This is a genomic window from Clavibacter michiganensis subsp. tessellarius, assembly GCF_021922985.1.
GTDB lineage: Bacteria > Actinomycetota > Actinomycetes > Actinomycetales > Microbacteriaceae > Clavibacter > Clavibacter tessellarius.
On record NZ_CP040788.1, the window covers coordinates 1,472,820 to 1,529,128 of the forward strand.

The following is a 56,309-nucleotide window of genomic DNA, read 5'->3' on the forward strand; positions in this document are numbered from 1 at the left end:
CGGCCTCGGCCTGGCCGCGGGCCTGGATCGCGTCGGCGTTCGCCTTCCCGAGCGCGGTGATGGACGCGGCCTCGTTCACGGCCGCGGTCTTCGCCGCCTCGGCGTTCTGCGTGCGCTGGTAGACCTCCACGTCGACCTTCGCCTTCTCGGCGTCGCGGGCCGCCTGCGCGTCCTGCACGGTCGCGTACTTGCGGGCCTCGGCGGGGAGCTCGACGTCGATGCGCAGGCGCTCCTTGGAGACCTCGGCCTGCGCGGCGACGGCGGTGCGCTCCTGGTCGGCGACCAGGCGGTCCTGCTCGGCCTTCGCCAGCTCGCCGGCCGCGTACGCGGTCGCGTTGGCCCGGTCGGTGTCGGCCTTGATGGCCGCGCGGCGCAGGTCGAGCTCGAGCTGGCGCTCGGCGGTCTGCTGGTCGTTCTCGATCGCGGCGAGCGCGGAGATCCTCTTGTTCTCGGCCTCCGCGACCTCGGCGATCTGGCGGGCGCGCGCGGCGTTCGAGCGGGCCCGGTCGTCGAGGTAGGTGCTGCCCGGCGTCGTGATCTCGCGGACGTTGAGCGTCTCGATCTGGAGGCCGAGCTCCGCGAGGTCGTTCTTCGTCTGGTTCACGGCCTCCTGCGCCACGACGGAGAAGCTCTTCACGAGCTCGTCCACGGGCCGGTCGCCGATGAGGCCGCGGATCGCGCCCTCGAGCGACTGCCGCACGATCTCCGGCAGGGCGTCCTGCTGGAGGAGGTAGCGCTGCACGGCGCGGCGCACGCCGTCCTCCGTGCCCGTCACCTTGAAGTTGACGGTGGCGACGACGGCGGTGTTGATGAAGTTGGCGTCGCGCGCCTCGGCCGTGACGCTCGTCTGGTACTGCTCCAGGGAGAGCGTGAAGCCCTCCTGGAAGATCGGCCAGATGAAGGTCCGGCCGCCGATGATCACCTTCTGCGGGCTGGAGAACCCGGCCCCGCCCTCGCTGCGCTCGGCGTTGCGGCCGACGATGACGAGCGCCTGGTTCGGCGGGACGCGGCGGACGCGGGAGGCGATGAACGCGACCAGCGCCACCAGGATGACGATGACGACGATGACGGCGATGGCTGTCGTGCCGCCGGATATCAGGTCCACGGGATGGTTCCTCTCGTTGGGACGGGTGCTGCTAGGTGCGGGGGTGCGCGTCGGCGGGCGCGTCGGGCTCGACGTGCACGCGGAACCCGTCCTCGGCGACGACGCGGATGCGGGTGCCGACGGCGAGGCGCTCGTCGCTCGTGGCGAGCCGTCGCTCCAGCTCGCGGATGTGCTCGAGCCGCACCTCGCCGCCCGCGGAGGACGTGGGCGAGGTGACGACGCCGACCATGCCGACGGGCGAGTACGAGCCGCCGCTCTCCTGCTTCGCGACGAAGCGGACGGTGAGCTGCACCACCACGAGGGCGACGAGCGCGAGGGCCACGGCGATCGCGATGGCGCCGCCGGATCCGATGCCGGCCTGGTCGGCGAGCACGCCGCCGACGCCGTAGATCGCGAGGGCCGCCCCGAGCGCGACGCCCGAGACGAGGCCGTCGCCGCCGCCGATGGCGTCGAGCAGGTCGCCGAGCACGATGCTCGAGAGGAGCAGCAGGAGTCCCACGGCGCCGACGACCAGGAAGACGATCACGCGGCGCCTCCCGGGCAGGCCGCCGCAGGCGAGACGTGCGCGCCGTCGTGGTGCGTGGTCATGCGGGGCCGATCTGCCGTGTGCGTGTCCCTCGAACGTACCGGCTGATCCGCTCAGCGTCGCGTCCTCGTCCGGGGGCCGCCCCACCGCCTATGCTCCGCCCGGCCCGCGTAGCCTCAGGAGGTGATCCTCCTGTTCGGCACGCGCGCCCGCGACGCCCTCATCGTGATCGTGACGTTCGCGTGCCTCCGCTGCGGGGTCACCGCGCCGCAGCGCGTGCTCCACCGCACCCTCCGGTTCACGGTGTTCTTCGTGCCGCTGATCCCGCTGCGCTCGACGTACCGCGTGGCCTGCCCGACCTGCGGCCTCGAGACGCGGCTCACGAGGGACCAGGCGATGCACGCGCTCGAGTGGGCCGTGCGGAACCGCGGCGCGCGGCGCTGATCCGCGCCGCCGATCCCGCCGCCCGCCGCGCGCACCCTCCTCCCGCGCCCCCGGACGGGTGCTCCCGGGCGCCGTCCGCCCGGCTCCCAGGAATCCCGACCAGGGGTTAGGAATAACTTTCGCGATCCGCCTAGAGTGATCGGACGGCGCCACGCGCCGATTCCATCGACGACGACGGAGGGGATGCGACGATGCATTCGATCAGCAGGAGACAGGCTCTGGGGGTGGGGGCCGCCGCGGCGGGGACGCTGGCCCTCGCGTCCTGCTCGGCACCGGGCGGGAGGCTGGTCAACTCCGACCCGCCGATCCCCGCGGCCGCGCCGGGCGAGAAGGTCACGCTCACGTACTGGGCGTGGCTGAAGGACCTGCAGAAGGTCGCGGACGTCTGGAACGCGCAGAACCCGGACATCCAGGTCGAGGCCGTCTGGATCCCCGGCGGCAACGCCGGCGGCTACAACAAGATGTACTCGGCCATCACCGCGGGCGGCGGGCCCGACATCGGGCAGGTCGAGCTCCGGCAGCTCCCCGAGTTCCTCCTCGCGAACGGGCTCGTGGACCTCACCCGCTACGGCGTCGAGGAGTACCGCGACCGCTACGACGATGCGCTGTGGAAGCAGGTCAGCTTCCAGGACGGCGTCTTCGGGATCCCGCAGGACTCCGGCCCCATGGCCTTCTACTACCAGCGCGAGCTCCTCGACCAGGTGGGCGGCCAGCCGCCCGCGACGTGGGACGACTGGGCCGCGCTCAGCGCCGAGGTGCGCACGACCGGCGCCGGCAACTACCTCGACTGCTTCCCCGTCTCCGACGCCTCCGTGTTCACCTCCTACGCCACGCAGGCCGGGGCGAACTGGTTCAAGGTCGACGGCGAGCGCTGGGTCATCGACATGCTCGACGAGCGCACGATGGAGGTCGCCGCGTTCTTCGACAGGGCCATCGACGACGACGTGGTCAACACCTCGTACACGGCCTTCTCCCCGCCCTGGACCGCGGCCGCCGCGGACGGCAAGGTCTTCGGCGTCACGAGCGCCAGCTGGGGCGACGCCCTCATCCAGTCGGTCTCCGGCGGCGAGGGCAAGTGGAAGGTCGCGCCCATGCAGACGTGGTCCTTCGACGGGGCCTACGGGTCCAGCTACCTCGGCGGATCCACCGCGGCCGTGCTCGCGAACAGCAAGCACCCGGTCGAGGCGCTGAAGTTCATGACCTGGATGACGACCTCGCCCGAGGGCATCGACGCGATGATCCAGAACTCCGGCATCGGCTGGTCGCCCTCCCCCGACTACATCGGCGCCGCCCGGCAGGAGCCCAGCGAGTGGTTCAGCGGCCAGAGCTACAACGAGGAGGTGTTCGCGCCCGCGGCGAAGGAGCAGAACCTCGAGTGGACCTGGTGCCCGCTCACGCAGTTCACGCTGAACACCCTGCAGGACGAGTTCCGCCGCAAGCTCACGAGCGGCCAGACCCTCGTCGAGTCCCTCCCCCTCGCGCAGGAGGCCGTGATCGAGGCCTTCCAGAACAAGGGCCTGCGCGTCGAGGCGGCCTCCGCATGAGCGTCGACACGCGACCGGAAAGCGGCGAGCGCGCCGCCACCCGTCCCGTCCGCGCCCCGCGCTCGGGCGTCTCGAAGGGGCAGCTGAAGAGGTCGCAGACCATCGCGCCGTGGATCCTGCTCGCGCCGTTCCTCGCGGTGTTCCTGCTGACGTTCGTCCTCCCCATCGTCTACGCGGTGTTCCAGTCGTTCACGACCGTGCGGCGGGAGGGCCTGTTCGGCGAGCAGGGCGTCACCACCGTGTTCGCGGGGCTGGAGAACTACGCGCTCGCGCTCGCGAACGACGCCTTCACGGCGTCCATCGGCCGGGTGCTGCTGTTCGGCATCGTGCAGGTGCCGGTGATGATCATCCTCTGCACGATCCTCGCGCTCCTGCTCGAGTCGGCGTCGGCGAAGTGGCCCCAGTTCTTCCGGGCGGCGTACTTCATGCCGTACGGCGTGCCGGGCGTCATCGCGACGATCCTCTGGGGCTTCCTCTACATCCCGGGGCTCTCGCCCATCATCGACATCGGGCAGATGCTCGGGATCCAGCTCGACTTCCTCGGCGCCGGGACCGTGCTGTGGTCCATCGCGAACATCGTGACCTGGACCTACACGGGCTACAACATGCTCATCATCATCGCCCAGCTGAAGTCGATCCCCGGCGACGTGTACGAGGCCGCGCGCATCGACGGCGCGGGCGCCTGGCGCACCGCCATGTCGATCCAGCTGCCGCTCATCCGGCCGGCGCTCATCCTCGCGAGCGTGTTCTCGATCATCGGCACGCTCCAGCTGTTCGCGGAGCCGCAGGTGCTCGCCACCTCGGCGCCGGCGATCGACTCGCAGTACACGCCGAACCTGTCCGCGTACACGACCGCCTTCTCGTACAACGACTACGGCGTGGCCGCCGCGCAGTCGGTGATCATCGCCCTCGCCGCGTTCGTCCTGTCGTTCGCGTTCCTGGGGCTCACGAACCGCACGCCCAAGGAGGAGCGGGAAGCCGCCGCCGCGAAGAAGAAGGAGGCGCGCGCATGACCGCCACGGAGATCCGACCGACCACCGGCGGCGACGCCGGGGAGAAGGCGGAGCAGAAGCGCCTCGCGCAGGCCGCCGAGGCGAAGGTGAGCCGGCCGTCCAAGGCCGGGAGCACGCCGGGTGCCGGCACGAAGCCGGCGACCCGGATCATCGTCACGGCGATCCTCGCCGTCGTCGCGCTGTACTTCCTCGTCCCCGTCTACTACGTCGTGGTCGCGGCCACGAAGACGACGGCCGACCTGTTCAGCACCAACGGGTTCCTGTTCGCGAACATGAACCTCTGGCAGAACCTCACGATGGTGTTCACGTACGACGACGGCATCTTCGTGCGCTGGTTCCTGAACTCGGTGCTCTACGCCGGGGTGGGCGCGCTCATCGCGACGTACTTCGCGGCCGCCGGCGGGTACGCGCTCGCGAAGTACAAGTTCAAGGGATCGAACATCGTGTTCGGCACCATCCTCGGCGGCGTGCTCGTGCCGGGCACCGCCACCGCGCTGCCGCTGTTCCTGCTGTTCAGCAGCATGGGGCTCGCGAACACGTACTGGTCGGTGCTCATCCCGTCGCTCGTCTCGCCGTTCGGCCTGTTCCTCTGCCGGATCTACGCGCAGGCGTCGGTGGAGGACGCGGTGATCGAGTCGGGCCGGATCGACGGGGCGAGCGAGCTGCGGATCTTCCACACGCTCGCGCTGCGCTCGATGACGCCCGCGCTCGTGACGGTGTTCCTCTTCCAGCTCGTCGGCATCTGGAACAACTACTTCCTGCCGCTGATCATGCTGGCCGACGACAAGCTGTACCCGATCACGCTCGGCCTCAACAACTGGCGGAGCCAGGTCGACCGGCTGCCCGAGTTCTACCAGCTCACCACCGGCGGCGTGCTCGTCTCGATCATCCCGCTCATCGCGGCGATGATCGTGCTCCAGCGCTTCTGGCGGGGCGGTCTGACCGACGGCGCCGTGAAGGGCTGACGCCCGCCCGCGCACGGATCGCGGACGGCCGGGCGGGGCGACCTGCCCGGCCGTCCGCGCATTCGGCGCGGCGCCCCCGGACCCACGATGATGGATGCGCGGCACGTCGCCGCCCCCGCCCACGCGCAAGGAAGCCCATGACGCACGCCCTCCCCTACTTCGAGGACTTCGCCCCCACGACGGGCCCCGCCCGACGTCCCCGTTCCTGCCTGCACTCCGATGCCCCCCGCATCGTGCTGAACGGCGACTGGCGGTTCCGCCTCTCCCCCACCCCGCGCGGCCTCTCCGACGAGATGGCCGACCCGGCGTTCGACGACTCCGGCTGGGACGAGATCCCCGTGCCGAGCCACTGGGTGCTCGGCCAGGACGGCCGCTTCGGCCTCCCCGCCTACACGAACGTGCAGTACCCGTTCCCGGTCGAGCCGCCGTTCGTGCCCGACGAGAACCCCACGGGCGACTACCGCGTCGAGGTCGACGTGCCCACCGACTGGGAGTCGCTCGAGCGCGTCGTGCTCCGCTTCGAGGGCGTCGAGTCCGCCTTCAAGGTGTGGCTGAACGGCGACGCGGTCGGCACCGCGATGGGCTCGCGCCTCTCGCACGAGTTCGACGTCACCCAGTTCCTCCGCCCGGGCGTCAACGTGCTCGCCGTGCGCGTGCACCAGTGGTCGATCGCGAGCTACCTCGAGGACCAGGACCAGTGGTGGATGCCCGGCATCTTCCGCGACGTCACCCTCCTCGGCCGCCCCGAGGGCGGCATCGACGACGCGTGGACCCGCGCCGAGTACGACCACGAGACGGGCGCGGGCACCGTGCACGTCGAGGTCGACGCCGAGCCGAGCGCCTTCCCCGTCACGTTCGAGGTCGAGGATCTCGGCATCCACGTCACGTGGGACACCCCGGACGACGTCGCGCCCGTGCACGTCGACCGCGTCGAGCCGTGGAGCGCCGAGAGCCCCACGCAGTACCAGGGCTTCCTCCGCACGAACGTCGAGGCGCTCTCCATCCGCCTCGGCTTCCGCACCGTGCGGATCGAGGGCGACCGCTTCCTCGTCAACGGCCGCCGCGTCGTCTTCCACGGCGTCAACCGGCACGAGGCCCACCCCGAGCGCGGCCGCGTCTTCGACGAGGAGCACGCGCACGCCGACATGCTGCTGATGAAGCAGCACAACGTCAACGCGATCCGCACGAGCCACTACCCGCCGCACCCGCGCGTGCTCGACCTCGCCGACGAGCTCGGCTTCTGGGTCATCGACGAGTGCGACCTCGAGACCCACGGCTTCGAGTTCGGCGGCTGGGTCGGCAACCCCAGCGACGACCCGCGCTTCGCCGACCACTACCTCGACCGCATCGAGCGAACCATCGAGCGCGACAAGAACCACCCCTCGATCGTCATGTGGTCGCTCGGCAACGAGGCCGGCACCGGCCGGAACCTCGCCGCCATGTCGGCCTGGGTGCACCGCCGCGACCCCGGCCGCCCCGTGCACTACGAGGGCGACTACACGGGCGAGTACACCGACGTCTACTCGCGCATGTACTCGAACCTGCAGGAGACCGAGTCCATCGGCAGCGACGTGATCCCCGGCGACCTGCTCGGCTGCACGCCCGGCGAGGGCATGCGCCAGCGCTCGAAGCCCTTCATCCTCTGCGAGTACGTGCACGCCATGGGCAACGGCCCCGGCCAGATCGGCGAGTACGAGGACCTCGTGCTCCGCTACCCGCGCCTCCACGGCGGCTTCGTGTGGGAGTGGCGCGACCACGGCATCCTCACCGAGACCGCGGGCGGCGAGGCGTTCTACGCCTACGGCGGCGACTTCGGCGAGGTCGTGCACGACGGCAACTTCGTGATGGACGGCATGGTCCTCCCCGACGACACCCCCACGCCCGGCCTCGCCGAGTACAAGGCCGTCGTGCAGCCCATCGCGTTCCGGCTCGAGCGGGAGGGCGGATCCGCGTCCCTCGTCGTGGAGAGCCGCTACCACTCGATCTCCACCGCGCTCACGAGCCTCGTCTGGGTGCTCGCGGTCGACGGCGACGACGTCGCGACCGGGGTCCTCGACGCCGCGCCCGTCGCGGCAGGCGACACCGTGCGGATCCCGCTGCCCGCCGACGCGCTCGACGCGGGCGACCTCGCGGGCGGCGCCGACGCGGGCTCCGCGCCCGAGGTCTGGCTCACGGTGCAGGCGATCCTCCGCGACGACGAGCCCTGGGCCGAGGCCGGCCACGTGGTCGCCGTGGAGCAGTTCGACCTCACGCCCGCGCCGCGTCCCGTCGTGCCCGCCCGCTGGGTCGACGCCGACGAGGAGGCGTACCCCGACTCCGGCGCCACGCGCCTCACCCTCGGCGACGGCGAGTTCGACCTCGCCACCGGCCGCCTCGTGCGGCTCGGCTCGCTCGAGGTCGACGGCCCGCGCCTCGAGCTGTGGCGCGCGCCCACCGACAACGACCGCAGCGACAGCAGCGGCTCCTACGAGCTGGCGGATCCGCGCCTCACCTTCGGCAAGGGCGTCCCCGGTCCGTCGAGCGAGGCGCGCTGGCGCCAGGCCGGCCTCGACCGGCTGACCCACCGGGTCCGCTCGGTGAAGGTCGGATCCGGCTCGCTCACGGTCGTCGTGCGCACGAGCGCGGCGCAGTCCTTCGACTCGGTCGACACGACGTACTGCTGGACCGAGGGCGCCGACGGCACGCTGGGCCTGCGCGTCGACATCGTGCCGAGCGCCGGCTGGGCCATCACGTGGCCGCGCGTCGGGATCCGCATCGACCTGCCCGCGAGCGTCACGAACGCGGAGTGGTTCGGCACGGGCCCGTTCGAGTCGTACCCCGACTCCCGCCGCGCGGCGCTCGTCGGCCGGTTCTCGTCGCTCGTCGACGACCTGGGCGCCGTGTACTCGCGGCCGCAGGAGACCGGCCACCGCAGCGACCTGCGCGAGCTCGAGCTCGGCACCTTCGACGGCGAGGGCGGCATCGTGATCCACGCCGCCCCCGACACCGCGGGCCGCCGCCCCGGCTTCACGGCCTCGCGGCACACGCCGCAGGAGCTCGACCGGGCGGCGCACCCGCACGAGCTGCCCGCCAGCGAGGCGGTGCACCTGTACATCGACGCCGCGCAGCACGGGCTCGGCTCGCGCGCGTGCGGGCTCGACGTGCTGCCCGAGCACCAGCTGTGGCCCTCGGCCCGCACGCTGGAGCTCACCATCCGCAGCCGCTGACGCGGAGCGGGACCGGGTCGCCCGTCCGGGCGGCCCGGCGCCCGCCCTTCTCCCCGGAGGGCGAGCAAGCTGGAGACGACGGCGTCCGATGGCGGGCGCGAGGAGGACGCATGACCGACACCATCGAGCAGGGCACCGCGGGCACCAACTGGGCCGGCAACTACGCGTATCGGGCCCGCGAGGTCCATTCGCCGACGAGCGTCGAGGAGCTGCGGACGATCGTCCGCGAGGCGACGCGCATCCGCGTCCTCGGATCCCGCCACTCGTTCAACGACATCGCCGACTCGGAGGTGCTGGTCTCGCTCGCCGAGCTGCCGGCCGACCTCGTGATCGACCGCGACGCCAGCACCGTCACCTTCTCCGCGGGCCTCGCCTACGGCAAGCTCGCGGAGCTCCTCGGCGAGGAGGGCCTCGCGATCCACAACCTCGCCTCGCTGCCGCACATCTCGGTCGGCGGCGCCATCGCGACGGCGACCCACGGGTCCGGCATCGGCAACGGCAACCTCGGCACGGCGGTCGCGGCGCTGGAGATGATCACGGCCGACGGCGAGACGGTGACGTACCGCCGCGGGGACGACGACTTCGACGGCGTCGTGGTGGGCCTCGGCGCGCTCGGCGTCGTCACGCGCGTCACCCTCGACGTCGAGCCCGCCTACCTCGTGCGCCAGCGCGTGTTCGAGGGCCTGTCGTGGGACGCGTTCGACGAGAACCTCGAGGACGTCTTCGGCGGCGCCTACAGCGTCAGCGTCTTCACGCGCTTCGGCGAGGCCACCGACCAGGTGTGGCTGAAGAGCCGCGTGCAGCTCGACGTCGACGGCCAGCCCGAGGACGAGGTCGTCATGGCCGACTACTTCGGGGCGCCCGCCGCGACGGAGGAGCGTCACCCGATCCTCGGCATCGATCCGGTGAACAGCACGTCCCAGCTCGGGGTCGTGGGCCTCTGGTCCGACCGCCTCTCGCACTTCAAGATGGGCTTCACTCCGAGCGACGGCGAGGAGATCCAGTCCGAGTTCCACGTGCCGCTCGACCGGGCCGTGGAGGCCGTGCGGGCGCTGCGGGAGATGGGCGACCGGATCCGCCCGATCCTCCTCGTGTGCGAGCTCCGCGCCGTCGCCGAGGACAGCCTCTGGCTGAGCCCCCAGAACGGGCAGGCGACCATCGGCCTGCACTTCACGTGGAAGCGCGACCAGGAGGCCGTCGAGGCGCTGCTCGTGGAGCTCGAGGCGGCCATCCGGCCCTTCGGCGCCCGCCCGCACTGGGGCAAGGTCTTCACCGCGACGGCGGCCGACATCGCCCCGCTGTACCCGCGATCCGGCGACTTCCTGGCCCTCGTCGAGCGCCTCGACCCGACGGCCAAGTTCCGCAACGCGTGGTTCGAGCGCGCGCTCCTCGGCTGACCCGCATCCGCCGCTGACCGGGACCGCACCCGGGATGCGCGACGCGCCGACGCCCGCGTCAGCGCGCCGCGGATCCCGGGTCGGCGGGGAGAACGGCGCGTAGGGTGAGCACCATGGCGCCCGAGACCTCCTCCTACGTACCTGCCCCCGGGCGGATCACGATGTTCTCCACCACCTGGTGCGGCTACTGCCGCCGGCTCAAGTCGCAGCTCGACCGCGCGGGCATCGGCTACGACGAGGTCGACATCGAGCAGGTGCCCGGCACCGCGGAGCTCGTGGAGGCCATCAACGGCGGCAACCAGACCGTCCCGACCGTGCTGTTCCCCGACGGCTCGTCCGCCACCAACCCGTCGCTCGCCGACGTGACCGCGAAGGTGGCCTGAGCCATGCAGCACCACGACCTCAGCGAGATCCCCGACTTCCTCGCCGCGTGGATGCGCGAGCAGCGCTGGTTCGCCTCCAAGGGCACCGAGCCGCGCCTCGAGCGCATCGGCGGCTGGAGCTTCAGCGACGAGGGCTGGTTCGCCCGCATCGAGACGCACCTGATCATCGACCACGGCAGCGCGAAGCCCGTCCTGTACCAGGTGCCGCTCACCTACCGGCAGGCGCCGCTGGAGGAGCTGAAGCCCTTCCACATCGGCACGACCGTCGAGGACGACGGCGTCGAGCTGCACGTCTACGACGGCCCGCACGACCCCGCGTACGCGTGGGCGCTCATCCGCACGATCCTCGACGACCGCGAGGCCGACGTCGACGAGACCTCGCTCGGCGCGACGGCCCGCGGCCAGCGCCAGCCGGGCGTGGAGATCGCGACCGTCGTCGGATCGCACGTGCTCTCGGGCGAGCAGTCGAACACCTCGATCATCTACGACATGGTCTCCGCCGACGGCCAGGCCATCAACCCGATGATCGTCAAGGTCTTCCGCGCGCTGCACCACGGCGAGAACCCCGACGTCGTGCTCCAGTCCGCCATCGCGGGCGCCGGATCCCGGCTCGTCCCGCAGACCATGGGCAGCGTGCTCGCCCAGTGGAGCGACTCCGGCCGCGAGGAGGGACGGGCCATCGGCCACGTCGCCTTCGCGCAGGAGTTCCTGCCCGGCGTGACCGACGCCTGGCGCGTCGCGCTCCGCGCCGCCGAGGCCGACGCCGACTTCCAGGCCGAGGCCCGCGCGCTCGGCGAGGCCACGGCCGACGTGCACGCCACGCTCGCCGCCGCGCTCCCCACCGTCGAGGCCACGCCCGACGTGATCGAGGGGATCATGGTCAGCTTCCGCCGCCGCCACGCGACGGCCGAGCGCGAGGTCCCCGAGATCGCCGCGTTCCACGACGCCATCGCGAGCGTGTACGACGCCGCCGAGAAGGGCGAGTGGCCCAAGCTGCAGCGCATCCACGGCGACTACCACCTCGGCCAGGTGCTCTCGGTGCCGAACCGCGGCTGGGTCCTCCTCGACTTCGAGGGCGAGCCGCTCCGGCCGATGCACGAGCGCTCGCTCCCCGACGTCACGCTCCGCGACGTCGCCGGCATGCTCCGCTCGTTCGACTACGTCGCCGGCTCCTACGCGCTCGCGCACCCCGGCAAGTCGGCCGCCACGTGGGCGTCCGCCGCCCGCCGCGCGTTCGTCGACGGCTACATCGCCCGCTCCGGCACCGACCTCCGCGCGAACCGGGCCCTGCTCGACGCGTTCGAGATCGACAAGGCCGTGTACGAGGCGATCTACGAGGTGCGCAACCGGCCCGGCTGGCTGTCGATCCCGCTGCAGGCCGTCGCGCGCCTCGCCACCCGCTCGAGCACGCTCGGCGCGGCGACCACGCCGGGCGCGACCGGGCCGCGCGAGGCGGGGCCGATCACCTCCTGATCCGCGGGACGCAGGGCGCGTGCTGTGCCGGGTCTGTGCACTTCTCCGACGCCAACACCGAAATGCCTTTTATCTTTCACCCGCGGCAATGAGGCTGCAGTGAACGGCGATCCGTGATCGCCGAGAAGAGGTAGTCATGCGTGCACGACGCGCCATCCTGAGCATCAGTGCCGTCGGCCTGCTCACGCTGGGCCTTGCGGCGCCCGCACAGGCTGAGGTCATCGACCAGTGGGGAGAGCAGCCGATCACCTACTGCTCGTCGTCAGTGGGTTGCTACATGGATCACGGCCACCCCGTGCACACTACCTACGGCCCTCACCTGACATTGCACGAGCAGGCCCTTCAGCGTCGCTGCTACCTGCGGCTCGCGGGAACCGGATTCGCCGGTGCCGGCGGCGTGATGTCGGGGAACTGGCTCGCTGTCCTCGGGGCGGCGTTCAACGGAGGAGAAGCACTCGAGGGGGTGTGCAGTGATTTCTGGAACGCGACGTCGAGATTCAGGCACTGAAAGGAACGGGCACATGATCGGACAGATCCTCCTCGCCCTCGTGGGCATCGGATTGATCTTCTTGTCGATCCCGTACGGAGCGACTGATGGGGCGGGCAGCTGGTGGGGTGTGCTCGGTGGCGCGCTCATCGCCGTGGGTGCCGTGGTGGTCGCAGTCCGAAGACGTCGGCGTCGACCGGAGAACTGACACGGGGGTGATCCTCGGACGGTAGCCGTGCGCAGGGGTGGGGCCTGCGCACCTTCGGACCGCATCGAAGGTGAGCATGCCCCCGTCGGTAGGCTGGCCGGATGACCGACCCCGCCGTCCCGGCCGTCTCCTCCCCCGCATCCGACTCCCCCTCCACCCCGCCCGTGGCGGAGCAGCGCCCGATCGAGCGCACCTTCCACGGCGACACGTTCGTGGACCGCTACGAGTGGCTGCGCGACAAGGACGACGCGGCCGTCATCGCGCACCTCGAGGCCGAGAACGCATACGCGGAGCAGGCCACGGCGCACCTGGAGCCGCTGCGCGAGGCGATCTTCACGGAGATCAAGGACCGCACGCAGGAGACCGACCTCTCGGTCCCCGTCCGCGAGGGCGACTGGTGGTACTACGCCCGCACGGTCGAGGGCTCGCAGTACGCGATCCGCTGCCGCCGCCCCGTCACAGGTCCCGACGACTGGACCCCGCCCGCCGTCGAGGCCGCGGCGGACGGCGCCGCGACGCCCGGCGAGCAGGTCCTGCTCGACTCCAACGTCGAGGCCGACGGCCACGAGTTCTTCTCGCTCGGCGCCTTCGAGCTGAGCCCCGACGGGTCGCTCCTCGCCTACTCGACCGACACCGAGGGCGACGAGCGGTTCACGCTCCGGATCCGCGACCTGGCCACGGGCGAGGACCTCGCCGACGAGATCCCCGGCACCAGCCACGGCGCCACCTTCTCGGCGCACGGCGACCACCTCTTCTACGTCACGGTCGACGACGCCTGGCGGCCCGACACCGTGTGGCGCCACCGCGTCGGCACCCCCGCGTCGCAGGACGTGAAGGTCTTCACCGAGCCCGACGAGAGCTACTTCGTCGGCTTCGGCATGACCCGCAGCCGCCAGTACCTCGTGATCGAGGTCGGCTCGAAGATCACCACCGAGGTGCTGCTGCTCGACGCCGGCGACCCCACGGGCGCGTTCCGGCCGGTGTGGCCGCGCCGCCACGGCGTGGAGTACGACGTGGACCACGCGGTCATCGACGGATCCGACCGGCTCCTCATCCTGCACAACGACGGCGCCACCAACTTCGAGCTCATCGACGTGCCCGCCGACGACCCGACCTCCACGACCGACCGCCAGGTCGTCATCCCCCACGACGACGAGGTGCGCCTCGAGGACGCCAGCGCGTTCGCCGACCACGTCGTGGTCTCCTACCGCCGCGAGGGCCTCACGCGCGTCGGCGTGATCCCCTTCGACCGCGTCCTCGACGGCGAGCAGCTGCACGAGATCGCGTTCGACGAGCCGATCTACACGGTCGGCACGGCGGGCAACCCCGAGTTCGCGCAGCCGACCATCCGCCTCGGCTACACGAGCCTCGCGACCCCGGCCACCACCTACGACTACGTGCTCGCGACCCGCGAGCTCCGCCTCCTCAAGCAGCAGCCCGTGCGCGGCGGCTACGACCCCGACGACTACGTGCAGACCCGCGAGTGGGCGACCGCGGAGGACGGCACCGAGATCCCGCTGTCGGTCGTCTACAAGCGCGGCCTCGTGCACCCGGGCACGCCGGCGCCGCTCCTGCTGTACGGCTACGGCTCCTACGAGGCGAGCATCGACCCGTCGTTCTCCATCGCCCGGCTGTCGCTGCTCGACCGGGGCATGGCGTTCGTCATCGCGCACGTGCGGGGCGGCGGCGAGATGGGCCGGCGCTGGTACGACGAGGGCAAGACGCTCACGAAGAGGAACACCTTCACCGACTTCGTCGCGGCCGCCGACCACCTCATCGCGCGCGGGTGGACGAGCCCGGAGAAGCTCGTGGCCGAGGGCCGCAGCGCCGGCGGGCTGCTGATGGGCGCGGTCGCGAACATCGCGCCCGACCGCTTCGCCGGGATCCTCGCGGGCGTGCCGTTCGTGGACGCGCTGACGAGCATCCTCGACCCGTCGCTGCCGCTCACCGTGATCGAGTGGGACGAGTGGGGCGACCCGCTGCACGACCCCGAGGTGTACGCGTACATGAAGTCGTACACGCCGTACGAGAACGTGCGCGAGGGCGTGGAGTACCCGCGGATCCTCGCCGTCACGAGCCTCAACGACACGCGCGTGCTCTACGTCGAGCCGGCCAAGTGGACGGCCCGCCTCCGCGAGGTCGGCGCGCCCGTGCTGCTGCGCACCGAGATGCAGGCCGGCCACGGCGGCAAGTCGGGCCGCTACGACGCGTGGCGCGAGCGCGCCTCCGACTACGCGTGGGTGCTCGACGTGGCGGGGCTCACCTGAGGCGGGTCGCCGCGCTGTCGCCCTCGCGATCCTCGGGCGTGACCTCCGCCGTGATCGCCTCCGTGCTGATCGGCGCGGGCATGGCGGCGGCGGTGACGGCGGGGCTCGGCTACCTCACCCGCTTCTCGATGTTCGACGCCCTCTACGGGGAGATCGACACGTCGCTGTACCTGCGCATCACGGAGGTGACGTCGTTCGAGATGACGGCGATCCTGCTCGGCCTCGCCGCCGCCCTGATCGGTCTCGTCGTCGCGATCACGCGGGCCGTCGCCCTGCGCCGTCCGCGAGCGCGTGAGGCCGGACGCGGAGGCGACCGCCGGGAGTAGGTGCGCTCGCCCGCTCCCCCTAGGGTGGGTCCCTGACACGGGGTGCCCACGAGGGCTGAGATGAGACCCGTCGCACCTGATCCGGTTCGCACCGGCGGAGGGATGTCATCATGAGCGCTGCGCGCCCGTCCACCCACGAGACCACCGGGACGGGGACCGCCTCGGCGGACCTCCTCCACTTGCTGCGAGAGCGCACGCCGCTCGTGCAGTGCATCACCAACGCGGTCGTCACCGGCTTCACCGCGAACGTCCTCCTCGCGCTGGGCGCCGCGCCCGCGATGACGGACGTGCCGACCGAGGCGGGGCCGTTCGCCAGGATCGCGTCGGGCGTGCTGCTCAACCTCGGCACGCCGCACGCGGAGCAGCGGGAGGCCGCCGTCGAGGCCGCGCACGCGGCGCGCGAGGCGGGCACGCCGTGGGTGCTGGATCCCGTCGCCGTCGGCGCCCTGCCGGTGCGCACGCGGCTCGCGCACGAGCTCGTCGCGCTGTCGCCGACGATCGTGCGCGGCAACGCGTCGGAGGTCATCGCGCTCGCGACCGGCGGCGCGGGCGGCCGCGGGGTCGACGCCACCGACGAGGTCGAGGCGGCGCTCGACGCCGCGACGCTGCTCGCGCGCACCTACGGCACGGTCGTCGCGGTCTCCGGGCCGGTCGACCACATCACCGACGGCACCCGCCTCGTGCGCGTGCACACGGGCGACGCGCTCCTCACGAAGGTGACGGGCGGCGGCTGCGCGCTCGGCGCCGTGATGGCGGCGTTCGCCTCGACGGATCCGGATACGCTGCGGGCCGCCGTCGCCGCGACGAGCGTCTACACGATCGCCGCGGAGGTCGCCGCCGAGGGCGCCCGCGGGCCCGGGTCGTTCGCCGTCGCGCTGCTCGACGCGCTCGACGCCGTCACGCCCGAGCTCGTCGCCCAGCGCGAGCGCCTCTCGTGAGCGGGCTCGACCTCTCCGTCTACCTCGTCACCGACCCGGCCCTGTGCGGCCCGCGCGGCGTGCCCGCGGTGGTCGCCGCGGCCGTGGCGGGCGGGGCGACGGCCGTGCAGATCCGCGACAAGCACGCGAGCGCGGCCGAGCTGCTCGCGACCGTGGTCGCGGCGGCGGACGCGATCGACGCCCACGCGGCCGCGCACCCATCCGCTCCCCGACCGGTGCTGCTCGTGGACGACCGCGTCGACGTGGTGCTCGCGGCCCTCGCGCGCGGCGCCCGCGTCGATGGCGTGCACGTCGGCCAGTCCGACGTGCCGGCCGACCTCGTGCGCCGGATGCTCGACGCCGCCAGCCCCGACCGGCACCTCGTGCTCGGCCTCACCGCCAACGCGCCGGCCCACGTCGAGGCGGTGCGCGCGCTCCCGGCCGGCACGGTCGACTACCTCGGCGTCGGCGTGATCCGCCCCACGACCACCAAGCCCGACCACCCGGCGCCGCTCGGGCACGACGGCTTCGGGATCATCGCGGGCCTCTCCCCCGTGCCGTGCGTCGCGATCGGCGGGGTGGACGTCGGCGACGTGGCCGCGATCGCCGCGGCGGGCGGGGCGGGCATGGCCGTCGTGTCGGCGATCTGCGCGGCCGAGGACCCGGAGGCGGCGGCGCGCGAGCTGGCGGACGCGTGGGCGCGGGTGCGCGCGGGGGCGGCCGCCGGCACGGACGCGGACGCCGGCACGGACGCGGACGCGGACGCCGACGCCGACGCGGCGAGCGCCGAGCCGACCCCGCCCACCGCGGCGGCCGACCCCACCCGCGTCCCCCGCGTCCTCAGCATCGCGGGCACGGATCCCACGGGCGGCGCCGGCATCCAGGCCGACCTCAAGTCCATCGCGGCGAACGGCGGCTACGGCATGGCCGTCGTCACGGCGCTCGTGGCGCAGAACACCCGGGGCGTGCGGGAGATCCACGTCCCTCCCGTGGCGTTCCTCCGCGCGCAGCTCGACGCGGTCTCCGACGACGTCACGATCGACGCCGTGAAGATCGGCATGCTCGGCTCCGCCGCGGTGGTCGACGAGGTGGCCGACTGGCTGCGCGCGGCGCGGCCGCCGGTCGTGGTGCTGGATCCGGTGATGGTCGCCCAGTCCGGCGACGCGCTCCTCGACGCCGACGCGACCGAGGCGCTCCGCCGCCTGCTGCCGCTCGCCGACGTCGTCACCCCGAACCTGCCCGAGCTCGCCGCGCTCCTCGGCGAGCGCGAAGCCGACGGGTGGGACCAGGCGCTCGCGCAGGGGCGGACGCTCGCGGCCCGCCACGGCGTCCGCGTCGTCGTGAAGGGCGGGCACCTCCGCGCCGACGACTGCCCGGACGCGCTCGTGACCCCGGGCGCGGCCGGAGAGGAGAGCGCGGTCCACGTCGTCGACGGTCCGCGCATCGCCACCACCAGCACGCACGGCACGGGCTGCTCCCTCTCGAGCGCGCTCGCGACCCTGCACCCGCGCCGCGGCGACTGGTCGGCCGTGCTCGCGGAGGCGAAGTCGTGGCTGACGGGATCGCTCGCGCACGCGGACGACCTCGACGTCGGATCCGGCGCCGGCCCGCTCGACCACCTGCGCGCGCTGTGGGACGCCGCCGGCACGCACGCGGGATCCATCGCGGCGGAGATGTGGGCGGGATCCGCCGACCTCCGCCGCCAGATCGACGACCTCCCGTTCGTCCGCCGGCTCGGCGACGGCACGCTCCCGGAGGCGTGGTTCTCGCACTACCTCGCGCAGGACGCGATCTACCTGCGCGCCTACTCGCGCGTGCTCGCCCGGGCGAGCCAGCTCGCGCCGACGCCGGACGCGCAGGTCACGTGGGCGCGGGCCGCGGCCGACGCGATCGCCGCGGAGTCGGCGCTGCACGCGGAGTGGCTGTCGCGGCACCCGGCGCCCATGGTCGCCGGGCCCGTGACGCGCGCGTACGTCGACCACCTCCTCGCGCACGCCGCGACGAGCGACTACGCCGTGCTGGTCGCATCGCTGCTGCCCTGCTACACGATCTACGCGGACGTCGGCACGCGGCTCCGCGCGGTGGGCGAGGCCGCGACGGCGGCCGGGGACGCGCATCCGTACGGCGCGTGGCTGGCGACGTACGCGGATCCGGCCTTCGCCGAGGCCACCCGGCGCGCGGGCGAGCTGGTGGACGAGGCCGCCGTGCTCGCGGGGCCGACGCGGAGGCGGGAGATGCTCGCGGCGTCGCTCCAGTCGTCCGCGTACGAGCGCGACTTCTTCCGCGCCCCGGAGGCGCTCGGCTGATCCCTGGGGACGCCCGGCCGCGTTCCCAGCCGCACCCGCGGGAGGATGCCCGTGCCCCGACGCGACACCGCGCCGGGGCTCCCCGTTCCACGACCCGGGCACCCGCGTGCCCGACAGAGAGGACACCGCATGCGCGTCCAGGCCGAGACCCCCGCCGTCACGATGCCCGCCCACCAGTTCACGGGCGAGGTCCGCCTCCGCTGGCTCTCCACCCCGCAGACCGCCGACCAGCGCGCGGTCGTCGCGGCCGTCACCTTCGCGCCCGGCGCCCGCACCGTCTGGCACTCGCACGTCCTCGGGCAGACCCTCCACGTCACGTCCGGCATCGCCCGCGTGGGCACGCGCGACGGCGGCGTCGTCGAGGTCGCGCCCGGCGGATCCGTGTACATCGAGGCCGGCGAGGAGCACTGGCACGGCGCCACGGCCCACGCGCCCATGGAGCACATCGCGGTGCTGGAGGACGGCGACGACCCCGTGTCCGCGACCGGCTGGGGCGCGCACGTGACCGACGAGGAGTTCCTCCAGCCGGCCGTGCCCGCCTCCGTCGCGACGCCGACCGCCACCCCGGCCGCCGGGCACCACGTGCCGCTCGGCGCCCCCGTGCTCGTGCACGCGCTCCGCTACACGGCGATGTACGGCGAGAAGCCGTTCGACGAGGCGCTGCTCGTGTACCTCGACAACGGCTCCTACAAGATCCTCTCGCCCGGCGAGGAGCACTACGGCAGCTACGTCTCGGCGTCCGAGCCGGGCGTCGCGCCCCGCCACGTGGCGTTCCTGTCCTGGCCGTCGGACGACTGGCACCGCAACGTCGCCAGCCACACGCTCACCTTCTCGGACGACACGGGCGCCTTCATCCAGTCGCTCGTGCTCCCGGGCGACGCGGTGCCGCGGGCGCAGCACGGCTTCGCCGAGGTGGTCGCGGATCCCGAGCGCGTCGACATGACGGCGTCGTGGGACGCGCTGCGGGTCACCCACGCGGCGGCGTTCGAGCGGCTCGCGGAGCGCGTGCGGGGGCTGTGACGTCCCGGGGCGGGCCGCGGCCCGCCCCGGCGCTACGCTCGATCCACCGCGAGCGCCTCCTCCCCATCCCGCGAGGCGCGCGACCGACCCGAGCGCCCTCCCGGAAGCCAGGACCATGACCACCACCACCTCGCCGCGCACGCGCGCCCAGCGCCTCGACGGACTCCCCTGGACCCGCGCGCACTCGCGCATCCTCGGCGGCAGCGGCGTCGGCTGGGCGCTCGACGCGATGGACGTCGGCCTCATCTCGTTCGTCATCGCGCAGCTCGCGGTGGTGTGGAAGGCGGATGCGGGCCAGCTCGGCCTCGTCGCGTCCGCCGGGTTCCTCGGCATGGCGATCGGCGCGAGCGTCGGCGGCCTGGTCGCCGACCGCATCGGCCGGCGCCAGGTGTTCGCCCTCACGCTGCTCGTCTACGGCGTGGCCACGGGCGTCTCGGCGCTCGCGATGTCGGTGGGCGCGCTCATCGCGCTGCGCTTCGTCGTGGGCCTGGGGCTCGGCGCGGAGCTGCCCGTCGCGTCGACGCTCGTGAGCGAGTTCTCGCCCGCGCGGATCCGCGGCCGCGTCATCGTGATCCTCGAGTCGTCGTGGGCGGTCGGCTGGACGGCCGCGGCGCTCATCGGCTACCTCGTGATCCCCGCGAGCGACGACGGCTGGCGGTGGGCGCTCGCGCTCGGCGCCGTGCCCGCGGTGTGGGCCGTCGTCGTGCGGCTGCGCCTGCCCGAGTCGGTGCGCTTCCTCGAGTCCCGGGGACGGCACGCGGAGGCCGAACGGGTGGTGCGCGCGATGGAGGCGGCGGCCGGACGGGCTCCGGCCACCGGCGCCGACCACGCGGCGATCCTCGCGCCGGATCCGGCCGACAGCGCCGCCGCCGACGTCGCGCCCCGCGAGCGCCTCTTCGGCGCGCGCCTCCGCCGCCGCACGCTCTCGCTCTGGATCGTGTGGTTCTGCGTCAACTTCGCCTACTACGGCGCCTTCATCTGGCTGCCGACGCTGCTCGTCGCGCAGGGCTTCTCGCTCGTGCGGTCGTTCGGGTACACGCTCCTCATCACGCTCGCGCAGCTGCCGGGGTACGCCGTCTCGGCCTGGCTCGTCGAGCGGTGGGGGCGGCGGGTCACGCTCGCGGTCTTCCTCGCCGGATCCGCCGTGTCGGCCGGCCTCTTCGGCACCGCCGACTCCGTCACGACGATCCTCGTGTTCGGCGCCCTCATGTCGTTCTCGAACCTCGGCGCGTGGGGCGCGCTCTACGCCGTGACGCCGGAGCTCTACCCGACCCGCGTGCGCGCGACGGGCGCCGGCAGCGCGGCGGGCTTCGGGCGCCTCGCCTCCATCGTCGCGCCGCTGTGCGTGCCGCCGCTCCTCGCGCTGGGCGGCGTCGCGCTGCCGTTCGGCGTGTTCGCGGCGGTCTTCGCGCTGGCCGCCGCCGCCGCGCTCACCCTGCCGGACCTGCGCGGCGCGGCCCTCGAGGACTGAGCGGACGCATCGGGTCGGTACGCTCGGGAGTCCCGACCCGAGGAGCCCCGTGGTGCCGTCGATCCTGCTCTACCTGGTGTTCATCCCGATCGTGATCCTCCTCGTCTTCGCCGTCATCGGCACCCGGCGCTCGAACCCGACGCAGGACGCGCAGGACGCCGTCGCCCGCGAGCGCCGCGCCGCCCGCAAGGCCGAGCGGGAGCGGAAGAAGGCCGAGCGCGGCTGATCGGCGCTGGGGAGCATCCGCGCACCGCGCCCGTCCGCCGCGCATCCTGGGCGGATGCCTCCCGCCACCGCCCGCCGCCGTGCCCTCCGCGACGCGACCGTCCTCACGGCCTTCGTCCTCGTGTCGCAGCTGGTCGTGGTGCCGCTGGTCGGCGGAGGCCCGGTGACGGAGCACCTCGGGCCCGCGCTCGTCGCCGGCGTCCTCGTCTTCGCCGCCGCCTATCTGATCCGCCGGGCAGCGGACAGGGCACGCGGGGACCGCGGCTAGCGGCCACCGCACGCACGACGCCCCCGCGACCAGCAGGTCGCGGGGGCGTCGTCGTCGAGCGGATCGCGGGTCAGCCCGCGGCCAGCGCCTCCTCCAGGAGGTGCGACAGCGCGTCAAGCTGCACGGACGTGGATCCGGCCTCGTCGAAGTCCTCGCCGTCGAGCGCGCGCGCCGCGAGGCCCGCCTTGCTGTCGATGAGCTCGGCGATCTTCGCGTCGATCGTCTGCGCCGCGATGATCCGCCAGGCCGTGACGGGCTCCTCCTGGCCGATGCGGTGCACGCGGTCGATGGCCTGCGTCTGCTCCGCGCTCGTCCAGCTGAGCTCGGCGAGCACCACGTTCGACGCGGCCTGCAGGTTGAGGCCGACGCCCGCCGCGGTGAGCGAGCAGACCACGACCTGCACCTCGGGGTCGTTCTGGAACGCGTCGATCGCGTGCTGGCGCGCCGCCGGCGTCTGGTCGCCGCGGATCGAGACCGAGCGGATGTCGCGCTTGGCGAACGTGGCCTCGGCCTGGTCCATCACGTCGACGTGCTTGGCGAAGAACACGACCTTGCCCACCGAGCGCGCGAGCTGCGCGGCGTAGTCGGCCGCGAGCACGGCCTTGGCCTGGCCGATGCGGCGGACCATCGTGAAGACGTTCTCGCCCGTCTTCTGCGCCTTGGCCTCGTCGAGCTCGGACTGCGCGACGAGCCGCACGAGGCTCGCGCGCTCGGACGCGGGTCCGTCCATGACGTCGGGGACGGTCGTGCCGCGGGCGCCGACGAGCGCCGTGAAGCGCTTCACGAGGCGCGCCGCGAGCTCGCGCTCGGCCTGCCGGATGGAACGGCCCAGGTCGTCGTCGAGCTCGACCGGGAGGTCGGCGATGCGCTTGGACGGCAGGTCGGTGGCGACGTCGATCTTGCGTCGGCGCACGATGCCGAGGTCGATGACCGCGCGGCGGGCCTCGGCGAAGAAGCCGGGATCCGCGGGCGTGAGGCCCGCCTCCTCGAGCTCCGCCATGAGGCGGGACGAGGGCTTGTCGCCGTCGATCCAGCCGAGGAGCTGCCAGATGGCGCGGAAGTCGTCGATGTCGTTGATGAGCGGCGTGCCCGTCAGCGCCATGAGCAGCGGCGCGGACTGGCGCTGGCGGATGCTCTCGGCGAGCGCGAGCACGAACTTCGAGCGCTGCGACTGCAGGTTCTTGATGAAGTGCGCCTCGTCGACGACCATGCCGCGGAACCCGAGGGTGCGCAGCCAGCCGATGTGCCGGTCGAGCACCTCGTAGTTGACGATGACCACGTCGGCGAACGCGTCGAGCGCGGCGCCGTCGCCGTGGATGACGGTGGCGCGGCGGTGCGGCGTCCAGCGCTCCACCTCCCGCTTCCAGTTCATCTTCACGACGTTGGGCACGACGACGAGCAGCGGGTACGCGTCGGCGACGGACGCGGCGAGCAGCGCCTGCGCGGTCTTGCCGAGGCCCGGCTCGTCGGCGAGGAGGAACTCGCGGTGGCCGAGGCGGACGCTCTCGAGGAAGCGGGCCTGGTGGCGCATCAGCTCGAGGCCGTGCGGCGACAGGCGGTCGATGCGGGGGCTCTCGGGAAGGTCCATGCTCGCGATGCCGCCGCCGGCGCCGTACTCGAACGACTTGAACAGCGGGCCGAGCAGCTCCCAGTTGGCGAGGAGGCGCGCGGGCGGCGCGGCGGGCGCGGGCCGGTCGAGGTCGGGCTCGAGGAACGGGTTCGCGAGGACGCGGGCCTTGACCGACGGCGGGACCACCTGGCGTTCGACGAGCTTGGCGAGCGCCGGATCCTCGGGCTCGGGCTCCGGCTCCTCCTCGACGACCATCTCCACGCCGCCGTCGAACAGCATGTGCTTGCGGAGGGCGCGGGCGGCCTCGGAGAGCTTGGCGTCCGGATCCAGCAGCGGCAGCACCGAGGTGTCGCGCGCGGCCGTGCGGGCGAGGATGCTCGCGATGCCGTCGAGGCGCTTGAGCGTCTCGGCGCGCTCGGGGTCGCTGAGCGGGGTGGCCGGGTCCTTCGCGTGCGTGCGCTCCTCGCGCATCAGCACCGCGATGACCTGGAACTTCGTGCGGTTGACGGGCTTGAGCTTGCCGCGCTGCGCGGCCTGCTCGATCTCGCGCACGGCACGGGCCAGCACGGGGATGAGCCCCTCGTTGTCGATCGTGCGCGTGCGGGCGGAAGACCGCCGCTGGCCGGTGCGAGCCATGCAACTCCTCGTTCACTGCCGGGGCCAGGCGCTGCCTGCGCTCCCGGATCGGAAGGACTCACGCCCGTCGCGCACGGTGACGCGTGCGGTCGGACGGTGGCGAGGGGACCTGCCTCGAGCAACCGGGGTTCCGGGTCGGGGATGGGATGAGGGTCCGCCGCCTGCGCCCGGCCGCCTCGGGGAGGACGGGCACACGGAGAGTTTAGGGCACGCCGCGGCCGCCGCGCGCCGGTGTGCGCGGGGTGGCTCGGCGGGTCGCGGCGGGGCGGCTCGACGGGTCGCGGCGGGGCACCGTGCGGGGCACCGAGCGGGGCGGTCGGCGCGCGACGCGGCCCGGTCGGCGCGAGCGGCCCGGCCTAGGGTGGATGCATGACGGATCAGGCGACACCCACCGGTACCAACGAGGCGGGCGCCCCCGGCCGCTACGTCGAGGAGGGGGAGTTCACCCGCGACACGAACTACATCGAGGACCGCATCCTCCGCGACGGATCCCAGGGCTGGCCCGTCGAGGCCGGCCGCTACCGCCTCGTCGCGGCGCGCGCGTGCCCGTGGGCGAACCGCTCCGTGATCGTCCGCCGCCTGCTCGGCCTCGAGGACGCCATCTCGCTCGGCCTCCCCGGCCCCACGCACGACGCCCGCAGCTGGACCTTCGACCTCGACCCCGACGGCCGCGACCCGGTGCTCGGCACCGAGCGCCTCCAGGAGTCGTTCCTCGCGCGCTTCCCCGACTACCCGCGCGGGATCACGGTGCCGGCCCTCGTCGACATCCCCTCCGGCCAGGTCGTCACCAACGACTACCCCCAGATCACGCTCGACCTCTCCACCGAGTGGACCGAGCACCACCGCGAGGGCGCGCCGGACCTCTACCCCGTCGCGCTGCGGGCGGAGATCGACGAGGTCGCCGACCTCGTCTTCCGCGACGTGAACAACGGCGTGTACCGCTGCGGCTTCGCGGGATCCCAGGAGGCGTACGAGAAGGCCTACGACCGCCTCTTCTCGCGCCTCGACTGGCTGAGCGACCGCCTCTCGACGCAGCGCTACCTCGTGGGCGACACGATCACCGAGGCCGACGTGCGCCTGTTCACCACGCTCGCCCGCTTCGACGCCGTGTACCACGGGCACTTCAAGTGCAACCGCCAGAAGCTCGACGAGATGCCGGTGCTCTGGGCGTACGCGCGGGACCTGTTCCAGACGCCCGGCTTCGGCGACACCATCGACTTCGTGCAGATCAAGCAGCACTACTACCTGACGCACACCGACATCAACCCGACCCGCGTCGTGCCCGTCGGCCCCGAGACGTGGGGCTGGCTCGAGCCGCACGGACGCGAGGAGCTGGGCGGCCGCCCGTTCGGCGACGGCACCCCTCCGGGACCGGTCCGCGAGGACGAGCGCGTGCCCGAGGGCCACGGCGCCGTGCCGCGCGGCGGACGCACGACGCGCCCGTCGGAGGCGCGCGCCTCGGTCTCCGGCACGCCCGTGCCCGGATCGGCGGACGCCGCCGCGGACCGCTCCTGATGGCGGCGCGCACGACCACCGGCACGCTCACCCCGCGGCGCCGGATCCTCGGCCTCGCCATCCGCCACGTCCCCGCCGTCGCGCGCTCCCTCCGCGGCACGCCCGCCGCGGGCACGCGCGTGGTCCGGTTCCCCGCCGGCCGGCAGGGTCCCCCGCTCGACGTGGCCGTCTGGACGCCGCCCGGGCACGACCGCTCGGCGACCGGATCCCCCGTGCTCGTCGTCCTCGCCCGGCACGACGGCGACTGGCTGCCCTCGACGCTCGCGAAGGACCTCCGCGCGGTCGTCGTCACGATGGCCCCGGAGGACGACGCGCAGGCGCTCGCCGGCCTCTCCTGGATCGCCTCGCACGCCGCCGGCTGGAACGGGACGCCCGAGCGCCTCGGCATCCTCGGCGACGGGCCCGGCGCCGACCGGGCCCTGCGGATCACGGCCCTGGCGCGCGACGCCGACGGACCGGCCGTGCTGCGGCTCGTGCTCGTCAGCCCCTCGGGCGACGTGCCGAGCGAGCGGGCGGCCGACCGGCAGGGCCACGGCCTCGACCGGCTGCCGGACGCGCTCGTGCACGTGGGCGCCGCGGATCCGCGCATCGACCACGTCGTGGAGGGCGTGGCGGCGCTCAAGGCGGCGGGCACGAAGGCCCGGCTCGTGCGGATCCCGCGGGCCGACCAGGGCTGGCTCGCCTACCCGGCGGCGGATCCGGGCCTCGCGCGCCGGTCGCTCGACGAGATCGTCGCCTACCTGCGCCGCGGCCTCACCGAGGAGCGCGCGTTCGGGGTCGGCCCGGCGTAGGCGCGTCCTCCACCGGGACCTTCACGAGGATCCCGGCGGCGATGAACACGATCGCGGCCACGTACTGCAGCGACTGCCACGTGACGGCCTCCACCGGGATCACGGCGACCGGGTTCCACATCACCGCGACGGCCGCGAGCAGGGCCGCGCTCCACCAGCTGCGGGCGCGCACCGAGAACACGATCATGATGAGCGCGAGGATCGCCACCGCGAACCGGACGACCGTGAACAGGTCGCCGTCGATCACCGCGAACCCGGCCAGCAGCACGATGGCGCCGAGGAGGCCCGGCGCGAGCGACGGACGGGTGAACGCGGGGGCGGCGGGGGTGCGGGTCACCCGCCCAGTCTGCCAGCGGGCGCCGGGCGGAAGCCGCGCGCGCCTCCCCCACGCAGAAGGACGCCCCGCCTCGAACCCGGATCGGGTGGAGGCGGGGCGTCCTGCGCGCGGGTCGTGCTACTTGATGGACTCGACCGCGGTCTTCACCTGCGCGGCGACCGTCTCGGACAGCGGGGCGGCGCCGGCCTCGTCGGCCGCGACCTGCTGGCCCTCGGTGCTGGTCACGTAGCCCAGGTACGCCTTGACGAGCTCGCCGACGGCGGGGTCCTCGTACTCCTGGCAGGAGATGAGGTAGCTGACGAGGACGATCGGGTAGACGCCCGCGGCATCCGTCGTGTAGTCCAGGTCGAAGACGACGTCGTTCTCCTCGCGGCCCTCGGCCTCGGGGGACGCCTCGACGACGGCGGCGGCCGCCTCCGGGGAGAAGCCGACGAACTCGTCGCCGACCTTGATCTTCGCGACACCCAGGTCGCCGGCGCGCGACGCGTCCGCGTAGCCGATGACGTTGGTCCCGCCCGTGACGGCGTCGACGACGCCCGAGGTGCCCTGGGCCGCCTCGCCACCCTCGTAGGGCCAGACGCCCTTGGGCTCCGCGTCCCAGACGGACTCGGCCGTGGTGTTGAGGTACTTGGCGAAGTTCTCGGTGGTGCCCGAGTCGTCCGAGCGGTGCACGGCGGTGATGGCGGCATCGGGCATCGTGGCGTCCGGGTTCAGGGCCGTGATGGCCGGGTCGTCCCACTTCGTGATGGTGCCCTTGAAGATGCCCGCGGCGGTGGCCGGGTCGAGGTTCAGCTCGTCGACGCCGTCGATCTGGAAGATCATCGCGATGGGCGAGATGTAGGCGGGGATGTCGATCGGCTTCGTGCCGTCGGCGCACTGGCCGAAGGTGCCGGTGAGCTCGTCGGTCTTGAGCGCGCGGTCGGAGCCGGCGAAGTTGGCGTTCTGGCCGCCGGCCATGAAGGCCTCGCGTCCGGCGCCGGATCCGTCGGGCGAGTAGTTGATCGTGACGCCGGTGTTGGCCGTCTGGAAGGCCTTGGTCCAGGCCTCCTGAGCGGAGCCCTGCGACGAGGCGCCGATGCCGTTGAGGGTGCCCTCGAGGGTGGAGCCGGATGCGGCGCCTCCCTCGGCGGGGGCCTCGTTGGACGCGCAGGAGGAGAGGGCGAGGGCGACGGCGGCGGCGAGGGCCGCGGCGCCGGTGAGGCGGGTGCTGTTCACGGGGGTGGAGCCTTCCAGGTGGATCGGGTGGTGGTCACTCGGCCGGTGCGGGGCCGTGGGCGACGCTATGCAGGCGGATCCCCGGGGTGGGGTACGGGAGGTGGACGCCAGGTGGACGCGAGCTTTCCCGCAGGTGCGGGAAAGCGGATCGGGCCCGTGATTCCGGGCCTCGCCCCTCGAACTGGGGGCGTCGCGTGAGCGCCCGCGGCGCTCCGATACCGTGGACGGGTCCGTCGCGCATCGGTGACCGGACGCGCCCGCCGATCCCGAGGAGCCCCATGCGCGCCGTCGTCTACGAGGAGTTCGGGGCGACGCCCGTCGTCCGCGAGCTGCCCGACCCCGTCCCCTCCCCCGCCGGCGTCGTCGTCCGCGTCGAGGCCACGGGCGTCTGCCGCAGCGACGCGCACGGCTGGCTCGGGCACGACGACGGCATCGCCCTCCCGCAGGTGCCGGGGCACGAGCTGGTGGGGCGGATCCACGCGGTCGGCCCCGAGGTCACCCGCTTCCACGTCGGCGACCGCGTCACCGTCCCGTTCGTCTGCGCGTGCGGCCGCTGCGAGGAGTGCCGCGCCGGGAACGGCCAGGTGTGCCGGGACCAGACGCAGCCGGGCTTCACGCACTGGGGCTCCTTCGCCGAGCTCGTCGCGCTGCACGACGCCGACGTCAACCTGATCCCCGTGCCCGAGGGCCTCGACGCCGGAGCCGCCGCGCTCCTCGGCTGCCGCTTCGCCACGGCGTTCCGCGGGCTCGTGCACCGGGCGCGGATCCAGCGCGGCGAGCGCCTGCTCGTCGTCGGCTGCGGGGGCGTCGGCCTCAGCGCCGTGATGATCGGGGTCGCGGTCGGCGCGGAGGTCATCGCGGTCGACATCGACCCGGCCGCCCTCGCGCGCGCCTCCGAGCTGGGGGCCGAGTACACGATCGACTCGTCCGGCCTCGCGGAGCCCGACGTGCTCGACGCGATCCGCGCGGTCTCCCCCGACGGCGTGCAGGTCTCCGTGGAGGCGCTCGGCCGCGAGTCCACGCTCCGGATCAGCCTGCTCGCTCTCGCGCCGACCGGCCGGCAGGTGCAGATCGGCCTCTTCGCGAGCGAGCCGACGGTGCCCGTGCCGTTCGTCATCGGCCAGGAGCTGAGCCTGCACGGCAGCCACGGCATGCCCGCGCACGACTACCCGGAGCTGATGGCCATGGTCGCCTCGGGCGCGCTGAAGCCCGAGCTGCTCATCGAGCACCGCATCCCGCTGGAGGAGGCCCCGGCCGCGCTCGAGGCGCTCGCGTCGGGCGACCGCTCGGCCGGGATCACGCTGGTCGAGGTGGGCTGAGCGCAGGCCCGGCCCTGCCCGACCCCGGCTATCGCGACGCGTCGAACCAGGCGGCGACCGCGGCGGTGATCCCGGCGTCGTCGACCGCGACGTCCGGCACGATGGGCACGCCGTAGCGCTTCCCCGTGCGGTCGGCGTCGACCGCGACCGTGAGGTTCACGATCGCCCCGTCGACGAGGGTCCGGGGCGCGTTCGCGGTGCTGAACCCGTAGGTCGGCTGCCCGAAGGAGCGCACGCCCGCCTGGCCGACGAACGCGAGGGCGGCGGCCTCGCCGGAGCTCACGGTCGTCCCGTCGGTGAGCACCGCGATCGGCAGGCCCGCGGGCACCCGGCCCGCGGCGCTCGTCGCGACGACCCGCCCGTCGTCCGCGACGGCGCCCTCCTGCACCGTGACGGGCTCCGCGCGATCCGCGTACTCGAAGGACATGACACGGCCCTCGTCGAGGAGCGGCGACAGCGCGGCGAGCATCGGCCACATGTCCCCGCCGTGGTTCCCGCGCAGGTCCACGACCCAGCCGCGGGTCGTCGCGGGCGCGGCGGCCACGAGCGCCGGGGCGCCCGCGTCGACGTAGCGCTGACGGGACGCCTCGTCGCCGCCCAGGAGCCCGGGGACGACGATGGTCGTGATCCCGTCGGCCGTCGTGACCGTCGGCCGCGGCTCGGCCGCGGCCGACACCGGCGGGCTGTCGCCGAAGAGGGCCGCGGCATCCACGGGTCCGAGCACGGAGCTGTGCTCCCCGCCCAGCTCCTTCGCGGCCCCGGAGAGCGCCGGGTACGTGCCCGCGTAGGTGCGCGCCCGGGCCGCCTGCGCGTCCACCTGCGCCCGGACCTCCGCGACCCGCGCGGGATCCGCCTGGAGCCCGTCGGCCATGAGGTCCACGGCCATGTCGGCGTAGCGCTGCGGCGACGGAGGGACGTCGAGGAGGCCGGCGCGCTCGAGGGACGGCGCGGCGGCCACGGTCCCCGCCAGCAGCACGACGACGAGGACCGCGAAGGAGACGGGAACGCGACCCAGGATCCGGGATCGACGCGTGGGCACGCGCCCACCCTGCCCGATGCGCACGCGGGCCGACGCGTCGTCTCCCCCGCCGCCGGGCTGCGATGCTGGCGGGGTGACCCGATCCCCCGCACGCCGCGCCCCGGGCGCCCTTCCGCGCCTCGTGCGCGTGGGCTACGGCGTCGCCCTCGGCGGCCTCGTCGTGCTCGACGCGGCGGTGTCCGGATCGCTCGGGCAGTGCATGTACCTCGTGGCCGTGGTCGCGCTGGCGGCGCTCGTCGCGCGCGGGCGGGTCCCCGCGTGGACGGTCGGCGCCGTCTCGGGGGCCGCGACGCTCGTGACCGTGCTGCTCGCCGCATCCGGGATCGCCGCGCCCTTCGCGCTCAGCGAGGGGCTCGTGCTGCTCGTCGCGGTCGTCGCGACCACGCGCCGAGCCGTCGGCGCGCGCGGCGCGGCGGCGGTCGCCCTCGTGGCGCTCGCGACCGCGATCCTCCCGATGCGGCTGCTGTCGGCGGACACCGCCACCTTCGGGATCCTGCTGGTCGCCGTGGTCGCGTGCGCGCTCGCCGTGGGCGCGACGCTGCGGAACGCGGACGCCGAGCGCCGCCTCGCCCTGGCGGTCGCCACCCAGCGCGAGCGCGACGGCCTGGCCCGCGACCTGCACGACGACTTCACGAACCGGGTGACCGGCATGATCCTCCTGGCGCAGGCCGCGCGGCGCCGCGTCGACGCCCCGGGCACCGAGCTCGACGCGGACCTCGCGCGCATGGAGGAGTCCGGCGGCGCGGCGCTCGCGAGCATGCGGCGCTGGGTCCGCACGCTGCGCGACACGGGCGTGGAGCGCGATCCCGAGCTGGCCGACGGCGCCGAGGCGCCCGAGGACGAGATCCGCGCGCTCCTCGTCGGGTGGGAGGCGTCGGCGCCCGGCCGCCGCGTCGAGCTCCACGACCGGACAACGGCGGCCCTGCCCGCCGACGTGCGCGCGACGGCGACGCGGATCGTGCAGGAGTCGGTCACGAACGCGACCCGGCACGCGCCCGGCGCCGACCGGATCCGGGTGACGCTCGCCGAGGATCCGCATGCCGACGCCGTCGTCCTCACCGTCGTCAGCCCGCTCGACGCCACCGGCCGGGAGGGCGCCGACCCCGTGCCCGGATCCCCGGGCCTCGGCCTCGTCGGCATGCGCGAGCGCGCCGCGATCCTCGGCGGAAGCCTCGACGCGGGCCCCGTCGCGGGCACCTGGACCGTGCGCGCCGTGCTCCCCCGGGACGCCGGCGCATGACGATCCGCGTGCTCCTCGCCGACGACCACCCCTCCGTGCTGCGCGGCCTCGAGGGGATCCTCGCGCGCGAGCCCGACATCGAGGTGGTCGCCTCCTGCGGCGACGGCCTCGCCGCGCTCGAGGCGGCCCAGCGCCTCCGGCCGGACGTCGCGGTCGTCGACGTCCGCATGCCGCGCATGGACGGGCTCGAGCTCACGCGGCTGCTCGCCGGATCCCGGGCGCGCGTGCCCGTGAAGGTGGTCGTCGCGACGACCTTCGACCTCGACGAGTACGTCTACGGCGCCCTGCGCGCGGGCGCCTCCGGCTTCCTCCTCAAGGACGCCGGGGCGGCCCTCCTCGTCGAGGCCGTGCGGGCCGCGCACTCCGGCGACCAGCTGATCAGCCCGTCCGTCACGGTGCGCCTGCTGCAGCACCTCGCGCCGCGCTCCGCCGCCACGCTGCACCCGGACCTGACCGCCCGCGAGCTCGAGGTCGCGGCGCTCGTCGGGCGCGGCCGCACGAACGCGGAGGTCGGCGCGGAGCTCGTGATCTCGCTCGGCACCGTGAAGTCGCACCTCGGCTCCCTGCAGGCGAAGCTCGACGCCCGCAACCGCGTGGAGATCGCGGCGTGGGCGTGGAGCTCGGGGCTGCTGCGGCCCTGAGGCGGTGGCCGGGTGGGTGCGTCCGAGCGGGCGGGTCCTAGCGGGCGCGCGGGCGCGCGGGGCCGGTCCGCGAGACCGGCCGAACGGCCGATGCCGCCCCGCGCGCTGGGCTCGAGCATGGACCACGGCGGTCGGCCCGAGACGCGGGCCCCGCCGACGAGAGGCCCGCATGACCACCGCCCCGACGCATCCGCCCGCGACACGTCCCGCCCCCGGCACCCGGGAAGGCGGCCCCGGCGCGATACCGCGCTCCGGCATCACCCGCCGCGTCGCCGCGCTCGACGTGATCCGCGGCGTCGCCCTCTGCGGCATCATGCTCGTCAACATCGGCCCGCAGACGCGCTTCGGGACCGCGGCCGGCTTCTACGAGATGGCCGCGCTCGGATCCACGAGCGGCTGGCTGCAGCTCCTCGTGCAGCAGCGATTCTTCCCCGTGTTCGCGCTGCTCTTCGGCATCGGGTTCGCGCTCATCGTCGAGTCCGCCGAGCGCCGCTCGGCCCGACCGCGGCTCGTGCTGCTCCGGCGCCTGCTGATCCTGCTCGCGATCGCGATCCCGTTCGAATTCCTCCAGCACGGATCCGCGCTGCTGCCCTACGCGCTCGCCGGCCTCGTCGTCCTGCTGCCGAGCACGTGGCTCCCGCGGGCGCTGACGGCCGTCGCCGCGATCGCGCTCGTCGTGATCAGCGTGGTCGTGGCCGGCGGCGGGCTCACGCTGGTCCCGGGCATGCTCCTCCTCGGGTCGGCCCTGACCCGCTACGGCGTCGTCGCGGCCATCGGCCGCGCCCGCCGCGGATCCGCCGTCGTGCTCGTCGTCGCCCTCGCGGCCGCCGTGCCGCTGGTCGCCTGGCAGGTGACGACGATCGCCGACTCCGGCTTCAGCACGGAGTCGGCCGCCGCGGGGCTCGCCCTCGCCGTCGCGTACGTCGCGCTCCTGTCGCTGCTCATGACGACGCGGGCCGCGCGCGCGCTCGAGGTCGCGTTCGCTCCGCTCGGCCGGATGACGCTCACGAACTACGTGCTCGGCGCCCCGCTCATGCTCGCCGCGGGCGCCGTGCTCGACCTGCCGCACGCGACGTCGTGGACGCCGATGCTCCTCGCCGTCGTCGTGATCCTCGTGCTGCAGGCCGTCGCGAGCGCCCTCTGGCTGCGCGCGTTCGCGCAGGGTCCGCTCGAGTGGCTCTGGCGCTGGGGCACGTGGGGCACGCGCGGGCCGTTCCGCCGGGCGCGCTGATCGCGACGTCGGGCGCGCGCGGATCCGCCGACGCGCGCAGGAGCCGGGCGCGACGACGCCCGGCTCACGCGCTCACGCAGCGATCAGAGCGCCCCCTGGATCTCGTCCCCGGCCGGGATCGGCACCAGCTTCGTGACGACGGGCGGCGCCTGGAGCAGGCCCGCGAGCGACGCGTTCATCCGCGCGACGACCTCGCCCGCGCCGTGGGCCGCGAGCTCCTCGCCCGAGGACCACTTCTCGAGCATGACGATCGTGCCGTCGGGCGCGTCGTGGATCGCGTACAACTCGCAGCCGGGCTCGCCGTGCACCTCGGCGATGCCGCGGGACAGCGCCGCGACGGCCTCGTCCCGCCTCCCCTCGGCGGGCGTGAAGACGGCGGTGACGACGACGGGCTCGGACATGGTTGCTCCTCGGTTCGGGTGGTGGTCTCCAGGATGGCGGACGCGCCGCCCGCTCACGGCCGCGGGATGTTCCGCAGGTTCGAGCGGGCGAGCTTCACGGCCTCGCCGACGCCGCCGTTCATCACGATCTTCGACATCGAGAGCGCGAAGCCCTTCACCTGCGCGGCCGTGATCTCCGGCGGGATGGACAGCGCCATCGGGTCGGTCACGAGGTCGACGAGCGCGGGCCCGTCGTGCGCGAAGGCGGCCTCGAGGGCGCCTCGGATGTCGGCCGGGTCCTCGACGCGCTGCGAGTGGATCCCGAGGGCTGCGGCCACCGCGGCGTAGTCGACCATGGGCACGTCGACGCCGAAGTCCGGGATCCCGTCGACGAGCATCTCGACCTTCACGAGCCCGAGCGTCGAGTTGTTGAACACGACCACCTTCACGGGCAGCTGGTACGCCGCGACCGTGACCAGCTCCCCCATCAGCATCGCGAGGCCGCCGTCGCCCGAGACCGACACGACCTGCCGCTCGGGGTACGCGACCTGCGCGCCGATCGCCTGCGGGAGCGCGTTCGCCATGGACCCGTGCACGAGCGAGCCGATCATCCGGCGCCGCCCGTTCGGCGTCAGGTAGCGCGCGCTCCAGACGTTGCACATGCCGGTGTCGCTCGTGAAGACGGTGTCGTCGCCGGCGACCTCGTCGAGGATGCTGGCCGCGTACTCGGGGTGGATGGGCGTCAGCTTCTCCGCCTTCGACGTGTACGCGCCGACGACCTGCTCGACCTTCTTGTCCTGCTCCTTCAGCAGCTTCTCCAGGAAGCGCCGGTCGGTCTTGCGCTCGACGAGCGGCAGCACCGCGCGGATAGTGGAGAGCGCGTCGCCGTGGATCGCGATGTCGACGTCGGTGCGGCGGCCGAGGCGCTCGGGCGCGATGTCGATCTGCGCCGTGCGCACCTCCTTGCCGGGCAGGAACTGGTCGTAGGGGAAGTCGGTGCCGATGAGGATCAGCAGGTCGGCGCCGGAGATGCCGGCCGCGGCGGCGCCGTAGCCGATGAGGCCCGTCATGCCGACGTCGAACGGGTTGTCCTGCTGGATCACGTCCTTGCCGCGCAGCGAGTGGCCGACCGGCGCCGCGATCTTGTCCGCGAGCTCCATGAGCTCGGCGTGCGCTCCTCCCGCGCCGCGGCCCGCGAAGATCGCCACGCTCTCCGCGTCGTCGATGGCCGCGGCGAGCGCGCGCACGTCCTCCTCGGCCGGCACGATCGCGGGACGCCGCGGCAGCGAGAAGGCGGGCGCCTCGCCCTCCGCCTCGAACTCGGCCACGTCGCCGGGCAGCGTGATCACGCTGACGCCGCCGAGCGCGAGGGAGTGCCGTATCGCCTGGTCGACGACGCGCGGCGCCTGCACGGCGGTCGAGATCATCTCCGTGTAGTGCGAGCACTCGACGAAGAGGCGGTCTGGGTGCGTCTCCTGGAAGTAGCCGGAGCCGATCTGGTTCGTGGTGATGTGGCTCGCGATGGCGAGCACGGGCGCGCCCGAGCGGTGCGCGTCGTAGAGGCCGTTGATGAGGTGGAGGTGGCCGGGGCCGCAGGATCCGGCGCACACGGCGAGCTTCCCGGTGAGCTGCGCCTCGGCGGACGCGGCGAACGCGCCGGCCTCCTCGTGCCGCACGTGGATCCAGTCGATGCCGCCCTTGCGGCTCCCGCCGGTGCGGCGCACGGCGTCGACGATCGGGTTGAGGCTGTCGCCGACGACCCCGTAGATGCGGCTCACCCCCGCCTCGATGAGCTGGGCGATGAGCTGGTCGGCGACCGTGCGTGCCATGGGAGCGTCCTTCCGTCGGTGCGTCCAGTCAATACCCGCCCGCCTCCACGCCGCATCCGCGCCGGGTGGGACGGTGGTCGGGCGGGAGCGCGCAGCCCGGCCGGGTGCGGGTCGACCCGTCGCGCGTCTGCGGCCGACCGGCCGACCCGCGGGAATGCCGCCGGACGCAGAACGCGTTGTCCCGGGGTGACCGACACGCGAGAGACCCCCCGCCCCGCCGCATCCGACACCGCCGCCGCGCTGGCGGATCACGAGGCCTGGCACCGCGCCCGCCTCGCCGCCGTGACGAGCCCGTTCGGCAGCCTCGCGCTCATCCAGACGACGTGGCTCGAGCCCGGCCGGGAGGTCAGCGACCTCGAGGCGCTGGAGGGCCAGCCCGACACCGTGCAGCTCACCCGCATCGAGCGCATCTCGCTGGAGACGGGCAAGCCCGAGCACGGCTACCGCCTCTGGGACTCGGCGAGCCCGAAGAACCGCGCGTTCGAGGACATCGAGGTATACCCGTACGCGCCCGAGTGGATCCTCGAGGGCCGCTTCGAGCGCGTCGACGACGACCGCGTGATCCCGTTCGAGCACATCGCCGACGCCGGCCGCACGCGCGAGCTGCCCGTGCCCGGCGACATCGTGGTGGAGATCGAGGGCGAGGAGGTGCGCCTCAGCGCCTTCGCCGACGGCGACCGCCTCCAGCTCGTCTTCGCCGATGCCACCACGGGCCGCGAGAGCTACGCCCCCAGCCGGTTCCTCTTCCTCCCGCGCCCCGACGGCGACGGACCCGTGACCCTCGACTTCACGCGCGCCGTCGTCCCGCCCTGCGGCTTCTCCGACTGGATGAACTGCCCGCTCCCGCCCGCCGGCAACCGCCTCGCGGCGGCCGTGCGCGCCGGCGAGCGCCGCGTGGTCTACCGCGACGAGGCCTGAGCCGCGGGCGACGGCAGCTCGGCGCCCGCCGCCCACACGCGAGAGACCGCGAGGTCGGGTGACAGCGCCACGACGTCCGCCGCGTGTCCCGCGCATAGCAGGCCGAGGCGGTCGTCGAGGCCGAGCGCCCGCGCGGGCACGAGGGTGAGCGCCGCGACCGCGTCCGGCAGCGCCAGGCCGGCCTCGCCCACCGCGATCCGCAGCGCCTGGTCCTGCGTGAGCGTCGAGCCCGCGATGGTGTCGGCGCCCGCGAGCCGCGCGACGCCGTCGAGCACGTCGACGTCGAGCGCCCCCAGCCGGTAGCGCCCGTCCGCGGATCCGGCGGCCGCCATCGCGTCCGTGACGAGCGCGACCCGGCCGGGAGCGGCGCGCAGCAGGAGCGCCGCGACGGACGGCGCGACGTGCACGCCGTCGAGGATCAGCTCCAGCGTCACCCGCTCGTCGGCGAGCGCCGCCATGATCGGCCCCGGTTCGCGGTGGTGGATGCCCGGCATCGCGTTGAACGCGTGCGTCAGCACCGTCGCGCCCGCGTCGAAGGCCGCCGTCGCGAGGTCGCCCGAGCAGGTGGTGTGGCCGACGGCCGCGACCACGCCGGCGGAGACGAGGCGGCGGATCGCGTCGAGCGCGCCGTCGAGCTCCGGCGCGATGGTGACCTGCCGGAGCACGCCCTCCCCCGCCTCCAGCAGGGCGTCGATGCGCGCGGGCGTCGGATCCACCAGGTGCTCGTGCGCGTGCGCCCCCGCCGCGTGCGGCGAGAGGAAGGGCCCCTCCAGGTGCGCGCCGAGCACGAGCGGGTCGGCGGCCATCACCTCGCGGATCCCGGCGAGCGACCGCGCGAGGTCCGCCACGGGGTTCGCGACGAGGCTCAGGACCGACCGCGTGGTGCCGTGCCGCCGGTGCAGGGCGAGGGCCGCGCGGATGCCGTCGGGCCCGTCCTCGTGGGACCCGCCGGCGCCGCCGTGCACGTGCAGGTCGACGGAGCCCGGCACGAGCGTGGCCTCGCCGAGCTCGACGATCCGGCCGGCGGGCGGGGCCTCGCGCCCGACCCCGACCGCGGCGATCGCGCCGCCGTCGAGGAGGATCCACGCGTCGTCGGTCATGCCGCGCGCATCGACCGCCCGTGCCGCGCGGAGGAGGGTGGTCACGTTCTCGTCGCGCGCGGGCATGCGGTCATCATCCCGCACGCCGCCGGGCCGGGTCGGAGCCCGCCCGTCAGCCGAGCACCTCGGGCCGCACGAAGTCCTTCCCGTGCACGTGCTGGTCGAGGAACGCGAGCACCGTGCGGTACCAGACCACCGACTGCTGCGGCTTCAGCACCCAGTGGTTCTCATCCGGGAAGACGAGGAACCGGTGCGGCGTCGTGCCGTCGTCGGCCGCGTGGTGCTCGGCGAGCTCCGACCACAGGCGCAGGCTCTCGCCGATCGGCACGCGGTAGTCGCGGTCGCCGTGGATCACGAGCATGGGCGTCACGATGTCGCGCACCGAGTGGTGCGGCGAGTTCCGGTCGAGCCCCTCGGCCGAGAAGATGCTCTGCCAGTACTGCGACGAGTCCGTGGTGGGCCCGAACTGGTCGAGCGCCCACAGGCTCGCGTGGCTGACGATCGCGCGGAAGCGGTCGGTGTGGCCCGCGACCCAGTTGGCCATGTAGCCGCCGAACGAGCCGCCCAGCGCGGCCGTGCGGGTCGCGTCGACGTCGTCGCGCGCCTCGACGGCGTCGGTGATCGACATGAGGTCGGTGTACGGCGCCTCGCCCCACGCGTCCCAGCCGCGCGCGATGAAGTCGAGGCCGTAGCCGGTGCTCAGCGCGGGATCCGGGAGCAGCACCGCGTAGCCGCGCGCCACCATCACCTGCGGCGTCCAGCGCCAGCTCCAGGCGTTCCAGCTGTTGAGCGGACCGCCGTGGATCCACAGCAGCAGCGGCGCGGGCGCCTCGGCCGACGCGCCCTCCGGCAGCATCAGCCAGCCGCGCACGCGGGCGCCGTCGGCGGCCGTCGTCTCGACCTCGGTCATGGTGCCGGTGGTCGCGGGGACGGGCGCGGGCGTCGCGAGCTCCGTGACGGATCCGTCCGCCGCCGACACGCGCACGGGGTGCGCGGGCGCCATCCACGAGGAGCGGAGGGCCAGCACGTCGCCGGTCTCGCGGTCGACGCGAACGTCGGCGTAGGCGTGGTCGTCGGTCGTGAGCTGCGCGACGGACCCGTCGAGGCCGATGCGGAACACGGGTCCGCGGCCGTCCTGGTCGGCCGTGACCACGAGCGCCTGCGAGTCGGCGTCGAACTGCAGGGACGACGGCCAGCGGTCCCAGTCGGCGGCGACGCGGCGGGCGTCGGATCCGTCGAGCGCGGAGACCCAGATCTCCTGCTGCGTGGGCGCGGCCGGCGTCGCCCGGTCGGTGCGCACGTAGGCGAGGAGGGCGCCGTCGGGGCTGATCGCCGGCATCTCGAGGTCGGCGCCCGGCAGGTCGAGGAGCGTGGTGCGCTCCCCCGACGCGACGTCGATCGACACGAGCGCCTGCCGGAAGCCGCGGCGCTCCTTCACGCCGACGGCGGCCACGAGCGTGCGGCCGTCGGGGCTGATCGCGGCGGTGGCGTGCTCGAGCGTGCGACCGGGCCGGGGCGTGAGGTCGCGCGGGCGCGGGAGCGACGCGGGGTACGGCTGCGCAGAGGCGCCGGGCGCGGACGCGGCGGATCCGCCGTCCTCCGCCTCGGCCTCGGCGGCGAGCGCGGCGGCCGCGTCGGCAGCCGTGGGCCGGGCGGGCTCCTCGACGAGCGCGCCGGCGAGGTCGAGCGCGAGGAGGTGCGTCTCGGCGGGGCCGAGGTCGTGGTCCCAGTACCGCACGGGGTAGCTCTCATGCAGGATCGCGTTCACCTTCAGGTCGGCGCGCTTCCTCCGCGCCACGGCGTCGGCTTCGAGCGAGCCGGATCCGGGCAGCAGCGGAGCCTGGAGCACCACCGTGGCCGCGTCGCGCGCCACGGCCGCGATGCCGTCGACGCCGCCGGCGAGCCGGGTGAGGGCGCGGGCCTCGCCGCCGGCCGCGGGCAGGATCCACAGCTGCGCGGCCTCTCCCCCGTCGGCGTCGTCGGCGTCGGGGCGGGAGGAGACGAAGAGCAGGTCGCCGTCGGCGGTGAAGGCCGCGCCGCCCTCGCTCTTCGCGGAGCGGGTGAGGCGCTGCGGCGCGCCGCCGCCCGCCGCGGGCACGACCCAGAGCGCGTGGCGGTAGCCGGTGCGCGCGGGGTCGAGGGTCGTGACGGTGAGCACCGCGCGGCGTCCGTCGGGGGAGAGCACGAGGCCGCCGAGGCGCGGGATGGCGATGAAGTCGTCGAGCTCGGAGAAGGGGATGCGGGAGTCGGGCATCCTCCTACGCTAGCCGCGGCCCCGACGCGGGTCCGGGCACGCGCCGCGCGAGGGCGCCCCGGCGGGCGACGGTTTGCGCCCAAACCGTCGGCGGCGAGCCGGTAGGATCGGGCGCATGGAGCGGCGAGCCGGTCGGATCGGGAGGCCCGCGCGGGTGTCGCGGAGGCTCATCGCCGAGGCCGCCCTCGAGGTCGGCCTGAGCACGCTCACCCTCACCACGCTCGCGCACCGGCTGGGCGTCGACCACTCCACGCTGTACCGCCACGTGGCCAGCCGCGACGACATCGTCCTCCTCGCCTGCGACACGGCCATCGCCCGCATGGACTGGCCGGATGTGCCCGACCTCCCCGACGCGGAGCTCCGCGAGCCGGGCGACGCGTCCTGGCGCGCGTACCTCGAGGAGGCCGTCGAGCGCGTCTGGGACATGTACGACCTCTACCCCGGCCTCGCGGGCGCCATCCACCACCTGCACGCGGCGCCCGACCAGGTCGTGCTGCGCTTCACGGGCGCGATCCGCGACCTCGTCCGCCTGGGCTTCGCCGAGGCCGAGGCGGTGCTGGTCCTCGACACCGTGATGGACATCGCCGTGGAGTCGTACGTCGCGTGGGAGCGGGCGCTGGCGCTCGACGCGGGCGGCGACGCGGCGGACCGCCCGGCCTCCACCGCCCCCATCGTCGACGCCGCCTCGTCGGCCTCCGTCGGAAGGGGACTGTTGACGCGCGCCTCCGGCCGGATCGCCGCGGACCGCATCGCCGAGGAGGACGCCGCGCACCCGCCGCACGCGTCCCGCCGGGGCGGCCCCGCGCACTCCGCCGGAGCGCCCGACGCCGGGCACGCGCGCGAGGAGGAGGCCCAGCGCGACGCGCTCGGCACGATGGTCCGCGTCACGGCGCGCTTCGCGGGCGAGGTCGCGACGGGCACCGCCACGACGCCGCGCGACTGGTGGCGGCGGAAGCTCGCCGTGATCCTCGCGGGCGTCGCCGAGCTGCGTGGCGCGGGCGGCGCGGCCGAGGTCGACGCCGCGGCGACCGCGCGTCGCGACGCCTGATCGGGACCGGGCGCTAGGAGGCCGGGGCGTCCCCCGCGGTCGCGTCGTCGCCGTCCTCGCCGCGGCCGTCCGCGAGCACCGCGGCCAGCACCTCCCGCACCGCGGCCGCGCCGTCGGGCCCGAGGTGCAGCCGGTCGTCCGTGAACGCCGGGTTGAGCTCGCCGTCGCCGAAGCCGAGCACCGGCCACAGGTCCACGTGCTCCGCGCGCACGACGGGCGCGAACTGCCGCAGGTGGATGTTCACCACGCGGATCCGCTCGGCCATCTCGCGCCCGCGCGGCGGCACCGAGAGCACCACGAGGCGCGCGGTCGGCAGGTCGCGGCGGAGGTGGGCGAGGATCGTCTCGAGCGCCCGCACCGTGGGCTCCGGGCCGCGGCGGAGCCGGCCCAGGTCGTGCGTGCCGACCGAGAGCACGACGGTCGCGGGATCCGCGGCCGCCACCTCCGGCAGGAGCGCGAGCACGTCGTCGGTCGTCTGGTCGGCGCGGCCGAGGTCGATCGTCGCGGCGGCGTCGTCCGCGTCGCCGGCCGGGAGGAGGGCGCTCCATCCGCCGTCCCCGGTGAGGCTGTCGCCCAGCAGGACGGTGGTCCGCGTGCCCGGTGCCATGGTGTCGCCTCTCGTCGTGCCCATCATGGACCCCGCCCTGGGCGATGTCACGGGGCGGTGCTCCCGGCTAGCCGCGGTTCCGTCGCAGCGCGCCGCCCCAGCGACGTCGCCGCCGGGGGCCCGCCACGAGCGCGGCCACGGCGACCACGACGGGCAGGCTGAGGACCGTCGCGAGCAGCGCGCCCGCCTGGCCCGGGGTGATCCGCATGCCGAGCACGTCGAGGGTCACGCGCGTCGCGGCGTGCTGCGTGAGGTCGGTGATGCGGCCGCCGTCCGCGGCCTCGGCGGGCAGGGGCGTCCACGCTTCGGAGGGCGTGCTGCGCGGCTCGGGTCCGCGTGCTGCGCCCGCTCCCGCATCCGATCCGCCGAGGAGCGCGAGGTCGGCCTGCGCCTGCACCGGCGCGGAGACGCTCATGGTGACGGCGGTGGCGAGGCCCGCGGACGCGAGGGCGATGCCCACGAGGGTCAGGAGGATGAGGCCGATGCGCGGCGCCCCGGTCCGCCGGCTCACCGGGCGGCCTCCGCGGGCGTCCGCTCCGGCTCCCGGGCGCGCGTCGCCGCGAGCGCCTTCGCGGTGATGCGGTTCGCCATCGAGGTGAAGATCACGCCGTGGAACGGCAGGATCGAGAACCAGTAGAGCCGGCCCGCGAGCCCGGACGGGAAGAAGATCGCCCGCTGCCGGTACTCGCTGCCGCCGCCCTCGCGCGGCGTCGCGCTGAGCTCCAGCCAGGCCTCGCCCGGCAGCTTCATCTCGGCGCGCAGCCGCAGGCTGGATCCGTGCTCGATGTGCTCGACGCGCCAGAAGTCGAGCGCGTCGCCGGTCTGCAGGCTGGTCGCGCTGCGGCGGCCGCGGCGGAGGCCCACCCCGCCGACGAGCTTGTCCATGTAGCCGCGGGCGGCCCAGGCCACGGGCAGGGAGTACCAGCCGTTGTCGCCGCCGATCGACTCGATGACGGCCCACAGGTCCGCGGGGGCCGCGTCGGTCGAGCGCTCCTTGAGGTCGAGGTAGACGGTGTGGCCCGACCAGTCCGGGTCGCTCGGCAGCAGGTCGCTCGGCGCGCCGACGACGGCGGAGTCCTTCCAGCTCGTCTCGACGACGCCGTCGCGCATCCTGCCGAGGGCGAGCCGGACCGAGCGGCGGTAGCCCGTGAGGCCGCCCTCGGGATCCGGGATGAAGGTGGAGATGTCGTGCTCCCCCATCACGCAGTCGTACTGCAGCGACTCGATGATCGGCACGGCGAGCGTGCGCGGGATGGGCGTGACCACGTTCACCCAGTGGGCGGCCAGGCGCGGGGCGAAGACCGGGATGGAGGCGATGGGCCGCTGCGGCAGGCCCGCCTCGACCGCGTAGCCGTTCATCATCTGGCCGTAGCGGAGGACGTCGGGGCCGCCGATGTCGAAGGTGCGGTTGAGGTCGGCGGGCAGGTCGGCCGCGGCGACGAGGTAGTAGAGGACGTCGCGGATCGCGATGGGCTGGATGAAGTTGCGCACCCAGCCGGGCGCGGGCATGAAGGGCAGCACCTCGGTGAGGTGGCGGATCATCTCGAACGACGTGGAGCCGGATCCGATGACCACGCCCGCCTGCAGCGCGATGGTCGGCACGCCGCTCGCGAGGAGCACGTCGCCGACGGCCTTGCGGCTCGCGAGGTGCTTGGAGAGCTCCTCGGTGTCCGGGTGCAGCCCGCCGAGGTAGACGATGCGGCCGACGCCCGCCGCCTTCGCGGCCTCGGCGACGTTGCGGGCCGACGTGCGCTCGGATGCCGCGAAGTCGCCCTTCGCGCCCATCCCGTGCACCAGGTAGTAGAGGACGTCGACGCCGTCGACCGCCGGGCCGAGGGTGGACGCGTCGGAGAGGTCGCCCTGGACGACCTCCACGTCGCCGCGCCACGGGACGTCCGTGAGGCGACGCGGGTCGCGGACGAGCACGCGCACCCGGAAGCCGGCCTCGATGAGGCGCGGCACGAGCCGACCGCCGATGTAGCCCGTCGCTCCGGTCACGAGGGCGAGACGGGAGGCGACGTTCGGCGATGTCATTCCCTCACGCTAGGCAATCAGCCTGGCAAGCGGCTCCCAGGAGCCGGGACGCCGCGTGGACGACGGCCGGGGATCAGCCCTCGGCGGACTCGAGCTCGGCGAGGTACCGGCGCCAGGTGGAGCCGTGCTCCGCCTCGCACGTGGACCAGTCGACCGGCATGCCGTGGACCAGGTCCTCCAGCAGGTCGAGGTGCAGGCGCCAGCTCGCCTTGAGCACGTTCGCGATGCCCGAGGGCAGCACCCCCGAGACCGTCACGACGAGCTCGGTCTGCCGGTCGCGCGGCCCGCCGGGGACGTCCTCCAGGCGGAAGTGGAAGTGCGCGGTGACCTCGCCCTCGTGCAGGAACGTGTACTGGATCTGGCGCTCCTCGTCGAAGCGGCTGACGATCCCGCCGGCGGCCGAGGAGAGGCTCCGGTCCGGCACGGTCATCCACTCGAACCAGAAGTCGCCGCCCTCCCGCGGCTCGACGGTGGCCTCCGCGAGCCAGCCGGAGAGCATGTCCCCGTCGGACACCGCGTCCCACACGATGGGCGCGGGCAGGTCGACGAGACGGCGGAAGACGAACTGGTACGGCAGGAAGACGGTGGACGCCTTCGCCTCGTCGAGCAGCGCGCCGGCGAAGGACGGGAAGCGGGCCCGGGTCTCGGTGACCTCGTCCTCGAGGCCGACGGAGGCGGGCATCCCCTCGTCGAGCTCGCGGGAGGCGAGGCGCGCCTCGGTCGCGTCGGCGAAGTCGAGCGCGGGAGCGGTGCCGCGGCGCGCGGGTGCCGCGTGCTCGGAGCGCGGGTCGGAGGGCTCTCTGGGGGCCTGTCCGGGAGTGTGATCGGGATCCACGTGCCGAGCCTAGGCGCGGAGCCGCTGGTCGGCCCATGAATTCCACACAGGTGTCAGGGCACCCGGGCCGGCGGAGGCTCCCGTGCGGGCCGCGCGTCTCCGGGCGGGGCGCGTGCCCGCCCCTATCCTGGACGCCGGTGGCCGGGTGGATCCGGGACCGGGACAGGACGAAGATGCCTCGCACGCTCGCGCTCGCCGTCGACTTCGGCGGCACCAAGGTCGACTCCGCGCTCGTGGACGACGCCGGCCGCGTGCTCGAGGGGAGCCGCTTCCGCGGGCCCACCGGCCCCGAGCGGTCCGCCGACGAGCTGCTCGACTCCGTCCTGGGCGTCGCCCGGAAGGCGCTCGCCGCGCTGCCGGCGGACGCGGAGCTCGTGGGCACCGGGCTCGCGGCCGCGGGCCCCGTCGACGTCCGCGACGGCCTCGTCTCCCCGCTCAACGTGCCCGTCTGGCGCGACTACCCGCTCCGCGACCGCATCGCCGAGCTGACGCCCGACGTGCCCGTCACCCTCCAGGTCGACGGCCTCGCCATCACCCTCGCCGAGCACTGGGTCGGAGCCGGCCGCGGGTACGACGACGTCATGGGCATGATCGTGTCCACCGGCGTCGGCGGCGGCCTCGTGCTCTCCGGCCGGACGGCCGCGGGGGCCACGGGCAACGCCGGCCACATCGGCCACGTGGAGGTCGCGGGCTTCGACGACCCGTGCAGCTGCGGCGGCCAGGGCTGCGTCGAGGCCGTGGCCTCGGGGCCGCGCAGCGTCGCGTGGGCGCGCGCCCGCGGCTGGACCGGATCCACCGGCGAGGACCTCGCGGCCTCCTACCGCGACGGCGACGAGACGGCCGTCGCGGCCGTGCGCCGGGCCGGCCTCGCGATCGGACGGGCCATCGCGTCGGCCAGCTCGCTCGTCGACCTCGACGTCGTCGCGATCGGCGGCGGCTTCAGCCGCGTCACGCCCGACCTGTTCGACATGATCCGCGAGCCGCTCGCGCTCCGCACGCAGTTCGGCTTCGTCATGAAGACGCGCGTCGTGCCCACCGGCCTCTCGGAGGACGGCCCCCTCATCGGCGCGGGCGCGCTCGTGCACCGCCAGGAGATGGTCCCGAGCTTCTGAGCGGGATCCGGGTGCCGGCCCGCGCGGCCGGCACCCGGATCCGCGCCGCCTAGGACAGCTCGGCGTAGAGCGGGCTCGTGTAGAACCAGAGGTCCTCCCACGGGTCCGCGTCGCCCAGCACGTCGATGGCGGGGCCGGCCGGGTCGATCGCCGCGCCGAGGAACCCGGGCTGCTGCCGCTTGCCGTCGGTGCCGCGCAGGCGCACGTAGAAGCGGTCGCCGGGCGGCGTGATCTCGAGCGAGAGCCGGTGTCCGCCGGCGATGGGGGCGAGCTGCGCGACCGGGAGCTGCGCGACGACGCGGGTGTCGGGCGCGGTCATGGCGTCGCGGTCGGCGGCGGGGCCGTCGATCCGGCCGACGATCACGTCCACGCGCGCGAGCTCGGGCACGAAGCCGGCGCGGTTCGGGCGCGAGGCCGTCATGATGTCCGCCGTCACGGTCACCTTCCGGTCGCGCTTGCCGATGAGCGTGCCGCCCAGCGGGATCGTGCGGCCGCGCTCGAGGACCAGGCGGACGTCGAGCGAGTCGACGAGGCCGCCGTGGTCGACCCACACGCGGCCGGCGCGGATCGCGTCGAGCACGGACGTGTGGTCCTGGCGGACCGCGCCCACGTGCGTGCGGCTGTAGTGGCCGGGCCAGAAGTCGTTCTCGTCGGTGTCGACGCCGCCGCGGTAGACGGGATCCACCATGCGGCCGTCACGCTCGTAGTCGCTCCCGGGGCCGGTCTCGGTCGTGTCGAGGTAGACGTTGTGGCTGTCGCTCGTGGCCGTGACGACGAAGCGGCGGCCCTCGGCGAGCATCGAGTCCCAGACGCCGCCGACCGTGGCGGTGACCCAGTCGAAGCCGCCCCAGGTGCGGTACGACTCGGCCGGGTAGCCCGGGAACGAGTACGCGCTCGCGGCGTTGCCGTAGAGGCCGCGCGCGCCCACCGTGCTGTGCGGCGTGGGGAGCCCGCCCGCCTGGTGGCCGGGCGCGCCCTCCATGCCGAGGACCACGCGGGGACCGGCGTCCTGCCACGCGCGCAGCTCGTGCGGGGAGTCGATGCCGAGGCGCGAGGGGTGGTTGGGGAGCATGGCGGCGTCCTTCACGCGCCGCGAGGCCACGGCCTGCTCGAGGAAGCGGATCCCCTCGAGCGCGAGCGCCTCGTTCGCCGGGGTCCCGTCGCGCGTGCCCTTCACCCGGGCGTCCCAGCGGTCCTCGATCTCCTTCAGCACGCCGACCGCGTCGCCCTGCGGGTGCACGAAGACGGTCGCGTGCTCGGCGCCCGGGATGTTCCACTCCAGGCCGTGGAAGATCACGATCTCGGAGCCGAACTCCTTCCGCGCCTCCTCGAGGAAGGGGACGATCGCGTCGACGCTGCCCTTCGTCGAGTGGGCCGTGTTGCCGTGGTCGGTGAGCACGATCCACTGCACGCCGTTCGCGACGGCCTGGCGGATGTGGTCGCGGACGCGGTACTTGCCGTCGTTGCTGAAGAGGGTGTGCACGTGGTGGTCGCCCTCGAGCCACAGGTAGCCGCCGACCTTGGCCGGTGCGCCGGCCGCGCGGGCCGCGGGGGTGGATCCGAAGGCGGCGAGCGCCGCGCCGGCACCGACCCCGGCGCCTCCCTGGAGCAGGCCCCTGCGGCTCACCGTCGTGCGTGCGTCGTGCGTCATCCGTGTCCTCCGAGTCGCTGTGCGGGTACATTTCCCACCCTGACGAATCAAGGCGACGCGGGATGGACGCGCGGTGACGGGGAGGCGGTCGGGAGGTGAACGCGACGGGCGTGCGGCTGGGGGCGGCGGCGGGTCAGCGGACGCGCGCGGCCTCGTCGCGCGCGGCGCGGTCCCAGGTGTCCTCGAGCATGCGCGGCCGGGCGAGGTAGAAGCCCGAGGCGGAGGCCACGGCCACCAGCGAGAAGAGCATGAGGAGCGGCACGGTCCAGCCGCCGGTCGCCTCGTGGAGGATGCCGAACAGCAGCGGCCCGAGGGCGCCGATCGAGTAGCCGATGCCCTGCACGAAGCCGCTGAGGGCGACCACTCCCCCGTGCGTGCGAGTCCGCAGGTTGATGAGCACGAAGACGAGCGGGAACAGCAGCGGCCCGGATCCGGCGGCGGCCACCCACAGCAGCGGCGCCGCGGCGGGCGCGACCAGGAGGCCGACGTAGCCGACGACGAAGAACAGCACGCCGACCTGGATCAGGATGCCCACGTTCCTCATGCGCGCCGCGAGGATCGGCATGACGATCGCCGCGGGCAGCCCCATGAACCCGAAGACGGCGAGGAGCGCGCCGGATGCGACGGGCGACTGGCCCGCCGTGTCCTGCAGCAGCGCGGGCAGCCAGGCGAACATCGCGTACGCGTTGAACGACGACGCCGCCTGGATCCCGACGAGCGCCCACGCGACCGGCGAGCGGAACACGCGGCCGGTGACGGCGGCCGGCGCCTCCTCCACCCGGTCCGCGCCGGCGAGCGCGGCGGCGCGCTCGCGCCGGGCGTGACGGTGGTGCTCCACCAGGAGCGCGACCCACGGGACGAGCGCGACGACGGCGACGAGGGCCCACGTGCCGATGGCGACGCGCCAGCCGGCGCCGTCGGCGAGCGGCGCGGCCACGAGCGACGGGACGCCGGTGCTGATCGACATCATCACGGTGGTGACGGAGGTGAGCGAGCCGATCCGGCCGGGGAAGTACTTCTTGACCAGCGGCGGCAGCAGGACGTTGCCGAGGCCCATGCCCGCGAGCGCGAGGATCGTGCCGACGCCGAACACGACCACGTGGGAGGATCCGGCGCGCACCAGGTGCCCGGCGATCATCGCGGCGAGGCCCACGACCACGGTGAGCTCGAGGCCCAGGCGGCGCGAGATGGCGGGCGCCAGCAGGCCGAACAGCGCGAAGCAGACGGGCGGCAGGGCGCCGAGCACGCCGATCGACACGGTGTCGAGCGGCACGTCGCGGCCGATCTGGTCGACGATCGGCGAGAAGACGGCGACGGCGGTGCGGAGGTTTAGGGCCACCAGCACGATGCCGACGAGGGCGAGGAGCGCACCCGCGCGGGGAGCGGCGGGAGGAGTCGTCACCACCAGATTCTACGGCGGCCGGAATAGGCTCTCGGCCATGAGCGAGATCTCCCGTCACCTGCCCCTCAGCCAGCGTCCCTCCGAGCCCGAGGCGCGCGTGACGGGCGTGTGGAGCGCGGAGATCGCGGACGTCCTCGACCGCACGGCCGACCTCCTCGACTCGCTCGACGCGGACGGCTGGGAGGCCGCCAGCATGTGCGAGGGCTGGACCGTGCGCGACGTCGCCGGGCACGTCGTGTGGCGGGTCGGCGCGAGCAACGCCGCCATGGTGCGCACGGCCGTCGGGTCGCTGCGCCGCCGCCCCCACCTCAACCCCATGCACGTGATGGACGACCTCAGCGCCGACGAGGCCGCTCGCTCCCCCGAGGAGCTCGTCGCCCGGATCCGCGCCATCGCCGCCGACAAGCGCGCGGGGAAGGGCCGCAAGCGGCTCCCGGAGCTCCTCGAGGTGGTCGTGCACGCCTTCGACATCGCGCACGCGCTGAAGGCGGACCTCGAGCTCGACCACCGGTCGACGGGCGCCGTCGCGGTGGCCCGCGCGGCGATCGCCCCCGCCGCGATCCGCGGGGTGCTGCGCGCCCGGACGCTCCGCGCCTCCGACGCCGGCTGGAGCGTGGGCCACGGTCCCGCCATCGAGGCCACCGCGTCGACGCTGATCATGTACCTCTTCGGCCGCACGCCCCGCCCCGAGGGCGACGCCGCGGCGAGCCCGGCCGCCGGGGCCGGCGACGCGGCCTAGAGGCCGAGCACCGACCGGGTGCGCACCACGTCGTCCGTCATCTGCGCGATGAGCGGCTCGCGGCCCTCGTAGGCCACCATCCCGCGGATCCGGCCGACGAAGACCACCTCGACCTCGTGGTCGTAGAGGTCGAGCGTCTCGTCGAGCACGAAGGCCTCGACGACGCGCGGCCGGACGCCCGCGAAGGTCGGGTTCGTCCCGACGGAGATCGCCGATGGGTACGTGCGGTCGCCGTCGCGCAGCCAGCCGGCGTAGACGCCGTCGGCGGGGATGAGGCCCTCGGCCTCGGGCGACAGGTTGGCCGTGGGGAAGCCCAGCTCGCGGCCGCGCTTCTCGCCGTGCACGACGAGGCCGCGGACGGCGGGGGCGCGGCCGAGGAGCTCGGCCGCGGCCTCGACGTCGCCGCGGTCCATGAGGTCGCGGATCCACGTGGAGGAGACCTTGCGGCTGCCGTCGGGCATGACGTCGCCCACCACGACCGTGCGGAAGCCGTGGCTCTCGCCGAGCCGGGTGAGCGTGGCCGTGTCGCCCGCGCCCTTCGCGCCGAAGCGGAAGTCCTCGCCCACGAGCACGACGCGGGCGTGCAGCGCGTCGACGAGCACGGTGCGCACGAACTGCGCGGGGTCGAGGCGGGAGAGGCGCTCGTCGAACGGGAGCATGAGGGTCGCGTCGACGCCGAGCTCGGCGAGCAGCTCGATCTTCTGCCGGTTGCTCACGAGGCTCTGCGGACGCGCGGCGGGCGCGAGGAGCGCGGCGGGGTGGCGGTCGAACGTGATGACGGCGGACGACAGCGACTCGTCGGCGGCGATGCCGAGGAGGCGACGGATCACCGCCCGGTGCCCCGCGTGCACGCCGTCGAACTTGCCGATGGTGACGGCGCTCGGCCCGAATCCGCCCGGCACCTCGGCCGGGTCGTGGACGACGATCACGTCAGCGGTCCCCGCGCACGGGGCGCTCGTCCACCGCGCTCACCCGCGAGCGCCCGCCGCTGCGGAGCCACCACAGGCCGAGCACCGGCAGCACCAGGGGGATGAAGACGTAGCCGTAGCCGTAGACGGACCACACGCTGTCGTGCGGGAAGAGCTGGGCGTCGACGAGGCTCAGCGTGCCGACGACGAGCACGCCGACGAGCTCGAAGGCGATGGTGGCGAACGCGATGCGGTACCAGCGGCGCGCGGCCTCCGGCGTCCTCGCCGGCGCGACCAGCGCGACCGTCGCGACGATGTAGACGACCGCGGCGAGCGCCGAGAGCGCGTAGGCGACGGGGGCCTCGTCGAACTTGGTGAGGATCTGCGTCACGGAGCGCCCGGTCGCGGCGAGGGCCAGCAGCCCGTAGAAGAAGACCAGGACCCGTCCGAGGCCGGTCATGCGCGAGTTCCGGGAGTCAATCATGGCACCAGCGATTATCCCCTACCGGGGGAACGCCGCGATCACGCGGACTGCACGTTCCAGATGACGTCCATCCGGTAGACCATGATCGCGATGGCCAGGCACGAGGCGCCGAGGATGATCGTGCTCCAGCGGGTGCGCTCGACCAGCGCCCAGAAGATCGCGAGCGGCGGGATCACGAGGCCGCTCAGCAGGTACGCGTAGTACTCGACGAGGTTGCCGGACGGCGGGTTCCCCACGGCGGGCGCCGCGATCGCGACGACGAGCTGCACGACGAGCAGCACCTCGACGAGCGCGGTCGGCAGCACCGTGAGGTCGCTGGGCTTCCGCCCGACCGCGCCGACCGCGAGGCAGAGCACGCCCGCCACGACGGCCACGGCGATCTGCGTCACCGTGAGCCACCCGATCACGAGGCGCTCCGGTCGTCGGCCGGGAAGTTGACGATGGAGGTGCCGGTGCGTCCGCGGAAGCCGACCAGCCCCACGAGCCGGCCGTCGGGCGCGACCGCGGCGAGCGGATCCTCCGTCGGCGCCTCGTCGGGCGTCGTGAGCTTCTTGCCGTGCCCGAGGTCGACGGCCTCCTGCTCCGTGAGGTGCAGCACGTCGAAGAGGCGCGCGGCGGCGTCGGCCGGCGGGATCAGCCGGTCGGCGACGACCATGTCGTCGATGGCCACGGCGTCGTCGACGTGGAACGGGCCCACGCGCGTGCGGCGGAGGGCCGTGAGGTGGCCCCCGACGCCGAGCTCCCGGCCGAGGTCGCGCGCGAGCGCCCGCACGTACGTGCCGGAGGAGCAGGTGATGCGGACCTCGAGGTCGAGCTGCGCGCCGTCCTCCTCGCCCTCCTCCGCGTCGACCGCCGCGAAGCGCAGCACGTCGAAGGCGGAGACGGTGACCTCGCGCGCGGCGAGCTCCACGTCCTCCCCCGCGCGGACCCGGGCGTAGGCGCGCTTGCCGTCGACCTTGATGGCGCTCACGGCGCTCGGGACCTGCGAGATGGTGCCGCGGAGGCCGGAGATCGCGCGCTCCACGTCGGCGACGGCGAGGTCGCGGACGGTGCCGGGCTCGGCGCGCGACACGACCTCGCCCTCGCGGTCGTCGGTGGTGGTGGCGCGGCCCAGGCGGATCGTGGCCAGGTACTCCTTGTCGAGGCCGACGAGGTACGTGAGCAGGCGCGTGGAGCTGTTGACGCCCAGGATCATGAGGCCCGTCGCCATCGGGTCGAGCGTGCCGGCGTGCCCGACCTTGCGCGTGCCGGCGAGGCGGCGGGTGCGCGCGACGAGGTCGTGGCTGGTCCACTCCCCGCGCTTGTCGACGAGGAGCAGGCCGCTCGCCGTGGACGGCGCGGCGCGGGGGGTCGGGGATTCCATGGCCTGACCATCATGCCGTGCCCGGCCGCGTCCCCGGATCCGCGGAGGCGGCCCGGCTTAGGATCGGGTGTCGAGGGAGGGCCTGTGCTGATCGGGGTCGTGGGGGCCGGCGCGGTCGGAGGGACCGTCGCCGCGCTGCTGGAGCGGGCGGGCCACCAGGTGGACGTCACCGCGCGCGGGCCGCACCTGCGCGCCATCCAGGACCGCGGGCTGCGGCTGGCCGGCGGATGGGGCGACCACGTCGCGCGCGTCGCCGCCGCCGAGCGCCTCGGCCGGCCGCCCGAGCTCGCCATCGTCGCCACGAAGATCGCCGACGCCCGCGACGCGATGCGGGAGAACGCCGGCTGGCTCCGGGACGTCCCCGTCCTCGTCGTGCAGAACGGCCTGTCGGGCCTGCGGATGGGCGCCGAGTGCCTGCCGCGCTCCCGGGTCGTGGGCGGGCTCGCGCTCCTCGCCACCTCGTTGACGGAACCGGGGCTCGTCACCGTCACGGGACCCGCCGGCATCCACATCGGCTCGGCGGACGGCCCCGACGGCGCCGGGGTCGAGCTCGTGCGCCGCGTGCTGGATCCGGTGATGCCCGTGAGCGTCGCCCCCGACTTCCGCGGCGCGCAGTGGACGAAGCTCGTCGTGAACGGGATCAACGCGGTCCCGGCGGTCACGGGCCTCAGCGCGCAGGCGGTGATCGCCGACCCCGTCATGCGGCGGGTCGTCACGCGTGCCATGCAGGAGACGGTCCGGACGGGCCTGGCCCGCGGCGTCGTGTTCGGCGCGCTCGCCGGCCTCACGCACCGCCGGCTGAAGGCCTTCGCGTCGATGCCCGTCGGCCTCGCCGGTCGGCTGCCCGTGTCGCTCGCGCGCGCCATGGGGAGCGTGCCGAACCCGGGGTCGACCCTGCAGAGCATCCGCCGCGACCGGCCCACGGAGATCGACCACCTCAACGGCGCCGTCGCCGCGCTCGCGCCGGGCGCCGGACAGGACGCGCGCGTGAACGCCGCGCTCGTGCAGCTCGTGCACGGGGTGGAGGCGAGCGGACGGCACATCTCCCCCGCCGAGCTCGTGCGGCTCGTCCCGCGCTGATCCGGACGCGGGCGGCGGCCTCCTGGGCGACGGAATCCCGGCCGGCGGCGTGCGCGGCCGACCGGGTCAGCAGCTGTCGGCGAAGACGCGGCGCGGGAGCTCGGGGGCGGTGACGTCGACGATCATCGTCGCCGCGCGCCGCGGGTTCACCGCGCGGACGTAGCGCGCATGGGCCTCCTGCGCGGCGGATCCGGCGTCGCCGCCCGTGGTCGCGAGCGGCTCGTCGGGCAGCAGCAGGTAGACGACCGCGTTCCAGAGTCCGCGCAGCTCGGGGGCCTGGAGGGCGTCGCCCGCGACGACCAGCACGGCGTCGTCCGGGGCGTCGGTCACGGGATCGCCCCCGGGCCGCAGCGCGAAGGGCGTGCCCGGCCGGCGGAAGGGGCGCACGAGGCCGTCGCGGAGCGCGTCCGCCTGCCCACCGCCGTCCCCGGCGCCGTGGTCGGCGGCCTCCGCCACGTACGCGCCCCGTCCCCCCGCGCGCAGCACGTCGGCGAGGTCGCGCGCGAAGCCGGCGGGAGCGGCGAGCGGCCCGCCGTCGACCGCGAGGAACGCGCGCCCGCGGCCGTAGTTGTGCAGGAACTCGTCGGCGAGCGAGGCCAGGACCTCGGCGCGGGAGGCGCGGTACAGGGGCATGGATCGAGCGTAGGCCGCGTTCTCGTACGCTGGCCGCATGCCCGAGACCGCCCTCGCCCGAGACGTCAACGCCTGGTTCCGGGAGAACGCGCGGGACCTGCCGTGGCGGCGCGACGGGTTCGGATCCTGGGGCATCCTCGTCAGCGAGTTCATGCTCCAGCAGACGCCGGTCGTCCGGGTGATCCCGCGGCTCGAGGAGTGGCTCGTGCGCTGGCCCACGCCCCAGGCGCTCGCCTCCACGCCCGCCAGCGAGGCCGTCCGCGCGTGGGGCCGGCTCGGCTACCCGCGCCGCGCGCTCAACCTGCACGCGTGCGCGGTCGCGATCACGGAGCGGCACGGCGGCGAGGTGCCCGAGGACGTGGACGCCCTGCTCGACCTGCCCGGCGTCGGCCCGTACACGGCGCGCGCCGTCGCCGCCTTCGCGTTCGGGCACCGGCACCCGGTGGTGGACGTCAACGTGCGGCGGGTGCTCGCGCGCGCGGTCGCCGGCCAGGGCGATCCGGGTCCCGCGCGGACGGCCGTCGACCTCGCCGCCATGGAGGCGCAGCTGCCGGCCGACGTCGCCGAGGCGCGCGTCTTCAACGCGGGGACGATGGAGCTCGGCGCGGTCGTCTGCACGGCACGGGCGCCCCGCTGCGGGGAGTGCCCGATCCGGGGCCTGTGCGCGTGGCGGGCGGCCGGGTACCCGGCGTACGACGGACCGGCGCGCGCAGTGCAGAAGAAGTACGAGGGATCCGACAGGCAGGTGCGCGGCCTCCTGCTCGCCGAGCTGCGGTCGAGCCACTCCCCCGTGAGCGCCGCCGACCTCGCGACGGCCTGGCCCGAGCCGGTCCAGCGCGACCGCGCGCTCGCCGGGCTGGTCGCCGACGGGCTGGCCGTCGTGCAGCCCGACGGCACGTACGCCCTGCCGAGCTGAGGCGCGCCGCGTCGATCCGCCGGCGGACGCGGGGAGGGGGCGCGCGTCCCTCGACGCGCGCCCCCTCTTCGGTGCGGGATCAGCGCGGGCGCCGGATCAGCGCCGGCGCCGGATCAGCGCGGGCACGGGATCAGCGCGGGCGGGGATCAGTGCGCCGGGGTGTACCCGGGCGCCGTCGGGTCGCCGAGGTCGTCGCCCTCGTCCTCGTCGTCGTCCTCGTCGAGCTCGTCCTCGTCGTCCTCCAGGACGCGCGGCTTGACGTACGGGTCCTCGTCGCCCGCGTACACGCCGGACTTCGCCTGGGCCTGCACGTCGGCGTCGCGACGGCGCGCCTCCTCGAGGAGGGCGTCGATCGCGGCCGCGTTCTCCGGGACGCCGTCGAGGATGAACTCGAGCGACGGCGTGAGGCGCGCGGTGATGTTCTTGCCGACCTCGCTGCGGAGCATGCCGGTGGCGGACTTGAGGGCGGCGGCCGTGTCGGCGCGCTCCTCGTCGGTGCCGTAGACCGTGTAGAAGATGCTGGCGTGCTGCAGGTCGCCCGTGACGCGGACGTCGGTGACGGTCACGAAGCCGAGGCGCGGGTCCTTGATGCCCCGGTCGAGCTTGCGCGCGACGATCTCCTTGATGCGGTCGGCCATCTTCCGGGCCCTCGCGTGATCGACCATGGTCGACGTCCTTCCGTGACGGATGCGGCCGGGCGTGGCCCGGCGTCGTGCTGGCGCCCCGCGGGTGGCGGGTGCGTCCGGACGCGAGCGCCCGGCTGGTGCTGGCGCCCCGCGGGTGGCGGGACGGGGAGGGCCCCGCTCCCCGGGTGGGGAGCGGGGCCCGGATCGGCCGGGGTCAGACCCGCGGCTTCTCCTTCATCTCGATCGTCTCGATCTCGTCGCCGATCTGGATGTCGTTGAACTTGCCGAGGCCGATGCCGGCCTCGTAGTCCGTGCGGACCTCGGACACGTCGTCCTTGAACCGACGCAGCGACTCGATCGCCAGGCTGTCGCCCACCACCACGCCGTCGCGGATGACCCGCGCCTTGGCGTTCCTGGTGATGGTGCCCGAGCGGACGATGACACCCGCGATGTTGCCGAACTTCGAGGAGCGGAACACCTCGCGGATCTCGGCGACGCCGGACTGGACCTCCTCGTACTCGGGCTTGAGCATGCCCGTGAGGCTCGACTCGATCTCCTCGAGCGCCGAGTAGATGACGCTGTAGAAGCGGATGTCGACGCCCTCGCGCGCCGCGCGGGCGCGGGCCTTCGGGTCGGGGCGGACGTTGAACCCGATGATGATCGCGTTGTCGATCGTCGCCAGGTTGACGTCGCTTTCGGTGACCGCTCCGACGCCGCGGTGGATGATCCGCAGCTGCACGGAGTCGTCCACCTCGATCTTCATGAGCGACTCCTCCAGCGCCTCGACGGCACCGGACACGTCGCCCTTGATGATGAGGTTGAGCGACTCGACCTTGCCCTCCTCCAGCGCACGGGTGAAGTCCTCGAGGCTGATGCGCTTGCGGGCCTTGGCCAGCTGGGCGTTGCGCTCGACGGCCTCGCGCTTCTCGGCGATCTGACGGGCGGTGCGGTCCTCCTCGGTGACGAGGAAGGTGTCGCCCGCTCCGGGGACCGACGAGAGGCCCTGGACCTGGACGGGCCGCGAGGGGTAGGCCTCGTGGACCGCGTCGCCGTTCTCGTCCATCATCGCCCGGACGCGGCCGTAGGCCGTGCCCGCCACGATGGCGTCGCCCACGCGGAGCGTGCCCGACTGGATGAGGACGGTCGCGACCGCGCCGCGGCCCTTGTCGAGGCGGGCCTCGATGGCCACGCCGCGCGCGTCCTTGTTCGGGTTGCTGCGCAGGTCGAGGCCGGCGTCGGCGGTGAGCAGGACGGCCTCGAGGAGGTCCTCCACGCCCTTGCCGGTGAGCGCGGACACGTCGACGA

Annotated in this window: 53 protein-coding genes and 1 riboswitch (2 of these 54 cut by a window edge); of the genes, 30 read left to right on the forward strand and 23 right to left on the reverse strand. The window is 74.2% G+C overall.

The window, feature by feature from the left end:
* Both FGG90_RS06760 and FGG90_RS06765 read right to left on the reverse strand, forming a co-directional pair.
* Positions 1–1,105, reverse strand: partial view of an SPFH domain-containing protein gene (locus tag FGG90_RS06760; RefSeq protein ID WP_094128897.1) — the 5' portion only. It extends 347 nt beyond the left edge of the window; only the first 1,105 of its 1,452 coding nucleotides appear in the window; it begins with the start codon at positions 1,103–1,105; its stop codon lies beyond the left edge, outside the window.
* 31 nt (positions 1,106–1,136) lie between these two features.
* A complete protein-coding gene (locus tag FGG90_RS06765; RefSeq protein WP_094128894.1) occupies positions 1,137–1,631 on the reverse strand; it encodes an NfeD family protein in 495 nt (164 codons plus the stop codon).
* 183 nt (positions 1,632–1,814) lie between these two features.
* Here FGG90_RS06765 and FGG90_RS06770 point away from each other — a divergent pair, with 183 nt between their 5' ends.
* From FGG90_RS06770 to FGG90_RS06855, 18 genes are all read left to right on the forward strand, one after another.
* Positions 1,815–2,075, forward strand: coding sequence for a zinc ribbon domain-containing protein (locus tag FGG90_RS06770; protein ID WP_094128891.1), 261 nt, complete (start codon positions 1,815–1,817; stop codon positions 2,073–2,075).
* 191 nt (positions 2,076–2,266) lie between these two features.
* The gene (locus tag FGG90_RS06775) at positions 2,267–3,619 is read left to right on the forward strand and encodes an ABC transporter substrate-binding protein (RefSeq protein WP_094128888.1); all 1,353 of its coding nucleotides are present in this window, start codon (positions 2,267–2,269) and stop codon (positions 3,617–3,619) included.
* On the forward strand, positions 3,616–4,632 hold the full coding sequence (locus FGG90_RS06780; protein WP_094128885.1) for a carbohydrate ABC transporter permease: 1,017 nt from the start codon (positions 3,616–3,618) through the stop codon (positions 4,630–4,632). Before FGG90_RS06775 ends, FGG90_RS06780 begins: the two co-directional genes overlap by 4 nt.
* Positions 4,629–5,597 (forward strand): carbohydrate ABC transporter permease, encoded by a 969-nt coding sequence (locus FGG90_RS06785; protein ID WP_094128882.1) that lies wholly within the window; start codon positions 4,629–4,631, stop codon positions 5,595–5,597. The genes FGG90_RS06780 and FGG90_RS06785 overlap by 4 nt, the downstream gene beginning before the upstream one ends.
* A 137-nt stretch (positions 5,598–5,734) precedes the next feature.
* Positions 5,735–8,803 (forward strand): glycoside hydrolase family 2 TIM barrel-domain containing protein, encoded by a 3,069-nt coding sequence (locus FGG90_RS06790; RefSeq protein WP_094128879.1) that lies wholly within the window; start codon positions 5,735–5,737, stop codon positions 8,801–8,803.
* Between the two features lie 110 nt (positions 8,804–8,913).
* Positions 8,914–10,200, forward strand: coding sequence for a D-arabinono-1,4-lactone oxidase (locus tag FGG90_RS06795; protein ID WP_094128876.1), 1,287 nt, complete (start codon positions 8,914–8,916; stop codon positions 10,198–10,200).
* Positions 10,201–10,313: 113 nt separating this feature from the next.
* Positions 10,314–10,583, forward strand: a complete 270-nt coding sequence (locus FGG90_RS06800) for a mycoredoxin (protein WP_043582728.1) — start codon at positions 10,314–10,316, stop codon at positions 10,581–10,583.
* Positions 10,584–10,586: 3 nt separating this feature from the next.
* A complete protein-coding gene (locus FGG90_RS06805) occupies positions 10,587–12,056 on the forward strand; it encodes a maltokinase N-terminal cap-like domain-containing protein (RefSeq protein ID WP_094128873.1) in 1,470 nt (489 codons plus the stop codon).
* 136 nt (positions 12,057–12,192) lie between these two features.
* Complete coding sequence (locus FGG90_RS06810) at positions 12,193–12,564, forward strand: hypothetical protein (protein WP_094128870.1); 372 nt, start codon at positions 12,193–12,195, stop codon at positions 12,562–12,564.
* 13 nt (positions 12,565–12,577) lie between these two features.
* Positions 12,578–12,751, forward strand: coding sequence for an LPXTG cell wall anchor domain-containing protein (locus tag FGG90_RS06815; protein WP_094128867.1), 174 nt, complete (start codon positions 12,578–12,580; stop codon positions 12,749–12,751).
* Positions 12,752–12,852: 101 nt separating this feature from the next.
* The gene (locus tag FGG90_RS06820) at positions 12,853–15,018 is read left to right on the forward strand and encodes a S9 family peptidase (protein WP_094128864.1); all 2,166 of its coding nucleotides are present in this window, start codon (positions 12,853–12,855) and stop codon (positions 15,016–15,018) included.
* A gap of 38 nt (positions 15,019–15,056) precedes the next feature.
* Positions 15,057–15,344: a hypothetical protein gene (locus FGG90_RS06825; RefSeq protein WP_094128861.1), complete on the forward strand. Its 288-nt coding sequence runs from the start codon at positions 15,057–15,059 to the stop codon at positions 15,342–15,344.
* A 28-nt stretch (positions 15,345–15,372) separates the two neighbouring features.
* Positions 15,373–15,464: riboswitch (TPP riboswitch) on the forward strand.
* On the forward strand, positions 15,455–16,282 hold the full coding sequence (thiM, locus tag FGG90_RS06830) for a hydroxyethylthiazole kinase (protein WP_094131464.1): 828 nt from the start codon (positions 15,455–15,457) through the stop codon (positions 16,280–16,282). (Overlaps the previous riboswitch by 10 nt.)
* Positions 16,279–18,567, forward strand: a complete 2,289-nt coding sequence (thiD, locus tag FGG90_RS06835; RefSeq protein ID WP_094128858.1) for a bifunctional hydroxymethylpyrimidine kinase/phosphomethylpyrimidine kinase — start codon at positions 16,279–16,281, stop codon at positions 18,565–18,567. Before thiM ends, thiD begins: the two co-directional genes overlap by 4 nt.
* A 129-nt stretch (positions 18,568–18,696) precedes the next feature.
* A complete protein-coding gene (locus FGG90_RS16170) occupies positions 18,697–19,587 on the forward strand; it encodes a cupin domain-containing protein (protein ID WP_094128855.1) in 891 nt (296 codons plus the stop codon).
* 115 nt (positions 19,588–19,702) lie between these two features.
* Positions 19,703–21,058, forward strand: a complete 1,356-nt coding sequence (locus FGG90_RS06845) for an MFS transporter (RefSeq protein ID WP_094128852.1) — start codon at positions 19,703–19,705, stop codon at positions 21,056–21,058.
* Between the two features lie 49 nt (positions 21,059–21,107).
* Positions 21,108–21,284, forward strand: coding sequence for a hypothetical protein (locus FGG90_RS06850; RefSeq protein ID WP_165771391.1), 177 nt, complete (start codon positions 21,108–21,110; stop codon positions 21,282–21,284).
* A gap of 54 nt (positions 21,285–21,338) precedes the next feature.
* Positions 21,339–21,551, forward strand: a complete 213-nt coding sequence (locus FGG90_RS06855; RefSeq protein WP_094128849.1) for a hypothetical protein — start codon at positions 21,339–21,341, stop codon at positions 21,549–21,551.
* A gap of 70 nt (positions 21,552–21,621) precedes the next feature.
* Here the strand turns inward: FGG90_RS06855 and FGG90_RS06860 are convergent, their stop codons facing one another.
* Positions 21,622–23,757: a DEAD/DEAH box helicase gene (locus FGG90_RS06860; RefSeq protein ID WP_094128846.1), complete on the reverse strand. Its 2,136-nt coding sequence runs from the start codon at positions 23,755–23,757 to the stop codon at positions 21,622–21,624.
* A gap of 369 nt (positions 23,758–24,126) precedes the next feature.
* Here FGG90_RS06860 and FGG90_RS06865 point away from each other — a divergent pair, with 369 nt between their 5' ends.
* Positions 24,127–25,272 carry a glutathione S-transferase family protein gene (locus FGG90_RS06865; RefSeq protein ID WP_094128843.1) on the forward strand — a complete coding sequence of 382 codons (1,146 nt, stop codon included), beginning with the start codon at positions 24,127–24,129 and terminating at the stop codon, positions 25,270–25,272.
* Positions 25,272–26,063 carry an alpha/beta hydrolase gene (locus FGG90_RS06870; protein ID WP_094128840.1) on the forward strand — a complete coding sequence of 264 codons (792 nt, stop codon included), beginning with the start codon at positions 25,272–25,274 and terminating at the stop codon, positions 26,061–26,063. Before FGG90_RS06865 ends, FGG90_RS06870 begins: the two co-directional genes overlap by 1 nt.
* On the opposite strand, the gene FGG90_RS06875 is transcribed toward FGG90_RS06870, so the two are convergent.
* Positions 26,026–26,400: a DUF6804 family protein gene (locus tag FGG90_RS06875; RefSeq protein WP_012038813.1), complete on the reverse strand. Its 375-nt coding sequence runs from the start codon at positions 26,398–26,400 to the stop codon at positions 26,026–26,028. The genes FGG90_RS06870 and FGG90_RS06875 overlap by 38 nt on opposite strands.
* Positions 26,401–26,517: 117 nt before the next feature.
* Positions 26,518–27,615, reverse strand: a complete 1,098-nt coding sequence (locus FGG90_RS06880) for a phosphate ABC transporter substrate-binding protein PstS (RefSeq protein WP_094128837.1) — start codon at positions 27,613–27,615, stop codon at positions 26,518–26,520.
* Between the two features lie 278 nt (positions 27,616–27,893).
* Between FGG90_RS06880 and FGG90_RS06885 the strand changes: the two genes are divergently transcribed.
* Positions 27,894–28,934 (forward strand): zinc-dependent alcohol dehydrogenase family protein, encoded by a 1,041-nt coding sequence (locus tag FGG90_RS06885; protein WP_094128834.1) that lies wholly within the window; start codon positions 27,894–27,896, stop codon positions 28,932–28,934.
* Positions 28,935–28,962: 28 nt separating this feature from the next.
* Here FGG90_RS06885 and FGG90_RS06890 read toward each other — a convergent pair whose 3' ends face one another.
* On the reverse strand, positions 28,963–29,973 hold the full coding sequence (locus FGG90_RS06890; protein ID WP_133065156.1) for a S41 family peptidase: 1,011 nt from the start codon (positions 29,971–29,973) through the stop codon (positions 28,963–28,965).
* 73 nt (positions 29,974–30,046) lie between these two features.
* Between FGG90_RS06890 and FGG90_RS06895 the strand changes: the two genes are divergently transcribed.
* The 3 genes from FGG90_RS06895 to FGG90_RS06905 all read left to right on the forward strand — a co-directional run bounded on the left by FGG90_RS06895 (position 30,047) and on the right by FGG90_RS06905 (position 33,085).
* Positions 30,047–31,213 carry a sensor histidine kinase gene (locus tag FGG90_RS06895; protein WP_165771390.1) on the forward strand — a complete coding sequence of 389 codons (1,167 nt, stop codon included), beginning with the start codon at positions 30,047–30,049 and terminating at the stop codon, positions 31,211–31,213.
* Positions 31,210–31,854, forward strand: a complete 645-nt coding sequence (locus FGG90_RS06900; RefSeq protein ID WP_094128825.1) for a response regulator transcription factor — start codon at positions 31,210–31,212, stop codon at positions 31,852–31,854. The genes FGG90_RS06895 and FGG90_RS06900 overlap by 4 nt, the downstream gene beginning before the upstream one ends.
* Positions 31,855–32,023: 169 nt before the next feature.
* Positions 32,024–33,085 (forward strand): DUF418 domain-containing protein, encoded by a 1,062-nt coding sequence (locus tag FGG90_RS06905; protein ID WP_094128822.1) that lies wholly within the window; start codon positions 32,024–32,026, stop codon positions 33,083–33,085.
* 83 nt (positions 33,086–33,168) lie between these two features.
* On the opposite strand, the gene FGG90_RS06910 is transcribed toward FGG90_RS06905, so the two are convergent.
* Positions 33,169–33,486 (reverse strand): putative quinol monooxygenase, encoded by a 318-nt coding sequence (locus FGG90_RS06910; protein WP_094128819.1) that lies wholly within the window; start codon positions 33,484–33,486, stop codon positions 33,169–33,171.
* A gap of 53 nt (positions 33,487–33,539) precedes the next feature.
* Positions 33,540–35,294 carry a pyruvate dehydrogenase gene (locus FGG90_RS06915; RefSeq protein WP_094128816.1) on the reverse strand — a complete coding sequence of 585 codons (1,755 nt, stop codon included), beginning with the start codon at positions 35,292–35,294 and terminating at the stop codon, positions 33,540–33,542.
* A 186-nt stretch (positions 35,295–35,480) separates the two neighbouring features.
* On the opposite strand from FGG90_RS06915, the gene FGG90_RS06920 reads away from it, so the two are divergent.
* Entirely contained in the window at positions 35,481–36,212 is a 732-nt protein-coding gene (locus FGG90_RS06920; RefSeq protein ID WP_094128813.1) for a DUF1684 domain-containing protein, read from the forward strand.
* On the opposite strand, the gene nagA is transcribed toward FGG90_RS06920, so the two are convergent.
* Complete coding sequence (gene nagA / locus FGG90_RS06925) at positions 36,194–37,378, reverse strand: N-acetylglucosamine-6-phosphate deacetylase (protein WP_094128809.1); 1,185 nt, start codon at positions 37,376–37,378, stop codon at positions 36,194–36,196. The genes FGG90_RS06920 and nagA overlap by 19 nt on opposite strands.
* Before the next feature lie 46 nt (positions 37,379–37,424).
* The gene (locus FGG90_RS06930) at positions 37,425–39,566 is read right to left on the reverse strand and encodes a S9 family peptidase (RefSeq protein WP_094128806.1); all 2,142 of its coding nucleotides are present in this window, start codon (positions 39,564–39,566) and stop codon (positions 37,425–37,427) included.
* 154 nt (positions 39,567–39,720) lie between these two features.
* Here FGG90_RS06930 and FGG90_RS06935 point away from each other — a divergent pair, with 154 nt between their 5' ends.
* Positions 39,721–40,614 carry a TetR family transcriptional regulator gene (locus FGG90_RS06935; protein WP_237583544.1) on the forward strand — a complete coding sequence of 298 codons (894 nt, stop codon included), beginning with the start codon at positions 39,721–39,723 and terminating at the stop codon, positions 40,612–40,614.
* 13 nt (positions 40,615–40,627) lie between these two features.
* On the opposite strand, the gene FGG90_RS06940 is transcribed toward FGG90_RS06935, so the two are convergent.
* From FGG90_RS06940 to FGG90_RS06955, 4 genes are all read right to left on the reverse strand, one after another.
* On the reverse strand, positions 40,628–41,221 hold the full coding sequence (locus tag FGG90_RS06940; protein ID WP_237583545.1) for a GDSL-type esterase/lipase family protein: 594 nt from the start codon (positions 41,219–41,221) through the stop codon (positions 40,628–40,630).
* A gap of 67 nt (positions 41,222–41,288) precedes the next feature.
* Complete coding sequence (locus tag FGG90_RS06945; RefSeq protein ID WP_094128797.1) at positions 41,289–41,732, reverse strand: hypothetical protein; 444 nt, start codon at positions 41,730–41,732, stop codon at positions 41,289–41,291.
* Positions 41,729–43,255, reverse strand: a complete 1,527-nt coding sequence (locus FGG90_RS06950; RefSeq protein ID WP_094128794.1) for an SDR family oxidoreductase — start codon at positions 43,253–43,255, stop codon at positions 41,729–41,731. Before FGG90_RS06950 ends, FGG90_RS06945 begins: the two co-directional genes overlap by 4 nt.
* A gap of 73 nt (positions 43,256–43,328) precedes the next feature.
* Positions 43,329–44,090, reverse strand: a complete 762-nt coding sequence (locus tag FGG90_RS06955) for an SRPBCC domain-containing protein (protein WP_094128791.1) — start codon at positions 44,088–44,090, stop codon at positions 43,329–43,331.
* A gap of 173 nt (positions 44,091–44,263) precedes the next feature.
* Here FGG90_RS06955 and FGG90_RS06960 point away from each other — a divergent pair, with 173 nt between their 5' ends.
* On the forward strand, positions 44,264–45,202 hold the full coding sequence (locus FGG90_RS06960) for an ROK family protein (protein WP_094128788.1): 939 nt from the start codon (positions 44,264–44,266) through the stop codon (positions 45,200–45,202).
* 49 nt (positions 45,203–45,251) lie between these two features.
* Here the strand turns inward: FGG90_RS06960 and FGG90_RS06965 are convergent, their stop codons facing one another.
* Both FGG90_RS06965 and FGG90_RS06970 read right to left on the reverse strand, forming a co-directional pair.
* Entirely contained in the window at positions 45,252–46,853 is a 1,602-nt protein-coding gene (locus FGG90_RS06965; protein ID WP_094128786.1) for a PHP domain-containing protein, read from the reverse strand.
* Between the two features lie 133 nt (positions 46,854–46,986).
* Positions 46,987–48,255, reverse strand: a complete 1,269-nt coding sequence (locus tag FGG90_RS06970) for an MFS transporter (protein WP_237583546.1) — start codon at positions 48,253–48,255, stop codon at positions 46,987–46,989.
* Positions 48,256–48,292: 37 nt separating this feature from the next.
* Here FGG90_RS06970 and FGG90_RS06975 point away from each other — a divergent pair, with 37 nt between their 5' ends.
* Positions 48,293–48,994, forward strand: coding sequence for a maleylpyruvate isomerase family mycothiol-dependent enzyme (locus FGG90_RS06975; RefSeq protein ID WP_094128780.1), 702 nt, complete (start codon positions 48,293–48,295; stop codon positions 48,992–48,994).
* On the opposite strand, the gene FGG90_RS06980 is transcribed toward FGG90_RS06975, so the two are convergent.
* From FGG90_RS06980 to truB, 4 genes are read right to left on the reverse strand one after another with little or no spacing between them, the layout of a single operon-like run.
* Positions 48,991–49,923, reverse strand: coding sequence for a bifunctional riboflavin kinase/FAD synthetase (locus tag FGG90_RS06980; RefSeq protein ID WP_094128777.1), 933 nt, complete (start codon positions 49,921–49,923; stop codon positions 48,991–48,993). The genes FGG90_RS06975 and FGG90_RS06980 overlap by 4 nt on opposite strands.
* A 1-nt stretch (position 49,924) precedes the next feature.
* Complete coding sequence (locus FGG90_RS06985; protein ID WP_094128774.1) at positions 49,925–50,386, reverse strand: hypothetical protein; 462 nt, start codon at positions 50,384–50,386, stop codon at positions 49,925–49,927.
* A 38-nt stretch (positions 50,387–50,424) separates the two neighbouring features.
* Positions 50,425–50,793, reverse strand: a complete 369-nt coding sequence (locus tag FGG90_RS06990; RefSeq protein ID WP_094128771.1) for a hypothetical protein — start codon at positions 50,791–50,793, stop codon at positions 50,425–50,427.
* On the reverse strand, positions 50,790–51,749 hold the full coding sequence (truB, locus tag FGG90_RS06995) for a tRNA pseudouridine(55) synthase TruB (RefSeq protein ID WP_094128768.1): 960 nt from the start codon (positions 51,747–51,749) through the stop codon (positions 50,790–50,792). Before truB ends, FGG90_RS06990 begins: the two co-directional genes overlap by 4 nt.
* Positions 51,750–51,833: 84 nt before the next feature.
* On the opposite strand from truB, the gene FGG90_RS07000 reads away from it, so the two are divergent.
* Positions 51,834–52,829, forward strand: a complete 996-nt coding sequence (locus FGG90_RS07000; RefSeq protein WP_094128765.1) for a ketopantoate reductase family protein — start codon at positions 51,834–51,836, stop codon at positions 52,827–52,829.
* A gap of 66 nt (positions 52,830–52,895) precedes the next feature.
* Here FGG90_RS07000 and FGG90_RS07005 read toward each other — a convergent pair whose 3' ends face one another.
* The gene (locus FGG90_RS07005) at positions 52,896–53,462 is read right to left on the reverse strand and encodes a nucleoside/nucleotide kinase family protein (protein ID WP_094128762.1); all 567 of its coding nucleotides are present in this window, start codon (positions 53,460–53,462) and stop codon (positions 52,896–52,898) included.
* A gap of 37 nt (positions 53,463–53,499) precedes the next feature.
* Here FGG90_RS07005 and FGG90_RS07010 point away from each other — a divergent pair, with 37 nt between their 5' ends.
* Positions 53,500–54,378, forward strand: coding sequence for an HhH-GPD family protein (locus FGG90_RS07010; protein ID WP_094128759.1), 879 nt, complete (start codon positions 53,500–53,502; stop codon positions 54,376–54,378).
* A gap of 146 nt (positions 54,379–54,524) precedes the next feature.
* On the opposite strand, the gene rbfA is transcribed toward FGG90_RS07010, so the two are convergent.
* The gene (gene rbfA, locus FGG90_RS07015) at positions 54,525–55,043 is read right to left on the reverse strand and encodes a 30S ribosome-binding factor RbfA (RefSeq protein WP_094128757.1); all 519 of its coding nucleotides are present in this window, start codon (positions 55,041–55,043) and stop codon (positions 54,525–54,527) included.
* Between the two features lie 175 nt (positions 55,044–55,218).
* Positions 55,219–56,309, reverse strand: the end of a protein-coding gene (infB, locus tag FGG90_RS07020; protein WP_094128754.1) for a translation initiation factor IF-2. 1,741 nt of this gene lie beyond the right edge of the window; 1,091 of the gene's 2,832 nt are visible here — the last part of the coding sequence; the start codon falls outside the window, past its right edge; the stop codon is at positions 55,219–55,221.

What these genes read in the sequence shown, in the direction of transcription:
- FGG90_RS06775 (WP_094128888.1), top strand. Translation starts at nt 2,267, where the DNA reads ATGCATTCGATCAGCAGGAGACAGGCTCTGGGGGTGGGGGCCGCCGCG.
- FGG90_RS06780 (WP_094128885.1), top strand. Translation starts at nt 3,616, where the DNA reads ATGAGCGTCGACACGCGACCGGAAAGCGGCGAGCGCGCCGCCACCCGT.
- FGG90_RS06785 (WP_094128882.1), top strand. Translation starts at nt 4,629, where the DNA reads ATGACCGCCACGGAGATCCGACCGACCACCGGCGGCGACGCCGGGGAG.
- FGG90_RS06790 (WP_094128879.1), top strand. Translation starts at nt 5,735, where the DNA reads ATGACGCACGCCCTCCCCTACTTCGAGGACTTCGCCCCCACGACGGGC.
- FGG90_RS06795 (WP_094128876.1), top strand. Translation starts at nt 8,914, where the DNA reads ATGACCGACACCATCGAGCAGGGCACCGCGGGCACCAACTGGGCCGGC.
- FGG90_RS06800 (WP_043582728.1), top strand. Translation starts at nt 10,314, where the DNA reads ATGGCGCCCGAGACCTCCTCCTACGTACCTGCCCCCGGGCGGATCACG.
- FGG90_RS06805 (WP_094128873.1), top strand. Translation starts at nt 10,587, where the DNA reads ATGCAGCACCACGACCTCAGCGAGATCCCCGACTTCCTCGCCGCGTGG.
- FGG90_RS06810 (WP_094128870.1), top strand. Translation starts at nt 12,193, where the DNA reads ATGCGTGCACGACGCGCCATCCTGAGCATCAGTGCCGTCGGCCTGCTC.
- FGG90_RS06815 (WP_094128867.1), top strand. Translation starts at nt 12,578, where the DNA reads ATGATCGGACAGATCCTCCTCGCCCTCGTGGGCATCGGATTGATCTTC.
- FGG90_RS06820 (WP_094128864.1), top strand. Translation starts at nt 12,853, where the DNA reads ATGACCGACCCCGCCGTCCCGGCCGTCTCCTCCCCCGCATCCGACTCC.
- thiM (WP_094131464.1), top strand. Translation starts at nt 15,455, where the DNA reads ATGAGCGCTGCGCGCCCGTCCACCCACGAGACCACCGGGACGGGGACC.
- FGG90_RS16170 (WP_094128855.1), top strand. Translation starts at nt 18,697, where the DNA reads ATGCGCGTCCAGGCCGAGACCCCCGCCGTCACGATGCCCGCCCACCAG.
- FGG90_RS06845 (WP_094128852.1), top strand. Translation starts at nt 19,703, where the DNA reads ATGACCACCACCACCTCGCCGCGCACGCGCGCCCAGCGCCTCGACGGA.
- FGG90_RS06855 (WP_094128849.1), top strand. Translation starts at nt 21,339, where the DNA reads ATGCCTCCCGCCACCGCCCGCCGCCGTGCCCTCCGCGACGCGACCGTC.
- FGG90_RS06860 (WP_094128846.1), bottom strand. Translation starts at nt 23,757, where the DNA reads ATGGCTCGCACCGGCCAGCGGCGGTCTTCCGCCCGCACGCGCACGATC.
- FGG90_RS06865 (WP_094128843.1), top strand. Translation starts at nt 24,127, where the DNA reads ATGACGGATCAGGCGACACCCACCGGTACCAACGAGGCGGGCGCCCCC.
- FGG90_RS06870 (WP_094128840.1), top strand. Translation starts at nt 25,272, where the DNA reads ATGGCGGCGCGCACGACCACCGGCACGCTCACCCCGCGGCGCCGGATC.
- FGG90_RS06885 (WP_094128834.1), top strand. Translation starts at nt 27,894, where the DNA reads ATGCGCGCCGTCGTCTACGAGGAGTTCGGGGCGACGCCCGTCGTCCGC.
- FGG90_RS06900 (WP_094128825.1), top strand. Translation starts at nt 31,210, where the DNA reads ATGACGATCCGCGTGCTCCTCGCCGACGACCACCCCTCCGTGCTGCGC.
- FGG90_RS06905 (WP_094128822.1), top strand. Translation starts at nt 32,024, where the DNA reads ATGACCACCGCCCCGACGCATCCGCCCGCGACACGTCCCGCCCCCGGC.
- FGG90_RS06910 (WP_094128819.1), bottom strand. Translation starts at nt 33,486, where the DNA reads ATGTCCGAGCCCGTCGTCGTCACCGCCGTCTTCACGCCCGCCGAGGGG.
- FGG90_RS06915 (WP_094128816.1), bottom strand. Translation starts at nt 35,294, where the DNA reads ATGGCACGCACGGTCGCCGACCAGCTCATCGCCCAGCTCATCGAGGCG.
- nagA (WP_094128809.1), bottom strand. Translation starts at nt 37,378, where the DNA reads ATGCCCGCGCGCGACGAGAACGTGACCACCCTCCTCCGCGCGGCACGG.
- FGG90_RS06930 (WP_094128806.1), bottom strand. Translation starts at nt 39,566, where the DNA reads ATGCCCGACTCCCGCATCCCCTTCTCCGAGCTCGACGACTTCATCGCC.
- FGG90_RS06940 (WP_237583545.1), bottom strand. Translation starts at nt 41,221, where the DNA reads ATGGCACCGGGCACGCGGACCACCGTCCTGCTGGGCGACAGCCTCACC.
- FGG90_RS06950 (WP_094128794.1), bottom strand. Translation starts at nt 43,255, where the DNA reads ATGACATCGCCGAACGTCGCCTCCCGTCTCGCCCTCGTGACCGGAGCG.
- FGG90_RS06960 (WP_094128788.1), top strand. Translation starts at nt 44,264, where the DNA reads ATGCCTCGCACGCTCGCGCTCGCCGTCGACTTCGGCGGCACCAAGGTC.
- FGG90_RS06965 (WP_094128786.1), bottom strand. Translation starts at nt 46,853, where the DNA reads ATGACGCACGACGCACGCACGACGGTGAGCCGCAGGGGCCTGCTCCAG.
- FGG90_RS06975 (WP_094128780.1), top strand. Translation starts at nt 48,293, where the DNA reads ATGAGCGAGATCTCCCGTCACCTGCCCCTCAGCCAGCGTCCCTCCGAG.
- FGG90_RS06985 (WP_094128774.1), bottom strand. Translation starts at nt 50,386, where the DNA reads ATGATTGACTCCCGGAACTCGCGCATGACCGGCCTCGGACGGGTCCTG.
- truB (WP_094128768.1), bottom strand. Translation starts at nt 51,749, where the DNA reads ATGGAATCCCCGACCCCCCGCGCCGCGCCGTCCACGGCGAGCGGCCTG.
- FGG90_RS07005 (WP_094128762.1), bottom strand. Translation starts at nt 53,462, where the DNA reads ATGCCCCTGTACCGCGCCTCCCGCGCCGAGGTCCTGGCCTCGCTCGCC.
- FGG90_RS07010 (WP_094128759.1), top strand. Translation starts at nt 53,500, where the DNA reads ATGCCCGAGACCGCCCTCGCCCGAGACGTCAACGCCTGGTTCCGGGAG.
- rbfA (WP_094128757.1), bottom strand. Translation starts at nt 55,043, where the DNA reads ATGGTCGATCACGCGAGGGCCCGGAAGATGGCCGACCGCATCAAGGAG.